A 56,890-nucleotide genomic window follows, 5' to 3' on the forward strand; every position below is an offset into this window, starting at 1 on the left:
TTGCGTACACTGCTGCGCCGCTCCTCCGGGCGCCCCCAGCCTTTGTTTCCGACGGTTGACCCTGAACCATCCTGCAGGACCTCTTTCGCCTGCGCTTCCAGGTCATACTCCTCTAACACAACTGCTTCCCTTGTCTGATGTATTGATGGCAACTTTGCAACCCCGACCTCAAAGATCAGGTCAAGGGTCTAAAAATCAAGACCGCCATTATCGCCCAACTGCCAGGACGCTTGCCAGTACTCCATTGCGCATCACCTGCCTGCAACAGCACATAGCATGATAGAATGACAACGGAAGTTCGCCAGACAATCGCTGCCAGTCTTTGACTGGGGGAGGAAAGTCCGGGCTCCACAGGGCAGGATGCCGGCTAACGGCCGGGCGTCGGAAGGCGACGGAAAGTGCAACAGAGAGCTGAACCGCCGATGGCCTCGCAAGAGGATCAGGTAAGGGTGAAAAGGTGCGGTAAGAGCGCACCGCAGCTGTGGCAACACAGTCTGGCAGGGTAAACCCCATCCGGAGCAAGACCAAATAGGCAGACGTTGAGGGGGCCCCCCGAGTCTGCGGGTAGGTTGCTTGAGCCCGTTAGCAATAACGGGCCTAGAGGAATGATTGTCGGGCCTGTCTGCCGGTAACGGTAGCCAGACCAACAGAACCCGGCTTATCGGCGAACTTCCAGTTTTCGCCAAGACAGGCACAGCGCCTGTTTTACGTAATACCCAACGGGCGTGACACCTGCTGCCATGCCCTGTCCATTCAACCGTGGCCTTTACCCGTCCTAGCCTCCATGACACACAAGCCAAGCATTCTGCTCGCCTCCAATAGCCCAAGACGCCGCGAGCTCCTCACCCAGATCGGCATCCCTTTCGAACACTTTGCCCCGGATATTGACGAAACACCGCTGCCAGACGAATTGCCGGCCGCGTACGTCTGTCGCATGGCAGAGCAAAAATCCCGTGCCGGCTGGCAAATGCGGCCTGCGGGCAGCACCTCGACATGGCTGCTGGCGGCCGATACCAGTGTGGTCATCGGCAACGACATTCTGGGCAAGCCGGTAGATGCTGCTGATGCAACGGCCATGCTGCGCCGGTACAGCGACACATCCCATCAGGTCATGACCGCCATTGCGGTGACCGACGGGGAACGCTTTGTTGTTAACAATGTCATTACCCAAGTCTATTTCCGGGCTCTGAGCGACGCCGAGATCGCAGCCTATATCGACACTGGCGAGCCCATGGACAAAGCGGGTGCCTATGGCATCCAGGGAACGGCTGCCCTGTTTGTATCGCATCTGGAAGGCAGCTACACTGGGGTAATGGGATTACCGCTTTTTGAAACCGGCCAATTATTGCAAGCATTCGGATACCCGATACTATGAACCAGGAAATTCTTATCAACGTAACGCCGCAGGAAACCCGGGTGGCGGTCATGGAAGACGGCATTGTCCAGGAGCTTCACATCGAGCGTGAAGCACAACGCGGACTGGTCGGAAACATCTATCTGGGCCAGGTGCGCCGCGTGTTGCCGGGCATGCAGTCCGCCTTTATCGAAATCGGCCTGGAACGTGCCGCCTTTTTGCACATTGCCGATCTGTTCGAGCAGCGCCACCATCCGAACCCGGACCTCAGAATCGAAAAACTCCTGCACGAAGGCCAGACCGTGGTGGTACAGGTCATCAAGGACCCGATCGGCACCAAAGGTGCCCGTCTGTCCACCCAGATTTCGCTGGCTGGCCGGTATCTGGTCTTGCTGCCGCAAGAACATCACATCGGCATTTCCCAGCGCATCGGCAACGATACTGAACGCGAGCACCTGAAAGAACGCCTGACCCGCCTGCTGCCGCAAGACAACCAGAATGGTTACATCCTGCGCACCAGCGCAGAAACGGCCAGCGACGACGAGCTCAATGCCGACATCAGCTACCTGCAAAAAATCTGGGACAGCATCCAGGAGTCGTCGCGCCGTGCGCCCAGCAAATCCCTGTTGTTCCAGGATCTGTCGATGCCGATCCGTGTCTTGCGCGACTTCGTCAATCCGGAAACCCGGGTGATCCGCGTCGACTCGCGCGAAACCTTCCAGAAAATGCAGGACTTTGCCGAACAGTTTGTCTCCGGCGTTGTGGACCGGATCAGCCACTACAGTGGCGAGCGCCCGGTGTTTGAGACCTACGGTGTAGAAGCCGAAATCGAGCGCGCCCTTTCGCGCCGCGTCAATCTGAAATTCGGCGGTTACCTGATCATCGACCAGACCGAAGCCATGACCACCATTGACGTTAACACCGGTGGTTTTGTCGGCACCCGCAATTTTGACGACACCATTTTCAAAACCAACCTGGAAGCCACGCAAGCCATTGCCCGCCAGCTGCGCTTGCGCAACCTGGGGGGCATGATCCTGATCGACTTTATCGACATGGATAGCGAAGAGCACCGTACCGCCGTACTGGCCGAACTGACCAAAGCCATGTCGCGCGACCGTACCCGGGTCACCATCAACGGCTTTACCAACCTCGGCCTGATCGAGCTCACCCGCAAGCGCACGCGCGAGAGCCTGGCCCACATCCTGTGCGAACCTTGCCCGACCTGCCAGGGCCGTGGCCAGATCAAGACCGCACAAACCATGTGTTACGAGATTCTGCGCGAAGTGGTGCGGGAAGCCCGCCAGTACAACGCCCGTGAATACCGGGTGCTGGCATCGCAAGCCGTGATTGAGGTGTTTCTGGATGAAGAATCGCAAAGTCTGGCCCAGCTGGCCGACTTTATCGGCAAACCGATCCGCTTGCAGGTAGAAACCCAGTACAGCCAGGAACAATACGACGTGGTGCTGTCATGAAGCCCGGCAAAACCGGTCTGACCCGGCTGATCCATGCCTTCGGCTACTCGATGGACGGTTTCAAGACGGGCTGGCAGCGTGAGGCAGCCATCCGGCAGGAGCTGATCGCGCTGATCGTACTGATCCCGTTTGGCCTCTGGTTACCGGTCGCCATCGGGGTCAAGCTGGGACTGCTGGGCTCGACCCTGGCCGTACTGGTCGTCGAGCTACTCAATTCGGCCATTGAGGCCGTGGTTGACCTGGCGTCGCCAGAACGCCACGACCTGGCCAAACTGGCCAAGGATCTCGGCAGCGCAGCCGTACTGGTTACCTTGCTGGTGTGTATTACCGTCTGGGCATACGCCCTGTGGCTGGCCTTTGGTGGCGCCTGAGCCGCCTTTCCGTGAAAGGATCTCCTCCATGAAATCCGCATCCATCTTCGCATTCCCCCTCAAAGGCCTGCTGGCAGCGAGCCTGGCCGTTGCCTTGCTGGCCGGTTGCGCATCCAGCAAGTCCGGCGAGGTGTATAGCCGTGGCAGTGCCAGAACGGTACAGACCGTAGAAACCGGCATTGTCCGCAATGTCCGCATGGTCAAGATCGAAGGCACCAATAGCGGCGTCGGCACAATTGGTGGCGGCATTGTCGGTGGTATCGCCGGCAGCCATGTGGGCGGTGGGGATGGCCAGATTGTAGGTGGTGTCATTGGCGGCATACTTGGCGGCCTGGCAGGATCGGCCATCGAACGCAACACCACCCAGACCGATGGCATTGAAATTACCGTGCAACTGGATAACGGCCGGACCATTGCCATCGTGCAAGAGGCAACCGAATCCTTCCGTGTCGGTGATCGGGTCAATGTGTTGACGGGTCAGGGCGAAAGCCGCGTCACTCACTGACCGTCAGCACGATTTCTCCATTTTTTGCAGCAGGGTGCAACATGTCCTGGTTTATCTTGGTTCTGGCAGGCATTTTTGAAGTAGTCTGGGCCATCGGCCTCAAATACACGGTCGGGTTTACCCGTCTGTGGCCCAGCATCGGCACGGGCATTGCCATGCTCATCAGCATTGTATTGCTGAATATGGCCATGAAACAGCTGCCGGTCGGTACGGCTTACGCGGTATGGGTGGGTATCGGAGCGGTAGGGACCGTCATCATGGGCATCGCCTTGCTGGGCGAGCCCATGAATCTGGCCAGAATGGTCAGCCTCGGGCTGATCATTTGCGGCATTGTCGGTTTGAAACTGGCACCTTAGGCTGCTACCTTAGCGCGCTTGTGCCATGGCCATCAGGCGGTCAACCCGCTCGCTGGTTTCCGGATGCGTCCGGAACAGGCCGGTGATACCGCTGCCGGACAAGGGGTTGATGATCATCATCTGTGCCGTTTCCGGATGCTGCTCGGCAGGCATCATGTGATAGCCTTGGGCATAGCGTTCGATCTTCTGCAACGCACTGGCCAAGGCCAACGGGTCACCACTGATTGCCGCGCCGCCACGGTCGGCTTCAAACTCTCGCGCCCGTGAAATGGCCATCTGGATCAGGGTGGCGGCCAGCGGTGCAAAAATCATGATCAGAATCGCCACGATCGGATTCACGCTGCGCTCGTCGTCGCGCGAACCACCGGTAAAAAACATGGCAAAGTTGGCAATTGCCGAAATCGCACCCGCAACCGATGCAGTCAGGGTCGAAATCAGGGTATCCCGATGCTTGATGTGCGCCAGCTCGTGCGCCATTACCCCGCGCAATTCGCGCTCCGTCAGCACCCGCATGATACCCGTCGTTGCAGCCACGGCCGCGTGCTCCGGGTTGCGTCCGGTGGCAAATGCGTTTGGTTGTGCCTCATCGATGATGAAGACTTTCGGCATGGGCAAACCGGCGTTATGGGCCAGTTCCGCCACCATCTGGTAGAACTGCGGGGCAGATTGGGCATCCACCTGGCGTGCGTTGTACATGCGCAGGACAGCCTGGTCCGAGAACCAATAAGCCCAGAAGTTCATCCCGCCGGCAAACAGCAAGGCAATCAGCAAGCCTGCTTTGCCCCCCAGCATGAGACCAATCACCCCGAAAAGGCCGGTAATGGCAGCCATCAGCAGGGTTGTCTTGAACCAGTTTCCGATCATTTTTCCATGACTCCATCGCTACCGTTTTCACGGCGTACGGGTTAGATCAGGGCAAATCGGTAAAATTCAATATGCGTACGGCTATTTGCCCAGCAGCAAACCATCGCTCAGTTGCTGCCCTGCCAGCAAGGCGGCGGCTGGGGCGCGCTTGGCACCGGCCCGCTGCACCTCTTGCAGCCGCAATGCGCCTTGTCCACAGATCACCAGCACCTGATGATCATCAATGACCACCATCCCAGGCGTACCGGGCCATTGGCCTTCCAGTGCATCAGCCAGCCAGATTTTCAGCACGTCGCCTTCTAGTAACGTGGTCGCACCCGGCGCCGGGTTCAGCGCACGCACCTTGCGCGCCAGGACATCGGCCGGCAAGGTCCAGTCGAGTTTTGCCTCGGCCTTGTCAATCTTGGCTGCATAATTCACGCCCGCTTCCGGCTGAATCACCGGCGTGATCTCCCCCGCCACCCAGCGCGGCAGGGTTTCCACAATGGCCTGCCCGCCCTGCTCCGCCAGCTTGTCGTGCAGGCTGGCGGTCGTATCCGTTGACGCGATCGGGGTCCGGTACACGCTCAGCATCGGACCAGTATCCAGCCCGGCTTCCATCTGCATGATGGTAATGCCGGTCTCGCGATCCCCCGCTTCGATCGCCCGATGGATCGGCGCTGCGCCACGCCAGCGGGGCAACAGCGAAGCATGAATGTTCAGGCAGCCATGCTTGGGGATATCCAGCACCACTTGCGGCAAAATCAGCCCGTAGGCCGCCACCACCATCACGTCGGCATTCAGCGCGCGCAAGTCCTGCTGCACCTGTTCATCCCGCAAGGTCAGCGGCTGCCAGACCGGAATCTGGTGCGCCAGCGCGCAGGTCTTGACCGGGCTTGGCGTCAGCTTCATCCCCCGGCCGGCAGGCCGGTCTGGCTGGGTCAGCACCAAAATGATCTCGTGCCCGGCATTGATCAGGGCTTGCAGGGCTTTTTCGGCAAATACGGGGGTTCCGGCAAAAATAATGCGCATGTATGACCTTGTTGGGTGGCTTACAGGTTTTTCTGGTGCTGTTTCTTCAGTTTCTTCAGGATGCGGTCCTGTTTCAGACGCGACAGGTGCTCGACAAACACCTTGCCATCCAGATGGTCGATCTCGTGCTGGATGCAAATGGCCAGCAGGTCATCGGCGTCCAGCGTGTATGGCTTGCCGTCGCGCCCCAGTGCTTCCAGCGTCACCCGGTCAGCCCGTTTGACCTTGTCGTAAATACCCGGGACGGACAGGCAGCCTTCTTCGTACTCGCGCTCGCCATCACGGTGGGTGATTTTCGGGTTGATCATGACCAGCGGACCCGTCTTGTCTTCGCTCACGTCAATGACCACCACCCGCTTGTGGACATTCACCTGCGTGGCAGCCAGGCCAATGCCGTGCGCTTCGTACATGGTTTCCAGCATGTCGTCTATCAAGGTCAAGAGACTGTCGTCGACTTCCGTCACCGGTTTGGCGACGATATGCAGTCTTTCGTCCGGATAGTGCAAAATATTTAGTAAAGCCATAGTGTAGTGTCCGATTTAAGCACCATTTTTGTCCGCTTACTTGCTATGATGACAAAATGGATGCAGTATTTCTGCTATTTATCTGACATAATTAGATAAATTTTCATAAATCCTATTGTACAGATGCTTCTGTAGCATACAAAATAGGTTTATTCCAAATCATGACTTCACCGAGGTTGGCCATGCGCAAGGCTATTATATCGCTACTGATGATTGCTGGTTTAACTGGCGTGCATGCAGACGAGCTGGCATTAAAAAGCACTCACCCCGATACCTACACGGTCAAGCGTGGCGATACGCTGTGGGATATTTCAGGCAAGTTCCTGAAGCAGCCATGGCGCTGGCCTGAAATCTGGAATCTCAACAAAGACGAGATCAAGAACCCGCACTGGATTTACCCGGGCGACCTGATTACGCTCGACATGGTCAACGGCAAGCCGCGCCTGTCACGCTCGCGCGGTGCCAAAATGAGTGGCGGCCTGGTCAAGCTGAGTCCGCAGGTACGCGTGCAGGGGCTGGACGCCGATGCCATACCGACCATTCCTTCCTCAGTCATCGACCCGTTTCTGAGCCAGCCGATTGTCATTACCGACCAGCAGCTGAAAAGCTCGCCGCGGGTGGCAGCCGGTGCAGAAGGGCGCCTGAGCTATGGCCAGCATGATTTCATTTACGCGCTAGGCATGAAAGACGAAAAAGTCGGGTCAGACTGGCAAATCTACCGCCAGGGCCGCGCGCTGATTGATCCGGAAGACAAAGACAAGAAAAAGGTACTCGGCTACGAGGCCCTGTATCTGGGTGATGCCCGTCTGGATGTTGCGGGCGATGTCAGCAAGCTGCTGATCGTGAAAGCCGAACGCGAAATCAGCCAGAGTGACCGTCTGCTGGCTGCACCGCTGCCAACCCTGCGCAATTACCAGCCGCATGCCGTTCCTGCCGATTTTGCTGCCAAAGTGGTATCCACCTACGGCGACATGGCCGAAGGCGGGCAGTACTACATGGTGGTCGTCAACAAAGGCCAGCAAGAAGGCATGGAAGTGGGCCACGTGATGAATGTTCTGAACGCTGGCCGCCTGATCGTGAAGGAAGAAACATCCGAAGCAGATCATTACACCCTGCCTGAAGAAGCCGGCAAGCTGATGGTTTTCAAAACCTTTGACCATCTGTCTTACGCGCTGGTCATGGAATCTACCCGACCAATCAAACCGGGTGACATTCTGGCTGCTCCATGACAGAACACGAAGCGTGGTTACGCTTGACACTGACGCCGGGCTTAGGTCCGGCGTATTTATTGGCACTGCTCAGACAGTTTGGTTCTCCGGAAGACAGTCTGGCGCAGAGCGAGCTGTCGCTCGTGCGTGCAGTCCCCGCCAAGGTCGCCAAAGCCATCAAGCAAGGCATCGACGAACAATGGCTGGCACAGCACCTGCAATGGCTGGAAGATCCGGCAAACAGCCTGATGACGCTGGCCGACACCGACTACCCGCCCCAGTTACTGGAAAGTCCCGCTCCGCCTCCGTTACTGTTCGTCAAAGGTAAGCGGCACTTGCTTAGCCGTACTGCCATTGGCGTAGTCGGCAGCCGTCATGCCACCACCTCCGGCATGGACAATGCGCGGGCGTTCAGCAAAGCGCTGTCTGACGCCGGCATTACCGTTATCAGCGGGCTGGCCGCCGGCATAGACACCACCGCGCATGAAGGCGCCCTGTCCGGCCCGGGCAGCACCATTGCGGTGGTCGGCACGGGGCTTGACCGGGTGTACCCGGCCCGCAACCGCGACCTTGCCCACAAAATTGCCGTCTCGGGTGCCATTGTGTCCGAGTACCCGCTGGGGTCTGAGCCCCTGCCCGGCCACTTTCCGCAGCGCAACCGCATCATTGCCGGACTGGCCAAAGGCTGCCTGGTCGTGGAAGCCACCCTGGGCAGTGGGTCGCTGATTACGGCCAAAGAGGCACTGGAAGCCGGGCGGGATGTGTTTGCCATCCCCGGGTCCATTCATGCGCCGCAAAGCAAAGGCTGTCACCAGCTGATCAAATCTGGCGCCAAGCTGGTCGATGATGTGGCGGACATTCTGTCCGAGCTGCCAAACCTAGAACATGCCAATCTGGATCAATCCTCCGCCTCGTCCCGTCAGGTCGATGTAGCACCGGCGTTACCAGCCGGGCTGGATTTTGATCCGGTTGATCTCGACACCCTGTCTCTCCGCAGCGGCGTGACAATGACGGCACTGATCGGCGAATTGCTGCAACTGGAACTATCCGGCTGGGTCGAAAGTCTACCGGGAGGCCGTTACCGACGCAGAAAATAGCGATTTTTGTATCCGGCTCAAAAAGAGGATTGTCGTTTATACAAAATTGCCGTTACACTGAAAAAAGGAAAGAACCCGATTCTGCATCCATCCGTCGCGACGCAAACAGGATTTAGCGCACATTTTGCCTATCTTATATATGTAACAGACGTGATTTGGTGCAAGAAGCACTTTATGAGAGCAAGGCATACATGGCAGCCAATCTGCTGATTGTGGAGTCGCCCGCCAAGGCGAAGACCATCAAGAAATATCTGGGTAGCGAGTTTGAGGTGCTGGCCTCTTATGGTCACGTACGCGGCTTGGTGCGTAAAGACGGCTCTGTTGATGTCAACAATGACTTTGCAATGAAGTATCAGATCATTGCCAAGAACAGCAAGCATGTCGATGCGATTGCCCAGGCGGTCAAACAGGCTGACAACATCTATCTGGCAACTGACCCGGACCGCGAAGGTGAGGCCATTTCCTGGCATATTCTCGAGATCCTGAAAAGCAAACGCCTGACGGTGAACAAGCAGATCAAGCGGGTGGTGTTCCACGAAATTACCCAGACGGCCATCAAGGATGCTGTCGCACACCCGCGTGACATTGCTTACGATCTGGTCAATGCCCAGCAGGCCCGTTCTGCGCTGGATTATCTGGTGGGTTTCAATCTGTCGCCGCTCTTGTGGCGAAAAATCCGGCAAGGCCTGTCCGCCGGCCGCGTGCAGAGCCCGGCCTTGCGCCTGATCTGCGAACGCGAAAACGAGATTCGGGCTTTCCAGAGCCAGGAATACTGGTCTGTGCATCTGGACAGCCACAAAGGCCGTACCAAGTTTGGCGCCAAGCTGTTCCAGCTGGAAGGCAAAAAGCTCGACCAGTTTGACATCAACAGCGAAGCCATCAACCAGGATGTCCTGAGCAAGCTGGAAGGCAAGCCGGCGGTGGTGACCAGCGTCGAGAAAAAGCGCAAGACCCGCTCGGCAGCCGCACCGTTTACCACGTCAACCATGCTGCAGGAAGCCGGCCGCAAACTGGGCCTGACGGCTGACCGTACCACGCGCGCAGCCCAGCAGCTGTATGAAGGTATCGACATCGGACAGGGTCCGATCGGTCTGATCACCTATATGCGTACCGACTCGGTCACGCTCTCAGCCGAAGCGGTTGAAGAAATTCGCCACTACATTGGCAAGAATTTCGAGCCGGACAGCCTGCCCAAGTCGCCGGTGCAGTACAAGAGTAAAGCCAAGAATGCCCAAGAGGCCCACGAGGCCATCCGCCCGACCTCGATTTTCCGTTCTCCGGAATCGGTCAAAGGTTTCTTGTCTGCCGACCAGTTCAAACTGTATGAAATGATCTGGAAGCGTACCGTCGCCAGCCAGATGTCACCTGCCAAATTTGACGTTACCAGCGTGGACATCGAAGTCGGCGCTGGCAACCTGTTCCGGGCGTCCGGCCAGATTCTGGCATTTGCCGGCTTTATGGCGGTGTATCTGGAAGACGAAGACGACGTTGAAGACGAAGACAACGCCAAGCTGCCGCTGTTGGAAGAAGGCGACCAGCTGCCTGTCGACAAACTGTACGGCGACCAGCATTTTACCCAGCCACCGCCCCGCTTTACGGAAGCCAGCCTGATCAAGGCGCTGGAAGAATTCGGGATTGGCCGGCCGTCGACCTACCCTAGCATCATTACCACGCTCAAAGACCGTGAGTATGTGCTGGTCGACAAGAAACGCCTGACGCCAACCGATACCGGCGAAGTGGTCAACAAGTTCCTGACCGAACACTTTACCCAGTACGTGGACTACAACTTTACCGCCAAGCTGGAAGACAAGCTGGATGAAATCTCCAATGGTTCCCGCGAATGGGTACCGGTGATGGAAGAGTTCTGGAAGGGTTTCCACAAGCAGGTTGAAGAAAAGAAAAACCTGACCCGTGCCGAAGTAACGCACGAAGCGCTGGACGAGAACTGCCCGAAATGTGGCAAGCAACTGACCATCCGCTTTGGCAAGCGCGGCCGGTTTGTCGGATGCTCCGGCTACCCGGAGTGCGATTACACCCGCAACATGAATGCCGACCCGAACGAAGCACCGGAAGAACCGGTCGAAGTAGAAGGACGCGAGTGCCCGAAATGTGGTGGCCCGCTGGTGCTCAAATCCGGCCAGTATGGCAAGTTTCTGGGGTGCAAGAACTACCCGACCTGCAAGCATATCGAGCCGCTGGAAAAACCGAAGGATACCGGGGTCACCTGTCCGGAATGCAACAAGGGCACACTGATCGAGCGCAAGAGCCGTTATGGCAAGCTGTTCTACAGTTGCAATACCTACCCTAGCTGCAAGTATGCGACCTGGAATCCGCCGATTGCCGAGGCTTGTCCGCAGTGCAAATGGCCGATCCTGACCCTGAAGACCACCAAGCGTCGCGGGACGGAAAAAGTGTGTCCGCAGAAAGAATGCGGCTTCAGTGAAGTGGTGATTCCGCCAGAGCCAAAGGCCTAAGCGGACAAAGGCAAACGATCATGTGTCAGTTACTCGGCATGAACTGCAATGTACCCACGGATATCGCATTTTCTTTCCGTGGGTTCCGGCAGCGTGCCGGGGTCACCGATCAGCATAGCGACGGGTTTGGTATCGGCTTTTTTGAAGAAGCCGGTTGCCGCCTGTTTCTGGACTACAAAGCCGCCAGCGAGTCGCCCATTGCCAAGCTGGTAGATCATTACCCGATCAAGTCCCTGAATGTGATTGCGCATATCCGCAAGGCAACCCAAGGGGTTGTCTCGCTGGCCAATTGCCACCCGTTCCAGCGAGAACTGTGGGGGCAATACTGGCTGTTTGCCCATAACGGTGACCTGAAGCGGCTGCCGCGCGGCATCGGCAAAGGGCATTACTATCAGCCAGTGGGCACCACCGATAGCGAGCAGGCATTTTGCTTTTTACTGGAAAACCTGCGCAGCCATCATGACACCATGCCCTCGCCGGACATCCTGTTTGCAGAACTGAAAGTCCTGACTTCTGCCCTGGCAGGCTATGGCGTATTCAACTTCATCCTCTCCAACGGGCAATACATGTTTGCCCATTGCAGCACCAACCTGAGCTATATTGTCCGCAAAGCACCATTCACGACCGCGCATTTGCTGGACGAGGATGTGACGTTTGATTTCAGCACCGTGACCACGCCGACCGACCGGGTGGCCGTGATTGCGACCCAGCCGCTGACCGACAATGAAGTGTGGACGAAATTTGAACCGGATCAATTGATCATGTTCATTGAAGGCGAACCCGTATGGGAGCAGCGCTGCCTGCACACCCGCAAAACTGCTGCAATCACTGAATCAACGACCAGCGAACCGCACGCGTAACCTGCGCCGGTACCAGACAGTCCAGCCGGCCAGCAACCCCATGACACCGTAAAACATGAAGGGCGATACCAGCAGGAATCGCTCGATAGGCCAGGTAAAGGCCAGCACTACGCGCAGGACGCACTCTGCCACCATGCCGCCACCCCACACAACAGTCATGATGTTCATGGCCTGCCGGGTTTGCGGATCATTCAGGCGCTGATCAAAACGTGCGGCGGCCTCTGCGCCTTCCCGGGCAAGGGTGGCACGAGCCAGATAGAACATGGCCGGTTTTTTCAGGGCCAGGGATAACAGCGCCGCCAACCCTAGGACACCCGTCACGAGCGACTCGCGCGCCAAGACCCAGCGCGGACTGCCGCCCATGCCCAGCATCAGCGCAGACAACACCAGCCCCAGTAGCGAGATGGTGGCGACTGCATCCAGCCGGCGGTGCCAGAGCAGTTCAACCACGGACCAGACAATTGGCGGCACGGCCGACCAGAGCAAGGCGGGCGTTTCCGCCATGCCATGATCAAACAGTTGCTTATAGATCAGCCAGGGCAGCAGGATATTGAGGCCGATTTCCAGCAGCCAGACTTTTTTGGACATGTAGGCACTTCCAGTTCATGAATTTGTCATTTGCACCAGGGTCTGTTCACACTATTTTCTCAAGTGAGAACAGGGCCTAGAGGGTTTAACGTACAATACTGCGAACCGATGACATTTTAAGCGATCCCCCTTTCTGCTGGCCCATGAATCATGAGTAAAACCCATCGTTATCTGGAGATTTCTGCCCATCTGAGCCAGCAAATCCAGTTAGGTCACCTGACACCTGGCAGCAAAGCCCCTTCGTTGCGGGACATTGCCCGGCAATATCAGGTCAGCCTGGGGACGGCCATGCAAACCTATGAGCATCTGGAAAAGCTGGGGGTACTGCGTAGCGAGCCCAAACGCGGTTTTTTTGTGACTCGCCTGAGCACGCCGCGCTTGCCGACCAAAACCCGCCAGACAGTTGCCGCACCCCAAACCGTCAAACTCCGTTCCCTGGCACAAGATCTGCTGTCTACGGCGGACGTGAACACCACTTATTCATTCGGCACCGCCTTGCTGCACCCGGCCTGGCAGCCGGTGGCCGGTCTGGAAAAAACCATTCGGGCAGTCATGAAGTCGGCAGAAGGCATGCTTGGCCAGTATATCCCCAGTCCCGGCTATTCCCCATTACGGCAAGCCATTGCCATGCAGGCATTTGAATGGGGCGGCAACATCCACGCCGATGAAGTGCTGATTACCGCCGGGGCAACCGATGCCCTGCAGCTGTGCCTGAAAGCGGTGGTACCGCCCGGTGGGGTGGTAGCAACGGAATCACCCGCCTATTTCGGCTTGCTGCAGATACTGGAAAACATGGGGCTGAAGGCGCTGGAAATCCCCGCGGACCCGATGCGCGGCATGGATCTGGGTGCACTGGAAATGGCGCTGGCGACCCACCAGATCGCTGCGATAGTGGTCACCCCCAACCATAACAATCCGTTCGGCAGTAGCATGTCCGATGCAGACAAGGTACGCCTGCTCCGCATTGCCAGCCAGCACCTGACACCGGTCATCGAAGATGACGTCTATGGCGATTTGCATTATGGGCCAGCACGGCCAAAGCCGCTGCGCTATTTCGACGAGGCGGACCAGACGCTGTACTGCTCGTCATTCTCCAAAACCACGGCTCCCGGTTACCGGGTTGGCTGGTGCCTGCCTGGGCAATACCAGGCACGGGTGCAGCAGTTGCAAATCGAGAACAGCATTGCGGTCAGCAGTCTGCCTCAGGTAGTCCTGGCCCGGTTTCTGGCCAATGGCGAGTTTGCGCGTCACCTGGACATTACCCGGGCACGTCTGGCCAGCCAGTGCACCCCGCTGATCGACTACATGACCCGTGTCTTTCCGGCCGGCACGCGCATCAGCCAGCCGGTGGGCGGTTATACCTTCTGGATCGAATTGCCGGGACTGATCTCGGCCATGGATGTCTACCATGCCGCCAGACGCATCGGCATTCTGGTGACACCCGGAGATGTGTTTTCCTCCAGCGACCGCTTCAGGCATTGCCTCCGCCTGAGTTGCGGCCAGGTATTCGGGCCCGAGATGAAAGCGGCATTGGCACAACTGGGAGAGATTACTCACCAGTTGCAGTACGCTGGCGGTTCATGAACCGTCGGGATCAGGCCACCTGATCTGACTGGTCACTGCCCGCTGTGGTCTGTGCAAAAATCCGTGCGCACAGCCAATACAAATAGAACTATCGTTCTATATTGTGTTAATATTTTCAGATCATCATGCCACACAGAATGCCGACCGATGACCACACTGTCTTTGGCTGCCGCCCGCGCCTTGCATCTTGCAGCGCAAGGCCTGCAAACCCCGCTCCGTCGCAAAGCGCGCAAGGCCGATGTCCTGGCTGCGATTCGCCAGATGGCCTTGCTACAGATTGATACCATCAGTGTGGTGGCACGCAGCCCGTATCTGGTGTTATGGAGCCGTCTGGGGCATTACGATGCCGCTTGGCTGGACCAATGTCTGGCCGAAGGACAGCTGTTTGAATACTGGGCGCATGAAGCCTGTTTCCTGCCGATTGAAGACTATGTGCTGATGCGCCACCGGATGATCGACCCGCATCAACTGGGCTGGAAGTATTCGCACAAATGGATGCAGATGCATGGCGATGTGGTGGAGCGCGTGCGCTTGCATATCCGGCAGCACGGCGCAGTGCGCTCTGCAGACTTTGAGCGCAAGGATGGCCAGTCTGGCGGCTGGTGGGACTGGAAACCGGAAAAGCGCGCGCTGGAAGTCATGTTTGCGGCCGGGGAACTGATGGTCGCCAAGCGCCACAACTTTCAGCGGATTTATGACTTGCAAACCCGCGTGCTGCCCGCTTGGGATGATCAGCGCGATCTGCTGCCTACCCAGGATTGCCACCGACAGATGGTCCTGAACGCCGTCAAAGCGCTTGGCATTGCCCAGGCCAGCTGGGTGGCAGATTACTACCGCATGGGCAAACTGGATGCGGCCATTCACCCGGAAACCCTTGCCAGACAAGGGCTGCTGCTCACGGCCCGTGTGGCCGGTTTTGACCAGCCAATGTACATTCATCCGGACCATGCCGGCTTGCTGGAACAAGCTGCGCCAGGCAAGCTGAAATCCACCGTCACCCGTTTGCTGTCCCCGTTCGACCCGGTCGTCTGGGATCGTAAGCGCGCCTTGTCTTTGTTTGGTTTTGATTACCGGCTGGAGTGCTACACGCCCGCCCCTAAACGCCAGTTCGGTTATTTTGTGTTACCGATCTTGCGCCGGGGAGAACTGGTTGGCCGGCTGGATGCCAAGGCGCACCGCCAGCAGGGCATTATGGAGATTAAGACGCTCTACCTGCAAGAAGGCGTACGGATCAGCCAAGCGCTGACCAACGATGTCGCGGATGCCCTGCAGCAGTTTGCCGACTGGCACGGCACGCCCCAAGTGCAGTTCAGCGGCAAACAGCACAGCGGCTTCATCGATGGTCTGCGTACCCGCTTGTCGGCGTAGCGTCCGCTGGCTGACCGCTGACCAGTTACCCCTGCTTCAGGGCCAACCGCAGCCCGGTGGCTTCCAGACATCCTTTGGCCAACATACCGGCGACCAGACCCCAGAACGGCGCACCAAAGCCGAGGAACGTCATGCCGGATGCGGTAACGACAAAGGTGATCAGTGCACTTTCGCGGCGCTGCTCATGGCCCATGGCAGTGGCCAACCCGGTCATGAGGGCGCCCAGCAATGCCAGACCGGCAATGGTCGCCACCAGTGCCTTTGGCAAGGCGGCAAACAAGAGCACCAGCGTACCGCCGCACAACCCGATCAGCACATACGCCAGACCGGCTACCAGACCGGCAATGTAACGCTTGTCGGCGTGCTCGTGCGCATCGCGCCCGGTGCAGATGGCAGCGGTAATGGCAGCCAGATTGATGCCATGCGCACCAAAGGGGGCCAGGCAGACGCTGGCCAGCGACGTTGCAATCACCATCGGTTTTGCCGGGGTATCAAACGCCGCCTGGCGCATGACGGCAATGCCGGGTACAAACTGGCCACTCATGGTCACCAGCGCCAGTGGCAGCCCAAGACTGATCATGGCTTGCAGCGACCCCTCCGGTGTGGTCCAGACGGGCCGTACCAGGCTTGGCTGCAGCACGTCTCGCAGCAAGTCGGCATGCAGCAGCCCCATGGCAGCGGCAATCAGGATGCCTGACAGCAGGGTCAGCGGAATGGCGTAGCGCGGCAGTGCTTTACGCAGTACCAGAAAGATCAGGAACATGGGCAGCACCAGCATGGGCGCGCCTTTGAGCCCCAGGAACACTTCGGCAACAAACCGGAACAGGATGCCGGCCAGCATGGCGGCGGCAATCTCCTTGGGAATCCAGTGCATCAGCCTGTCGAACCCGCCAGACCAGCCGAGCAGCAAAATGAGCAGACCGGCAAACATGAATGCACCAATGGCCTGTGGATAACTGACCGTTCCCAGCGTAGTCAGCAGTAGAGCAGCCCCTGGGGTAGACCAAGCGGTAATGACCGGTGCCTTGAAACGGTAGCTGAGCCAGAGACCGGACAGGCCGCTGCCCAGTGAAATGGCCCATACCCAGGAAGCCATCTGGCCGGTGCTGAGTCCGGCGGCATTCCCCGCCTGAAACACGATCAAGGCAGGACCTGCATAAGAAATCATCACGGCAATCAGGCCGGCGACGACGGCAGAAACGGAAATGTCTTTTAACATGGATACCCTTCCCTGTTGGATGGCGGATGGGGACAGGTCTGGTGTGTACGTTCGCCAACGCCAGGGCAAATACCTCATGGATACCAATACCTGTCAGCCCGTTTGCATATTAAAAGGGCTCAGCGGCGAGAGACAGGAACAGATCCGGCATGCGGGGTGGTACAGATGGTGAAAATCCACCATAACTACATGTATTTGCATGATTTTTAACCAACAGGGTTGACCTGGCACGGGCAAGCAAGCTAGCCTGATGTCCTTTATGCCATTCAGGAAGTTCCGTGTCATTTTTACAGCGTTATCGCCTTGCCCTGATTGTCAGCATGCTGATGCTGTTTGGCTTTGGTTTGCGAACCTACGTGGTGTATGTCAATACCCGGGACATCATTCGCAATAACATCATCGAGCAAGGCTTGCCACTGACCGGCGATACCATTTACTCCGAGATCAACAAGGATATTCTGCGGCCGGTGTTTATCTCGTCGCTGATGGCACATGACACCTTTGTGAAAGACTGGATGATCAACGGCGAAAAAGATCCCCGGCAGATCGCGCGCTATCTGCACGAGGTCAAAAGCAAATACAACACTGTCAGCAGCTTTCTGGTCTCGGACAAAAGCCGGAAATATTACTTTGGCGAAGGCATCCTCAAGCAGGTAAACGAAAACGACAAGCACGATATCTGGTATTTCCAGGCGCGCCAGATGCGCTCGGATTTCAGAATCGACGTGGATACGGACGAAGCCAACAAAGGCGCCCTGACTGTCTTTATCAACTACCGCCTGAAGAACGAGAAGGGTGAATTTCTGGGCATTACCGGCGTTGGCCTGAAACTGGATACGATTGCCGCGTTCATCCAGCAGTACGAAGCCAGATTCAGCCGCACTATTTATTTTGCCGACAAGCACGGCAAGATCATTCTGGGCAGCCGGAATCATCAAATGCCTTGGTCATCGCTGAACGATATTCCAGGGATGTCGCCGCTGGTACCGCACATTCTGTCTTCCGACAGCAAACAGCCCAAGCATTTTGAATACCAGAATGGCAAGCAGCACCTGCTGCTGAATACCCGCTACATTCCGGACCTGGGCTGGTATTTGCTGGTGGAGCAGGATGAATCGGCACCGCTGGCCAAAGTCACCAAAGACCTGATCGTGCAGTCCGTGATCTACCTGCCCATCTTGTTGCTGGTACTCCTTGCCATGGTGGTGGCCATTCAGCAAAACCAGAAAGCCCTCAAGCAGCAGGCAGCAACAGACCCGCTCACCGGCTGCCTGAACCGGCATGCCTTTCTGGAAATGATTCCGGCCTGGGTCAGCAAGCTGCATCGCAAGGACATTCATACCCAGGTGCTGCTGCTGGATATTGATCACTTCAAACACATCAACGATGCATTTGGTCACCTGACCGGCGACGAGCTGCTGGTCAACATTGCCGCGCGACTAAAATCGGCCTTGCAGCAGAACGAATTGCTGGTGCGCTGGGGTGGCGAAGAATTTTTGATGTTCCTGCAACGGGAAGACACGCTGTCCCATGTGGGAGAGCGCTTCCGGAGCTTGCTTTCCGATACGGTGTTTGAAGCCGGCGGCAAATCGTTGCCGATCTCGGCCAGTATCGGGGCCACCAGCTGGTCACCGGCTGAGCCTGCCGACCATGTCATTGCCAGAGCGGATCAGGCACTGTATACGGCCAAAAACAAGGGGCGCAACCGGGTCGAGATTGCATCCGCCGCTGATGCGCTGAAACCCGCCGCCAGCCAGCCGCAAAAGAACCTGATGCCGATGGAGTAAGCCTGCGGCCAGGCTGGTTTTGCCATCGGCAGCAACAGTAGTAGTTGCTGGCGCGTGATGGTCTGGCACACCAGCCCATCACGCTACCGGCTCAAGCGGTTTACCCCGCAAACGGCGCAACATCGCCGGGCTTGCGCAGCATTTTATTGACTTCGTCCAGGTGCAGTTCTTCTTGTACGATCATTTCACGCGCGTACTCTTCCAGCAGCACCGACTCGCCTTCGGCAATTTTTAGCAGGTCATAATAGCCTTTGAGCGCATTTTTCTCATGCGCCAGGCTCTCCCGCAAGATATCGCCAATATCATGCTTTTCGGTTTCCAGCAGCGAACCGATTTTTAACGAGGGATGACCGCCCAGCAAGGTCACCAATTCCCCAGCCTTGTGGGCATGGTCCAGGCTTTCCTGCGCATTGCCTTTTAGCCATGACACGATGGGGATGCGGGTATAACCGAATACCATCAGCGAATAATGGGTATAGCGCACCACGCCTGCCAGTTCTGTTTCCATGATCCGGTTGAGCGCCTTGATGGCGGACTGCTGCTTTTTCTCATTCATGTGCGGAACTCCTTATGCCTGGATATCAAGATTGCCTGCTTGCCCTCACTGCGGTACCTGCTTGTCCATTCTTTTGTGTATCGATGGCATCTGCTATGTAAGCCATTACCAAGACGTCTGGTTCCATGGCAGCCAGGGAGCTGTTCGCACCCCAGCCAGAAAACCAAGACCCGTTTACCGGCCCGGCTGCCATTCCGGATAGGCAGGCAGATCGTCATACGCCAGCCAGGGGACGTCATGGGATGTCCAGATATGCTGCACGGGCAGCATGCCGGGGTCTTCATCCAGAGTTGCTACGCGGACGATCATGAAAGGCTGGGCTTCGCGTTCGGCCACCAGCTGGGAGCCGCACACCGAACAGAAATGCCGCTTTTTGCCCGGGGATGATTCGTAGGACGAGAGGCGATCTTGCCCCTGTAGCCAGCGGAAATGCTCACGCAAGACACCTGCCGTCGTGGCAAACGCGGCCGAGTGTGCCTTGCGGCAGGTCTGACAGTGGCAATGGCCTATCGGCCGGTCTATGCTGTCGATTTCATACACCACGGCGCCACACAGGCAACTTCCTTTCATGAGGATTCCTTTCAGGGATGTCGGGCAGGCATGTCAGCCAAATGGTTTACATCTGCCCATGCGTAACAAAATCGGGGGATGGCACCACCACCGGGTGGTGACCAGACATCGTCGCTAACGGCCTGAGCACCAAGGGCTTGGTAAAACGCCAGCGCCTGCGCATTGGACTGCAACACCCATAAATGCAGCCCCGGATGCGTGGCGTTATCCATACACCAGCGGGCGGTGTGCAATAACAATTGTTTGCCAATGCCGGTGCGATGCAGGTCTGGATCAACATGCAGGTTATCCAGTAACGACCCCCAGTGCGGATGCCGGTCTGCCTGTACGTAAGAAAACCCTTGTAACTGGCCATTCGCCTCTGCCAGCAGACACAGGCTGGTCGGGTCTGCTACTTGCAGGCGGGCTTGCCAGACCTGCTGCCGATGCTGTTCGAGGTCGCCTGCCAGATACGCCTCGCTCAAGGCGCCACGGTAGGCATGACGCCAGCTGCGGGCGTGCAACTGCGCAATGGCGGGAATATCCTGGCGACTGGCCTGGCGGACAGACATGGGGCAGAAACCTCTCTGGCGTGACAGCACAATTAGCTGTTTACACCTTACCCCAATCATGTATAAATGCAATATCCAGAATGCATGATCTGCCGGTCGGCGCATGGCAGAGCCCCTTATTACTCAGGAGTCAGCATGGAAGTCTTGGTAAAACACGGTCATGGCAAGTTGCAACAACAGATTATGGTGGGGAAACACACCCTGATTTCGGACGTACCGGAAGCCGCAGGCGGTGAAGATGCCGGGCCGGAACCGCATGACCTGCTGGCCGCTGCGCTGGGCAGTTGCACGGCACTGACGGTAACCATGTATGCCCGGCGCAAGGGCTGGGACTTGCAGGATATTGAAGTCCAGATCAGTCAGACCCAGCTTGGCGGTACCCACATGTTTACCCGGCAGATCCGTTATGTCGGCAATTTGTCGGACGATGAAAAAGCGCGCCTGACGGAAATTGCCAACAAGTGTCCGGTTCACAAAACGCTGTCCGGCACGATACAGATCGTTACGGAAGCAAATTAAGACCCAGACGGGTGGCCAATTGCTGTTTGATGGCAGGCCATTCGTCATCCAGAATGCTGTAAACCACCGAATCGCGCTTGCGGCCGTCGGGCATGATGCGTTCGTTACGCAGTATGCCTTCCTGCGTGGCACCCAGCCGCAGGATGGCCCGCCGGGAAGCCTCGTTCAGGACATCGGTGGTGAGCTGTACCCGCACACACTGCATGCGCTCAAAGGCATGTTGCAGCATCAGGTATTTAGTTTCGGTATTGGCAAATGTCCGTTGCCAGCTGGCGGCTAGCCAGGTTCCGCCGATTTCCAGCCTGCGATGGTGCGGACTGATCTGCCAGAAGCGGGTGGTACCGATGACCTGGCCACTGGTTTGCAAGACAATGGCAAACGGCATGACGCTACCGCTATCCCGGCCTTGCAGGGCTTTTCCGATATAGGCCGCTACCGTGTCGGCAGACGGTACCTCGGTGACGTTCAGTTGCCATAACGCCCCATCGCTGGCGGCACGTACCAGATCGGCCGCATCGGTCATCTGCAGCGGGCGGAGTCGGATGCGCGTACCGCACAGCATGTCTTCCTGTTGCGTCATGATGGAGTATCCGGTCAAAACCACAGCATAACGGCCAGCCGCTGGTTATGCCAATAAAATATTCAGGCCGGCGCCAGCATGGCAGATGACCGGACAGGTACCAAGGCCAGCCACAGCGCCGTTCCGGCAATTATTGCCCCGCCCAGCCAGCCGCTGATCCCCAGATGCTCCCCCAAGGCGATGGTCGCAAACAGTGCGCCCCACAACGGCTCGCTACCCAGCAGCACCGCCACATGACTGGGACTGCTAGTGGCCAGGGCGTGGTTCATGGCAAAGAACGCCAGGATGGTACACCCCATGACCAGATAGACGATGGCGCCCCAAAACGCGGGCGCGGCTGGCAAAGCGGGTAACCCTGTACCCGTCATGGCCAAGCCCAGCGCCCCGACAGCCACGACCATCGCCTGTACGGTCGTCAGTCCCAGCATGTCCATGTGTTTGCCTTCGGTTTGGCGTCGGATCAGGCATCCCTGGCAGGCGCGCAGCAAGGCGGCCACCAGCATCAGCATGTCTCCCCGGTTCAGCGCACCGGTAGCCGCGCGGGTGAGCAGCCACGTCCCCAGTAACGACAGGGAGGCCCCGATCCAGAAACGGCCTGCGGGACGTTTGCCCAGCCAGAGCCATTCGACCGGTGGCGTCAGTAACAGGCACAGGCTGATCAGAAAGGCGGCGTTTCCGGCACTGGTCAGCGACACACCGGCGGTCTCGCTCAGAAAAATCAGCAACAAGACAAGACCTGTCGGCACGCCGGCGCGCAGGGTCAGTAGCTGTTGATGCCTGCCCAGCCGAAGCCAGCGGGGCAAGAGCAGCAAAACGGTCAAGCCAAAACGGAGCGCAATCAGGCCGGCCACCGGATAATAGGCCAGCGCAGACTTGGCAACGCCATAACTGGTACCCCAGATCATGGCACTCAACAGTAGCAAGGCATCCGCCTTGCTCAGACGTGGCAACATGGGTGAGTCTCCTTGCGATCGCAACGGTATCAACAGGCAGGCGAGAGGTGAAACGGGTCAGGCTTTATCCAGCCACTGGCGAATCTGGTCGATACCCGCCGTGGCCCCGCCACAGACAATGAACAGGACTTTCCGATACGAGTCCAGCACGGCAGATTGCTCATACGCCAGCGCCAAGGCGGCCCCGCACGCGGGTTCAACCAGCACCCGCTGGTCAGACAGAAACTGCTCGCATGCCTGCAAGGCGGCTTTGTCAGATACCACCCGGCTGATGACCGGACGGGTTTGTGCCCATTGAAAGGCTTGCTGGCAAACCTGCCGTGCCCCCAGTGACGTTGCGACCGAGCTAATCGCAGGTAGCGTCACCCGCTCGCCCGCCTCGACTGCCGCATGGAAAGACGCCGCACCGACGGTTTCGACCGCAATCAGCGGGACGCTATCCCATCCCTGACGCTGCATGCCCTCAGCCACGCCGCTCAACAGCCCGCCACCGCCCACGGCAACTACCACCGCATCCGGGCGCAGCCCTTGCTGTGCTACTTCGTCGATCATGCTGGCGTGTCCCTGCCAGAGCAGCGGGTCGTCAAACGGATGGATGAATGCCGTCTGCTCGTCTATCAGTGAAAGCGCTTTCTGGTTGGCTTCGTGCCAGCCGGGACCATGCACCATCACCGTTGCGTCATAGTCGCGCAATAGACGGATCGCCCGCTCGGTCGTGGTCTCCGGTACCACCACGGTCACCGGCAACCCCAGTTGCTGGCCGGCATACGCCACGGCCAGTCCGGCATTGCCTCCAGACGAGGTCAGCAGTTTTTGGGCACCACGGGCAGCGTAGGCCTCGCAGGCCGCCCCCACTCCACGGATCTTGAACGAACCGGGCGGTTGCAATGCTTCCATCTTGAGCCAGATGTCACGCCCGTTACGGGCACTCAGGATGGCGGACTGGATCAACGGGGTGGCAATATGAAGTGGCATGGGCGCTCTGGTCAGTCGTTGCAGAAATCATCACGGTGTTTGTCACTATATATTAGTGACAGAAAAGTGATAATCTCATGTATTGACAAAACATCTATGCACTATACGCACAAATAGGACCGCATGCGCACCCCACAAGACATCAGTCATCATCTGTCCGAACTGGCCTTGCTGGTCAGCGTGGTCGAGGCCGGCTCGTTCAGCGAAGCTGCGCGCCAGAACGGGCTGAGCCCGTCGGCGGTGAGCCGGCAGATCGGCAGGCTGGAACGCCTGCTGGAGGTACGCCTGTTTGAGCGCAGCACCCGGCAGCTGCGCCTCACAGACAGCGGGCAGGATATCTGCCGGCACGCCAAGCAAATGCTGAGCGCCGCCCGTGCCGCTGCCGATAGTGCCAAGCGGCACGCCACCACCATCGAAGGCCGGGTACGGCTGTCTGCCCCCAAAGCCATGTCGCTGCAACTGGTCCACCCGCACCTGCCGGCCTTGCTGGCCGAGTATCTCGGTCTGGATCTGGAGTTGCTGGTTAGCGATCAGCCTGTCGACCTGATTTCTGGCGGGGTGGACATCGCCATTCGCCTGGGCGACCCGCCCGTGGGCGTGGTGGCTCGTCCGCTGATGGAGCTGCGCACCTTGTTGTGTGCCTCGCCTGAGTATCTGGCCCGCCATGGCACCCCGACGCATCCGGAACAACTCCTTCGCCACAGCTGCCTGCATCTGGGCGAAGCTCCGGACGATGACGTCTGGAGTTTTCAGTCGCTCACCGGCCATGTCGCCGGCCGGGTCTCGGTTCAGATTCGCGGCCGCTACGCGTCTAACCATAGCGAAATCCGCCGCGATGCCGCGTTGCGCGGCCTGGGCATCGCCTGCCTGCCCGACTTTACCGTCACCCGGATGCTGGCCGACAAACGCCTGGTCCAGGTTTTGCCAGACTGGCGGCTGCTGGGGCGCTATCAGGGAACGGTCTGGCTGATTTACAGCGCAGACCGCTACCGGACGCCGCGCGTCAAACTGATGGTCGATGTCTTGTTAAAACATATTGGTGGCAAACCGGTGATCTGAGGCCGGTTACGGTGTCTGGCCGGCTTGCCAGGTAATGCCGTTAGGGCCCGCGCCAACCGGATAGGTGGCCACCACCTGCAGGCTAGTCGCATCAATGACTGACAACGTGCCGGCATCCATATTCGTCACCAGCACATAGGCGCCCTGATCTGCCAGCGCAACCCCATGCGCACCTTTACCGGTTGTCACCGTCACTTTTACCTGCTGCGTGGCCGGGTCGATCACCGACACGGTGTCATTCGGTCTGGCCTTGTTGCCCTGGTTCGCGACAAATACCTGCCGGTTATCGGGCGATGCCTGCATTTGTACCGGAACATGGCCGACCGGAATGCGTGCCACCAGCTTGCGTGTCCGGGTGTCGATCACCCCCAGCGCATCTTCACCACTCAGCGAGACATACACCCGCTTGCCATCCGGCGAAAACCCGACCTGTACCGGCGCCCTGCCAACCGGAATGCGGGCAACCTCCGTGAGGCTCGCCACCGAGATGACGGACACACTGTTGTCTTGCATGTTCGCCACAAACAGCTGGTCCCCCGCCGGACTCAGGCGCAGACCATGCGGGTAAGCACCCGTTGGAATGCGCCCTGTCTGTTTGCGGGAGGCCAGGTCATAGACCAGTACCGCATTGGCAGCAGAATCGGTGACAAAGGCGCGTTGGCCGGACAGGTCCGTGACCACATGGGCCGGATGGTTACCGGCCGGCAGCACAAAGGCCGGTGCCCCCATCTGCCCGGTCTGGAACACCTGCAGCTGGCCCATACCGGCCATCCCGGCGTGCATGCCTGTGGCAGGCGGCATGCCAACGGCCAGCAGCCATTGCCCGTCTGGTGATATCTGCACGTTATGGGGGGCAATCGTCAGCGATATCTGCTTTACTTGCCCGGTCGCCAGTGCCACCTGACTAATGGTGGCATCACGCTCGTTGGCGGTATAGGCGGTGCCGGATGGGGCGGCCAGCAGCGAACTGCCAGCGATGCCGAGCATCAGGCCGATGGATTTCATTATCTTCAACATGTCGTTCTCCGTATGCATGCAAACCGGCCAGCAGCGCTTCACTGCCAGCCAGGGGTGTGGGTGGCCAGGGCCTTGGCTCAGGGTTTTACGCCGTACGACCGGTAAACCTGCACTTTGCCGCCACCCTGTACCAGCAACACATCAAACGGCATGTGACGCCCGCCATAGGCAGGCCCATCCATGCCCGGAGAACCGACTGGCATGCCGGGCACCGCCAGCCCGATGGCCGCCGGTTTCTCACGGAGCAGGCGCTGAATCTCGGTCACCGGCACATGTCCTTCCAGGGCATAACCGCCAACCTGTGCGGTATGGCAAGACCCGAGCGAATCCGGTATACCTAACTGGCGGCGCTTGTCAGCGTTACCGGTTTCATGCAGTTGCACGCGGAACCCGGCCCGGGTCAGGGTGGCAACCCAGTCCTTGCAACAGCCGCAAGCGGGGGATTTCCAGACGTCCACGGTCAGAGGGGATGGCATGGCCCAGGCCACCGGCAGCGAGCACGCCAGCGCGGCCAACAGCCAGGTACGGCGGGATGGATTCAACACAGCGGCAGGCACCGCTACAGATTGTTTTAATGCGTTCATGATGTTTGCTTTCACACAGCAGATGAGGATATTGGCCTCTGTCTGGTCCATCGGCGTTCGTCACCCGGCAGGTGATAACAGCAAGACCGACAGCGCCACGAAAACTCAGGCGAGAAACGGTGTGAAGCGTTTGGGCGGGTGTTCCGGGGTATCCGGCGAGATAACGGGTAGCGTGCGTGGCAGATAACCGCTATGGACAGTTGCATGCACCAAGGCGGGCATGGTCAGGCTTGCCGCCAGCAGGGCCACGGGGAGACAGCAAGGTGCATGCTGAGAACAATCGATATCTGCCTTGGCATGCGGTGCGGCACAATGCGTATCGCTGTTGGCCGGTTTCATCTGCGGCATCGGCATGTCATGACAGGGCGCTGCGACCGGCATGGTCTGCACCATCGGTGAAGGAACGGGGGATGACCCGGTTGCAGCCGAAATAGCCGCTATGCCTTGTAACGGCAACACAAGGGCCAGCAGACACAGCAGCAGGAATCGGTACACGGTGGTTTTCACCCCGCTTTTATAGCATAAACCGGGGTAAAGCAGGGCAGGCTAACACCCTTTTTCTGAAACCGTTGATGCAGAACAAGCTTTTTCATCGGTCAGGATCAAACGTCGCCATGCTCCGGCAGGTAACGGGTAATCTGCCCGGTCTTGCCGTCTCTCCGGCCGGCATGCAAGGCCAGCTCAGCCCGGCGCAGCAGTTCCAGCGCGTTCGGCGTTTCAACGAGGAAGTCGGAATAACACAGGCCGATACTGACGGTAATGTCGATCAACGCATCTGCTACCAGGCAAGGCAGTGCCGTCACGGCCCAGGTCAGCCGCTCGATGAGCGGTGTCAGATGGGCTTCATCCGCTTCGGGCAGGATCACCAGAAACTGGGATTCCCGATAGCGGCCGATGGTATCAAAGGCACGCATCACGGATTTAAGGTTGCGTACCAGATCCAGATGCGCGGCATCCCTTGCGCCGCTACCGTGTTCTGCCACGATCTTGTCCATGCCATCAATCTCGATCAGCAGCAGGGCAAGCGGCTTTTTGATCCGGTAAGAACGCGACACCTCGCGCTTGAGCATGTCGGTAACGGCATCATAACGCCAGATGTTCAGCATCGGGTCCAGCATCTGGTTACGCCGGCTTTCATCCAGCTCATCGAGCATCGCACGCTGCGATTCGCTCAGTTCTCGTCCCAGAAAAATCAGTTCGATCCAGTGCCCGAGGTCTTCCAGCGCTTTGCGATCATCCGGCGTAAACGTGCGTGGCGCATGGTCGATCAGGCACAAGGTCCCGATCAGAAAACCTTCCGGATTCCGCAGCGGCCGACCGGCATAGAAAATCACATGCGGCGGCCCCAGCACCAGCGGGTTGTCCGCAAAACGCTCGTCTTGCAGCGCATTTTCGATCACGAACAGTTCGTTTTTCAGGATGGCATGGCCACAAAACGACACGTCACGTCCGGTTTCCCGCACCGGCAGACCGATACAGGACTTGAACCATTGCCGGTTTTCGTCAATCAGAGAGATCAGCACCACCGGTACATTGAACATCCGCTGTGCCGTGCGCGTCACCCGGTCGAAGGCTTCTTCATCGGGCGTGGACAGCATCAGCATCCGGCGCAAAGAGGCAATGCGCTCGGGTTCGTTGACGGGTATCGGGGCAGGTAGCATCAAATCTCGCTTGTCGGTGAATAGGGTCTCACTTTAGACAGTTAGTCCCCGACAATCAACCTCCATCTTCCCACCGGCCATAAAAAAACCCGGTGCTGCGCGAACAGCACCGGGAGCTGCTGACAAAATGCAACTAACGAGGGAGACTTTGGCTTACTTTTTCAGTTTCTGGTTACGCAGTACGCACAACAGGTCCTGGGCGATATGGGCCGCAGAAATGGCGGTGATTTCGCTCTGGTCGTAGGCCGGAGCGACTTCCACCACATCCATGCCGATCAGGTTGACGGGCTCCATGCCGCGAATGATCTGCAACGCCTGCGCCGAACTCAGGCCACCCGATACGGGGGTACCGGTGCCAGGGGCAAACGCCGGGTCCAGACAGTCGATGTCAAACGTCAGGTAGGTCGGGTGATTGCCGACAATCTGGTAAACCTTGTCCAGCACGGCTTTGGGGCCGTTATCGTGCACCCATTGCGCATCCAGCACATTCACGCCCATGAAGTCATCATTCCAGGTACGGATGCCGATCTGTACCGAGCGTTTCGGGTCGATCAGGCCGTCCTTGATGGCCTTGTAGAACATGGAGCCGTGGTTCAGGCTGTCCGGTGCATCATCTGCCCAGGTATCGCAATGGGCATCAAAGTGGATCAGGCTGAGCGGCGCACCGTATTTTTCGGCATGTGCTTTCAGTAGCGGATAGGTGATGTAGTGATCACCGCCAAAAGTCAGCATCTTGGCATCGCTTTGCAAGATGGTGCGGGCGTGTTCCACAATCGCGTTCTTGATGGTCAGCGGGTTGTGGGCATCAAACCAGCAATCGCCGTAGTCGATCACGGCCAGGTGCTCAAACACGTCGAACCCCCATGGGTATGGCTTGAGCTCGGACAACTGTACGCTGGCCGCACGGATGGCGGCCGGCCCCAGGCGCGCGCCCGGGCGGAAAGTAGTGGCCAGATCCAGCGGCACGCCACTGATCACCACGTCGGCGCCGGTCAGGTCACGGGTATATTTGCGACGCATGAAGCTCAGCACGCCGGCGTAGGTGTTTTCGATGGAATTGCCGTACAGGCTCTGGCGACGGATGGCGCCATCACCATACAGGGGTTCGTTCATGGTCAGTTCTGTTGCGCTCATGATGCTCTCTCAATTAATGCGGGGGTTACCCGTGTCACATCCATGTTTTGGCAGCCGATGAGAAAAAGCTGCGGCAGGCACAGGGCCTGCCCGAAACCGGTTTAGGCCGTTATCCGGCTTATTTGCCGCTCTTGAACTGATAAAACAGAGCCTGGCGACGCAGCTGGTACTCTTTGGGTGCGGCGGCAGACAGCGCCAGCTGTTTGATCGACTCTTGCGGCAAGTAGATTTTCGGGTCTGACTTGATCTCCGGGCTGACCAGTGCGGTAGCCGCACCATTGGGGTTCACGAAGTACAGGTTATTGGTAATCTCTGCCGCCACGTCCGGACGCAGCATATAGTTGATGAACGCATGGGCATTCTCCGGATGGGTCGCATCTTTCGGGATGGCCATCATGTCCATCCAGGCAGGGGTATGCTGCGGGGGCAGCAGATAAGTCACCGTATCCTTGCTGCCGGCTTCCTTGGCGCGCTTGCGGGCGGTAAAGGCGTCGCCCGAGTACGCCATGGCCACGCAGACATCCCCCCCGGCCAGAATATCAATCGGGGTCGAGTTGAATACCCGCACGCTGGCGCGTGCCGGCTGGATCGCTTTCATGGCGGATTCCAGTGCCGCTTTGTCAAACTTGCCCCCACTGACCTGCTGATACGCCAGCGCCACGTTGGCGACATCGGTCGCGGCATCCAGATAACTGATGCCGCATTTTTTCAGCTTGCTGGTGTATTTGACGTCAAACAGCAGCGACAAAGGATTGGCCGGCATCGGTTCGCCCCCCAGTGCTTTCTTCACCGCCTCCGGGCGAATCGCCACCCCGACCGTACCCCATACATAAGGCACGCCAAATTTGTTGCCCGGGTCTACGTCGGCCGCTTTGGCCATCAGGTTACCGTCCAGGTTACGGTAGTTGGGCAGCTTTTTGCGGTCCAGCGGCTGGTACAGCCCGGCCACAATCTGCTTGCTGATGAATTCGGATGCGGGAAACACCATGTCGTAACCGCTATGACCGGTCAGCAGCTTGGCCTGCAACACCTCGTTGCTGTCGAACTTGTCGTACACCACCTTGATGCCGGTTTCCTTGGTAAAACGCGACAAGGTCTCCGGGGCAAAATAATCCGACCAGGCAAACAGGTTCAGTACCGGCTCTTCCTTGGCCAGCACCGACAGCGACAGCACCAGGGCGCCAGCCCCTACCACACAACGACGTAGCAACATTTTCTCTCTCCATGAACACGCATCGACACAGAAAAGCAGTCAGTTCCCGCCGGTAGATAGAAGGCATACTAATAAACGCTTCCATCTGACAATAACTGCTTCTGTGACCAGACGATTCAAACCATTCAAATCGCCTTGATTCCATGGCTGAAAATGTACACCGCTGGTGATACACGCGGCAATTAGCTACACTACAGGGGATATTATCAATTCTAATACCACGATGAGACGCCATCTACCGCTCAACAACCTGCAGACGTTTGAAGCCGCCGCCCGCCTGAAAAGCTTTTCCCGCGCGGCGGACGAACTGTCGCTGACGCAATCGGCCATTAGCCAGCAGATTCTGAAACTGGAGAATTATGTAGGTCAGGCGCTGTTTGTGCGGACAGGCAGCGGCGTAGAACTCTCGGCCGCCGGCGAGCTGCTGTTTGCCTCGGTCAGTACCTCATTGCAAGGACTGGCCCGCGGGCTGGATCGCATCGAACCATACCGTGACCCGGAGTCGGTCATCATCAACCTGCCGGCCGATGTTGCCCATGGCTGGCTGATCCCGCGGCTGCCCGCACTGCGGCAGATCCTGCCGACGCAGGAAGTCTGGCTGACCACTACCGAAAACATGCGCGAGATCGACCGCATTGACGTGGATATCGTTATCTCCCGTCGTCCCATCCATACCGCAGACGTCGATTGCACGGCCCTGCTGGAAGACAGCGATATCGCGGTGTGCAGCCCCAAACGGGCAGAAACGATTGGCCGGCTGGGGTACCCGAGCATTCTGGAAAAAGCGCCGCTGCTGTTTCACGAGCATGACCCGTCCTGGGGCGGGTTGTTGGCCACCGGCTTATCCCCCAATTACCGGCGCGGCTACACCGCAGACGATGCCCGGGTATTGCTGGATGCCGTGATTCAGGATGCCGGCATTGCCTACCTCTCCAGTATCCTGTGCGCACAGGCACTGCAAAACGGTCAGGTCGTCCGGCTACCGCAAATCCCTGGCAAATCCCGCCCCCGCCTGTGGCTGATACGCTCACGGCTGGAACCCAGAACCCCGTTCGTCAATACCGTGTTCGACTGGTTACAGCAAGTCGCCCGCTAGCCTTTTGGTCTTTTGGTGGAAGGCGCACACTGACATCCACCACATCAAACAGCACAGATGTCTCTTTTCGTCCCCTACACGACCATAACGCGCATTTTATATAGGCAATCGACACGATAAGATTTGCCCAACTCAACCCGTCAAGGTCATCCCATGAACATCATCCGTAGCAACACCTTTACCGCCAACCGAGCCTGGGGCGCGCTGGACATTGCCAACATGGGTGGCGTGACCACCCGGCTGCACTGGACAGACCAGCCGTACCAATGGCACGTCAACGATGGCGAAGAAGTCTTTGTGGTACTGGATGGCGAAGTCGACATGCACTACAAGGAAGCGGGCGAAGTCCGGCTGGCAACCTTACGCCCCGGGGACATCTTTTTTGCGGATACCGGATGCGAACATGTGGCTCACCCCAAGGGGGAGGCCCGCATTCTGGTCATCGAAAAAGAAGGAAGTATCTGAACACGACACCGGTTTTGCAAGGGCTAACCACCACCCCCTTCAAAACCGGTTAATCCGGCAACAGGCTTATGCCTGATTGTCCCATCCGGCCTGCTGCAACACCACGCGATAGCCATCCGGGTCGGCAAACGTCCGGCCATGCACATCCCAGTAAGGGTTTAGCGACGCCACCTGGGCAAACCCCGCCCCCAGCATCGCCGCGCAAGCGGCCGACCACGCCGCCAAATCCGGTAGATAAAACACCAGCAAATCTTCCGCTGTTGGCGTTGGTGCCACCGGATGCGTGCGGCAATAGGTAAACTCAAAGTGATACGTCCCGCCCGGGTGGCCCAGCATCACGCCATCAAAGCCGTCATGGTCCTCAAACTGGCCCACCAACTGTAGCCCGAGCCCGTCCATATACATGCGGCAAGCACGCGCCAGATCACTCACGGGTCGCGCCACGCGCAAGTGCATGGCAGCGGTATTCGTTTTGATTGCAGTCACTATACAGCACCTTCCCTCGCGCGACACACCCTGCACATCATCTGATGCATCATCACCCTGCAGCCCTACCGATACCGGCCGGCATAGGGTGGATGGAGCGCAGCGATATCGACCAAATCCCCTGCCAACCTACCCTCAATGCGCCGCTTCCCAGTTCTCGCCCACGCCCACTTCGGCCAGTAGCGGCACCCGCAGTTGGGCCACGCCGGCCATCAGCTCGGGCAGGCGGACTTTCACCAGGTCGATCTCGGCATCCGGTACCTCCAGCACCAGTTCATCGTGCACCTGCATCACCAGTTTGCTGCCCAGCTTTTCGTCGGTAATCCATTTGTCCACGGCAATCATCGCCAGCTTGATCAGGTCGGCGGCGGTGCCTTGCATGGGGGCGTTAATCGCGGCACGTTCTGCACCCTGGCGGCGCATCGGGTTGGCGGCCTTGATTTCCGGCAGCCACAGGCGGCGGCCAAACACGGTCTCGACATAGCCCTGATCCTTGGCAGCGTGGCGGGTACGCTCCATGTAATCCTTCACGCCCGGATAGCGCTGGAAGTAACGCTCGATAAAGCCTTGCGCCGTCGCGCGGTCAATCTCCAGCTGCGATGCCAGGCCAAAGGCCGACATACCGTAAATCAAGCCGAAGTTGATGGTCTTGGCATAGCGGCGCTGGTCACTGGTGACGTCCGCCGGTGCCACGCCAAACACTTCGGATGCCGTGGCCCGGTGCACGTCCAGCCCCTCGGAGAACGCCCGCAACAGACCCGCGTCTTCGGACAAGTGCGCCATGATGCGCAGTTCGATCTGCGAGTAATCTGCGCTGACCAGATGATGCCCCGCCGGTGCAATAAAGGCCTCACGGATGCGGCGCCCTTCGGTGGTGCGTACCGGGATGTTCTGCAGGTTAGGTTCGTTACTGGACAAGCGCCCGGTTACCGCCACCGCCTGCGCGTAGTTGGTATGCACGCGGCCAGTTGTCTGGTTCACCATCAACGGCAGCTTGTCGGTGTAGGTAGATTTCAGTTTGCTTAGCGTGCGATTTTCCAGCAGCAGTTTGGGCAGCGGGTAATCCAGCGCCAGCTTTTGCAGCACTTCTTCGTCGGTCGAAAAACCACCGCTGGCGGTTTTTTTCACGTCCTTGGTCGGAATACCCAGTTTGGTAAACAGGATTTCCTGCAACTGCTTGGGCGAGTTCAGGTTAAACGGCTGGCCCGCCAGGGCGTAAGCTTGCTGCTCCAGCTCCAGCAGGCGTGCGCCCAGCTCGTGGCTCTGGCGGGCGAGCTTGCTGCTATCCAGTAATACGCCGTTACGTTCGATACGGCAGAGGATGTCTGCCACCGGCAGCTCCAGCTCGCGGTACACGTAATCCAGCTGCTTCTCGGCGGCCAGCTTGGGCTGGAAGTGCTGCACCAGCCGCAAGGTGATGTCGGCATCTTCAGCCGCGTAGTTGGTGGCATCGTCGATGCTCACCTGGGTAAACGGAATCTGCTTGGCGCCCTTGCCGCACAGTTCTTCGTACTTGATGGTGGTTTCATCCAGGTATTTGGCCGCCAGATCGTCCATGTTGTGCGGCTCATAGCTGGTCAGCACGTAGGACTGCAACATGCTGTCTTCCGCCACCCCGGCCAGATGAATGCCGTAATTGGCAAAAATGTGGCGGTCGTATTTCAGGTTCTGGCCGGCCTTGGGGTACTGCGCGCCTTCCAGCCACGGGCGCAGGGTATCCAGCACGTGTTGCAGCGGCAATTGCGCCGGGGCGCCGGGGTAATCGTGCCCCAGCGGCAGGTAGGCCGCTTCATAAGGGGTCACAGACAAAGAGATACCCACGATCTGTGCCGTCATGCCGTCCAGCCCCGTGGTTTCGGTATCCACGGCGGTCAGGCGGGCCGTTGTGATTTTTTGCAGCCAGTGTTGCAGCTGGGCCTCGGTCAGGATGGTCTCGTACCGGCGTTCTTTGGGGGCTTCCGGCACGGCAGCGGCCACTGGCGCACTGCTGCCGAACAGGTCGGCGGTTTCGCCAACCTCCCCTTGCGGCACCACGGCGGTCGGGCTTCCGTCCATCACCGCGCCCGCTTCTTCCAGCTCGCGGCTCCAGGTTTTAAAGTCACACTGGCGGAACAACCCCAGCAGGGTGTTTTTCTCGACCGGTTTGTTTTCCAGCTCCGGCCAGTCGTGTTGCAGGGGGACATCGCACTTGATGGTGATCAGCTGGCGGCCCATCGGTAGCCAGTCCAGTGCATCGCGCAGGTTTTGCCCGACCACGCCGCCGATTTCATCGGCCCGCGCCATGATGGTGGCCAGGTCACCAAACTCGGTCAGCCACTTGACGGCCGTTTTCGGGCCGCACTTGGTCACGCCGGGCACGTTATCCACGGTGTCGCCAATCAGGGTCAGATAATCAATGATGCGGTCTGGCGGCACGCCGAACTTGGCCAGCACGCCCGCTTCGTCAAGCACCTCGTTGGTCATGGTATTGACCAGCCGCACGTGCTGGTCCACCAGCTGGGCCATGTCCTTGTCACCGGTCGACACGATGACTTCCATGCCCAGGGCCGCACCCTTACGGGCCAGGGTGCCGATCACGTCATCGGCTTCTACGCCGTCTTCCATCAGCAGCGGAAAGCCCATGGCACGGATAATGTCGTGCAGAGGCTCGATCTGCGGGCGCAAATCGTCCGGCATTGGCGGGCGGTGTGCCTTATACTGGGGGTAGAGGTCATCGCGGAAAGTCTTGCCTTTTGCGTCAAACACGCAAACGCTATAATCGGCCGGGTAATCTTTCTGCAAGCGGCGCAGCATGTTCACCACCCCGTAGATGGCCCCGGTAGGCTGACCGGTTTTGGATCGCAAGTCCGGCATGGCATGAAATGCCCGGTACAAATAAGACGAACCATCCACCAATACCAGCTTTTTCATAAATCGCTTACTTTCCGGCCCGGCAACGCACCCGGCCTAATAACAATGACAGCAGGAACAACCTGCATAAGGAGCACACCATGAGTTTACAGGACAAGTTGCCCAAGGTGATCGACCCCGCAGCACAACAAAAGGCCTACACCGCCAAAGAATCCTGGCGCCTGATGGAAATCATCTCCGAATTCGTCGATGGCATCGAGAACATGACCCGGGTCCTGCCCGCGGTCAGCATTTTCGGCTCTGCCCGCACCAAGCCGGACAGTCCGTCCTACAAGCTGGCAGAAGACATTGCTCGTCGCCTGTCCGACATGGGCTTTTCCGTCATCTCCGGCGGCGGCCCCGGTATCATGGAAGCGGCTAACAAGGGCGCCTTCTGCGGTGCTTCGCCCTCTATCGGCCTCAATATTCTATTGCCTCACGAGCAAAGTGGTAACCCTTATCAGGACGTGAGCATCAATTTTAAATTTTTCTTTGCCCGCAAGGTGATGTTTGTCAAATACGCCACCGCGTACGTGGTCATGCCGGGCGGCTTTGGCACGCTCGACGAACTCTCCGAAGCCCTGACCCTGATCCAGACCGGCAAGGCCAAAAAGATCCCGGTCATCCTGGTTGGCAGCGAATTCTGGAAAGGTCTGGTAAACTGGTTTCAGGATACGCTGGTTTCTGAACACATGATCAACCCGGAAGACATGAACCTGATTCACGTCACCGATGATCCGCAAGAAGTCGTCGAACTCATTTTCAACCATTACGAATCGCGCAGCCGGAGCCTCAACCTGGCAGAGCGTGCTTCGACATTCTCTTTATGAACTCACTCAAGCCCATTATACTTGCAGCACTTTTTGTTTTCGCTACTGGGGTGCAGGCAAAATCTGCCCCGATCCTACCGCCTGGTGCGCCGGCCCTGCCGGACGTACCCCCACCCGAGCTGACGGTAGATGTAACGGACGAGCCGGCCATTGTGTCAGAACGCAATGGCGACCTGCTGCAGGAAAAATTCATCCGCCGTGGCAAGGTGTACCTGATCAAGGTCACGCCAGACAAAGGCAAGCCATACTATATGGCCGATGAAGAGGGTAACGGGCAGTTTGTCCGCAAAGACGAGCTAGACCCCAATATGTGGAAACCAACCTGGCTAACCAAGCCTCAGTGAGCTTTTTATGTCTGTTTTTACACCGGTCTCCGAGGCAGAACTGTCTGCCTGGCTAGCCCAGTACGAACTTGGCGATCTGGCCAGCCTGCAAGGCATTCTGGCGGGTATCGACAATACCAACTTTTTTGTCACCACCACGGGTAGCGACAAAGGCCACTACGCCGGCCAGACCCGCTTTGTCCTGACCCTGTTCGAGAACCTCAAGGCCGAACAGCTGCCCTACAACCTGGAGCTGATGGAACACCTGGCCAACGCCGGCCTGCCAGCGCCCGCCCCCATCCGTAACCGTGACGGCATCTATCTGGGCGAGCTGAACGGCAAACCCGCGTCACTGGTCACCCGGCTGAAAGGCGACTGGTCCGACAACCCGAGCATTGCCCGTTGCGCCGCCGTGGGCGAGCTGTTGGCCAAAATGCACGTCACCGGCCAAAGCTACCCGATGAAACGCGAAAATACCCATGGCAATGCCTGGCGCATCCGCACCGCCATCGCCGTGTCGCGCTTCCTCACCACCGAAGAACTCGGCCTGATGGAAACCGAAGTCGCCCTGCAAGCCACCTTCGACCGCAGCCATTTGCCAGTGGGCGCCATTCATGCCGACCTGTTCCGCGACAACGTCTTGTTTGATGCAGACGAAATCGGCGGCGTGATCGACTTTTACTTTGCCTGCACCGATACCCTGATGTACGACGTGGCCATTACCGTCAATGACTGGTGCCTGGGCAGCGATTACCAGCTGGACCCGGCGCGCCTGCATGCGTTCATCAGCCACTATCAGGCCGTGCGTCCGTTCACGCCGGAAGAGAAAGACGCCTGGGGCATGATGTTGCGTGCCGCCGCCTTGCGCTTCTGGCTGTCCCGCCTGTATGACTACTTCCTGCCGCGCCCTGCCGAGCTGAACCAGCCCAAAGACCCGCGCCACTTCCACCGCATCCTGGCCCGTCACGCCCAAGGCACCCCAGCCTTGCCCGGCGCGTAAGCCAACGGAGCATTCACGGTGACGCTCGCCGCAGAACTGGAAAATCACCGCACCTATCTGTACCGTTACGCCCTCTTGCAACTGCGCGACCCGCAGCAGGCAGAGGACGTAACGCAAGATACCCTGCTGGCCGGGCTGGAGCAGCTGGATCGTTTTGAAGGCAAATCCAGCATCAAGACCTGGCTGACCGGCATTCTCAAGTTCAAGATCATCGACGTCATTCGCGCCAAACAGAAAGAACCGCAAGCTATCCCGCCAGATCAGGATGACGACACCGGCCTCGGCCCGCTGGAAGAACTGTTTGACGACCGTGGCCACTGGGCCGCCCCGGGCGTATCCGAATGGGCTAAGCCCGAACAGGCCATGAACAACACCCAGTTCTGGCAGCTGTTCGAACTCTGTCTGCAAAAGCTCCCGCTCAAGACCGCTCAAGCCTTCATGATGCGCGAAATCATGGGCCTGGATTTGCCGGAGATTTGTAAGGAACTGGACGTCAGCGCGACTAATGGATCAGTACTGCTCTACCGCGCACGTATGGGGCTACGAACCTGCCTGACCGAAAAATGGTTTAACGGAGAAACCCCATGACCCCGATGAGAAGCTGCCGCCGCGCCACCCAGCTGCTCTCCATCCGCCGCGACCGTCCGCTGGTGATGAGTGAAAGGGTCTGGCTGCGTATCCATCTGGCGGTGTGCATCCACTGCCGCCGCTTCAGCCAGCAGATAGACCTGATCAGTGACATGATGCGCAACCTGCCGGATAAATAAGCCCGTCACACCCACGATACAAAAGAAAATGCCCGTCAAATGATTGACGGGCATTTTTTTATGGTCTGGAGATGACGCTTGCTGGATCAAATGGCTGGGGATGGTGCACCAAAACCGCTCACCAGAACATTCACAACATCAACCATCGCCAAACGGCCATCATGGCCGCTCACTGCTCAACTCTGGCGATCTACCGCAATACGGGCCAATGCGGCCAGGTGGGTTTTGGTGTCGCTGTCCGGCAAGACCGCCAGCGCGGCTATCGCGGCGGTCACTTCGCCATCGGCCACTTCACGGGCACTGGCAATCGCACCGGTTTCCTGCATGAGCGCCATCAGCCGCGGCATGATGTCCAGATTCCCCGCGCCGATCGCTTCTTTCAGTGCCGGAATTTCTGCTTCCGGCGCACGCTGCAGGGCGTAGATGACCGGCAGGGTCAGCTTGCCTTCACTCAGATCATCGCCGACATTCTTGCCGATATCCCCGGCATTGCCCGAGTAATCCAGTACGTCGTCCACAATCTGGAACGCGGTACCCAGATGCATGCCGTACTTGGCCAGCGCCTGCTCCACGTCATCCGTAGCGCCCGCCACCACGGCCCCCAGACGGGCTGACGCTTCAAACAGCTTGGCCGTCTTGTACTGGATGACCTGCAGGTAATCGGCCACGGTGATGTCCGTATCGCCAATGTTCATCAGCTGCAGCACTTCGCCTTCGGCGATCAGGTTGGTGGCATCGGCCAGAATTTCCTGCACGCGCATGCTGCCGACGCTCACCATCATCTGGAAACTGCGGGAATACAGAAAATCGCCCACCAGCACGGCAGCGGCATTGCCAAACATGGCATTGGCGGTTTCCTTGCCGCGACGCATGCCGGATTCGTCCACCACGTCATCGTGCAGCAAGGTCGAGGTATGGATCATCTCTACCACGGCCGCCAGCGTGTAATGGTAGGGGCTCTGGTTGTTGCAGGCCCGTGCGGCCATCAGTGTCAGCAGCGGACGCAAGCGCTTGCCGCCGTTGCCGACAATGTATTCGGCAATCTGGTTGACCAGCACCACTTCCGAGTGCAGGTTCTGGCGAATGCAGGCATCGACAGACTGCATGTCCTGGGCAAAAGCGGCTCTGACATCCGCAAAGGTAACGTTGGAAGAAGACACGATGACAATCCTGATCAGCAGTTCCAGGGCAAGCTGGAAGAAATATTCACAATTTGCGCCAGAGTTTACCGCAAAATGGCCTTCCCTGCTTTGCCAGAACCGCTGCCCGCCTGACTTTTCCCCGTTTCAAGGGGCAAAATGCAAAAACATTTGACAAATCATGGACTTTGCCGCAAAATCCGCGGTTCAGCTTATTGGCTGACACAGGTTTATATTCGAATATTGGAGCATGTTATGTATGCGGTCGTAAAAACTGGTGGCAAACAATACAAAGTTGCCATCGGCGAAAAACTCAAAGTAGAACAGATACCAGCAGACATCAACAGCGAAATCGTATTGGCAGAAGTTTTGCTGATCGCTAACGGCGAATCAGTAACTGTTGGTACTCCGCTTGTTGCTGGTGCAACCGTTAAAGCCACTGTGCTTTCTCAGGGTCGTCACGATAAAGTACGCATTTTCAAAATGCGTCGTCGTAAGCACTACCAGAAACGTCAGGGCCATCGCCAAAACTATACCGAACTGCAAATCACCGCAATCAACGCGTAAGTTCGGGACCAGCAAGGAGCATTGAAACATGGCACACAAAAAAGCAGGCGGTAGTTCACGTAACGGCCGCGACTCAGAATCAAAACGCTTGGGTACTAAAGCTTACGGCGGCGAACTGATCTCTGCCGGCAGCATTATTATCCGTCAACGCGGTACCAAATTCCACGCTGGCGAAAACGTCGGCATGGGCAAAGACCACACCTTGTTCGCCAAGGTTGAAGGTCGCGTACAGTTCGCTGTTAAAGGCGCTCTGAAACGCAAAACCGTGAGCATCATCCCTGCATAAGCAGTGAATGACCGGTTTGAAAAAGCCCTATTCGCAAGGATAGGGCTTTTGTGTTTTATGCGTTTTATACTGCTTAAAGTAGCAGGCAAATTATAATAATATCGGTCATCAGTCTCTATTGGCCATCATCCACTCGCAATGCGTGATGACCAATAGACATTGATGCCATTCCTGGATAGTGCCAACAACGGGCACAAAGGTGAATCATGAAATTTATTGACGAAGCACGCATCGAAGTGCAGGCCGGTAACGGCGGCAACGGCTCGGCCAGTATGCGCCGCGAAAAATTCATTCCGCGCGGCGGCCCTGACGGTGGCGATGGCGGCCGTGGCGGCAGCATCATTGCGGTGGCGGATGAAAACATCAACACGCTGGTAGACTACCGTTTCGTGAAGTCTTACCGCGCACGTCATGGCGAAAACGGCCGTGGCGCAGACTGCTACGGCAAGGGTGCGGAAGACGTCTACCTGCGCATGCCGGTTGGCACCGTGATTACCGACCGTGAAACCGGCGACTTTGTGGCCGACCTGACCCACAACGGGCAGGAAGTGGTGTTGGCACAAGGCGGTAAGGGCGGCCTCGGCAACCTGCATTTCAAATCGTCTACCAACCGGGCACCACGCCAGTTTACCTACGGTGAAGAAGGCGAACACCGCGAACTGATGCTGGAACTGAAAGTCCTGGCAGACGTTGGCCTGCTGGGGATGCCGAACGCTGGCAAATCCACCTTCATCCGCGCCGTATCCGCCGCACAACCTAAAGTGGCAGATTATCCGTTTACCACCCTGCACCCGAACCTGGGTGTGGTGCGTATCGACCACGAGCGCAGCTTTGTGATTGCGGACGTACCCGGTCTGATCGAAGGTGCAGCAGAAGGCGCTGGTCTCGGCCACCGCTTCCTGAAGCATTTGCAGCGTACCGGCTTGCTGCTGCACATTGTCGACCTGTCTCCGTTTGACGAAGCAGTCGACCCGGTAGCCGAGGCCCGTGCCATTGCCGAAGAACTGCGCAAGTACGATGAAGACCTGTATGGCAAACCGCGCTGGCTGGTCCTGAACAAGCTGGACATGATTCACGAAGACGAGCACGAAGAACGTATCAAAGACTTCCTGACCCGTTATGAATGGCCTGAAAATCCGGACCCGCTGGCACCTTTCGACCCGAAAGCACCGCGCTGGTTTGCCATTTCCGGCCTGACCGGTGACCATTGCAAAGAACTGACCTACGCCATCATGGATTATCTGGATGCGGTGCGTCCGAAGCGCCTGGCCGAAGAAGCCGGTGAAGTCGAGCCTGCAGAGCCGGAGCCTTGGGATCCGACCAAGGGCTGATCCGCCTCCTCGTCGCTGGCATGCAACGTGTGCCAGCCCATCTGCAGACGGTATTCAGTTTGCATTAGAAAACACTGGCCGCACCATTGTATAATGCGGCCAGTTTTCTTTTACCCAGACCCCATGACAGATAACTCTCCGCTTTTGGCGGATTTCTTCCAGACCAATATCGCCCCCGAAGAATTGCCGATGCTGCAGCCCTTGCTGGGTGCGCGTCCGTTGCTGGGGACGTTTATCGCCCTGTTCCGTGGCGGTGAGGAAGAAGTCTATGTCCGTTTACTGGTCCTGCGCGAAATTGGCGCCCGTGCCGATGCGCCGCGCTGGTCGCCACAGGAGCTGCAGCAGCATTTTGCCTACCTGAACCCGGTCAAGCTGGAAACCGTGCTCAAGCGCCTGCGCGAACACGGCCTGCTGGTCTGGGATGCCGACAACGGCCTGTACGAGCTGTCCGACCCCGCCCGGGCAGCGCTGGCGGCCTTGTCTACCTTGCTGGGTTTCGCCAGCCAGCCGGATCAGGAGCTGGATTACCTGACCTCACAGGTGGCCGCGGGCCAGTCTGTGGGCCAGGTATCGCTGGAAGCCATGAAGCATTTGCTGGCGGCGCTGAACAAGCTGTATCAGGAATTCACCGACGCACTGGAATCCCAGTCCGAATTCCGCATTCAGGCAGCCCAGGGCAAACTGGACCGGGTCTGGCGCAGTGTCGAAAAAGCCACTGCCGTGGCCCGCAGCATCTATACCGATGACGCGACACCCGGCGAGCTGGTCAGCACCGCGCAGGCCATCTCGCTGTCACAAAGCCGCTTGCTCAACCTGATGGGCACCTTCAAGCGCCGGCTGGCACAGCTGCAGCAGCAGCGCGTCCATCTTGGGCACTCCGGCCTGACCACGCGCGACATCACCACCTGGCTGCGCAACCGCTCGCAGAACGAGCTGGCGCACATGCTGTTTGAACTGCTGCCGGTGCTGCCTGACCCGGTATTTGTCACCTCGGACGAACTGCTGGATGTCGCCGAGTTCGAACTGATCGACCGCGAGCGCCAGGCCGACGTCAGCTTTGAGCTGCCGCCACCCGCCTCCGCTGCCGATACCCATATTCAGGAAGAAGTGTCCCTGCTGGCCGCCACCCGTTTCTTTGAGCGCCTGAACGACATTGACCAGCCAACCACGCTAAGCGATGCCTTGCTGGCCAGCGACTACGCCACCACCGCCTACCGGTTGTCCCTGTTGTCACTGCTGGGTGACCCGGATTCGGAAGTCGACCACAGTGTGGTGGCCGATCTGGCCGCCTTGCCGCTGGCACTGGCTGCCGACGGCGATGTCGAGCATGTCGACCACCCTGCCGTCAGCCGCATCAGCCGCGGCCACTTGCAACCCAAAGACTATGTCGCCCCCGTGGTGCCAGATACCGACACCACCGAGACACCGTTACAGGAAACCCCATGAGTGATCCGATTGCTACCCTGATTGCCCGCCTGCTGGCGCACCGCGTGTTGCCGCGGCAAGACCCGCTGGCGCGCCGTGCGCTGACGGACGACCGGTTCCGTCACGAACTGGACCAGCGCTTGCAGTCCAGCGGACTGGCCCTGCTGGAAAACCCCTATGCCGATCATGTTTCTGTCGCGCTGGCCAATGAACAGGTCAGCCAGGTATTTGGCCACGATGACGTGTGGCAAACCAATAACCAGGGCATGAAACGTGACGCGATTGCGTTGCTGACCGTGCTGTGGGCACTGATCATTCTGCCCAAGCGCCAGCGCCAGCACACCCGCCGCAAGCGCGAAGAACTGGACCAGGCTGACCTGTTTGGTGCAGAAAAACCCATGCCGAGCGGTAACGAAGTCTCTGGGGCATTGTCCGAAGAGGCCCTGGTGGCCGACTTTGGCCATGTTCTGGGCGGCAAGGGTCGCATCAACATGAACCTGGGGCAACTGGCCCGTCTGGGGTTCATCAAGCGCTATAACCACCAGATCAGCGAAGGCCCGCTGCTGGATCTGGCGCTGGACTACAGCAAACTGGCGCCGCGCATCATTGATGGGGCGCTGGGCGATGTGCTGCGCGATCTGGGGGCGGACATTCCTGACGAAATGCCCGTACCGGCCAGCGACGAAGATGACACCATGGATGAGGAGAACGCCTGATGTTTCGTATCAACTCGGTTGAAATGGTGCACTGGGACTTCTGGCAGCGTATCGAAGTCCCGCTGGACGCCCAGATTGTCACCATCATCGGCCCGAACGGCTCGGGCAAGACCACCCTGCTGGACGCGCTACGTACCCTGCTGGCGCTGGAATGCTCTGGCCGCCGCGATTACAAGCGCTATGTGCGCAACAACAAATCCCCGTTTGCCTGGTTGCGTGGCGTGGTGGACAACCCGCGGACCGGCGGTTTGTTCCCTTACCCGTTCTGGCCGCTGCAAAGCGAGCATGTAACGCTGTTCTGCCGCATCAAGCGCCAGGGGGGCGACTGGGTACGGCAATACGCCGTGGCCGATGGCAACGTGGCACTGAACCCGGAGACCGAAGCCACGCTGGAATGGCTGGGCGTGCAGGAATACCGCCGCCGCCTGGAGCAGGCCGGCCTGACCGCCGCCATTGCCAAAGTACTGGCACTGGAGCAGGGGGATACCGACAAACTGTGTGAATACACCCCCAAGCATCTGCTGGACCTGGTGTTCCAGGTGTTTGGTGACAAGGCGGTGCTGGACCACTACGCCGAAGCCAAGGACGAACAGAAAAAGGTCGAAGCCGAGCTGTCTGAACTGCAGCGCAACCTGAACGTACTGGAAAACGAAGTCGAACAGGCAGACCAGCGCGCCTCCCGCTATCTGGAATGGCGCCGCCTGAGCGACGAACTGACCCGTATCGAATCGGAAACCCTGCCACGGGTACGGCTGGAAGAACAGCACCAACGCATTGCGGATAACTGGAAAGAGCGCCGCGGCCTATGGCAGCAATGGCGCCAGTCGGCCGGTTTGGCCGCGGAGCGTCTGGTCGAGCATCAGGCACTGACCAGCCAGACCCAGGCAGCCAAAGCCGCCATGGATGCGGCGCAAAAAACCGAAGACCAGGCCCGGGAAGCCTTTGCCAACGTCAGCCGCAAACTGGAAGAAATCGACGAGAAACTGGCCGAGCGTGACAGCCTAAGCCAGCTGGCACGTGAGCTGCCGGACCAGGCCCGCATTGCCGAAGAAGTCGGCAAGCTGCGCCAGTCGCTGGAAAACGCCCGCCGCCAGAAAACCCGCCTGACTCAGGAACGCCGCGACTGGGCCGAACAGCTCGAAGCGCTGAAACTGACCGGCCGGATTCCGCTGCCGCATGACGTCACCCGCTTCCGCCAGCAGCTGGACGGCGAAGGCATTACCCATGATCTGGTCAGCGAGCTGATCGAGATTACCGATACCCGCTGGCAAGCCGCGGTGGAAGGCTTGCTGCGCCCGAACCGTTATGTGGTGCTGCTCAAGCGCCGCGATGACCGGCTGCGTGCCCGCGAAGCCGGCCAGCGTGCCCGCTATCGCCATTTTGTATCGGATGAACGCGATAGCGTGCCTGCCGCCCGCCCGGGGTCGCTGCTGGAAGCCGTGCGCTTCAGCGCCGACGTGCCAGCCTGGATTACCGATGCGCTCAACCGCGTCAGCAAGGTAGAAAACGTGCGCGATGGCGAGCGCATCAACGGTGACTGGATCACGCCGGACGGCTACTTCAAGGAGCGCCGCGGTACCCGCTTTATTGCCCCGGATGCAGCAGATTTTGTGCTGGGTGCAGGGACGCTGAAACAGCGCCAGCGGCAGCTGGAAGACCAGATTGCCGCCCATCTGGATCAGGAAAACCGGCTGGACAAGCAGATCACCCAGCTGCACCGCCAGCTGGAACCGCTGCAGAACATGCTCGACGGTGTATCCGCCGCGTCGCAACTGGCGCTGCGCAGTGCCGAATTCAGCGATGCAGAAGCCTCCCGTCCTGAACTGGCCGCCCAGAAAACCGCCTTGGGTGAAACCCTGCATACCGCATGGCGCATCAAGGAAACCGAGCGCGATGCCTATCTGGCCAAGGAACGTATCCAGAGTGAAGCCTGGCGCGCCTGGCAAGAAGCAGAAACGGCGGAACAGGCAGCCCTGCGCGAACGCCGTGGCAAACGCTTCTTGCTGATCGAGCAACTGAGCGCGCTCCGGCAGATGCGGGCCGGCATGCCGGCCGAATGGCTGCTCAGCGAGAACCGCCAGGCGCTACGCAGCCAGTACCCGGATGCAGCCACCGTGCTGGCCTACCGCAAAGCCCAGCAAGACCTGCTGGATGCCGGCTTGCTGCGCGGCGACTGGATTACCGACGATACCGTGCTGCTGCGTCGTGACCGCCTGCGCCAGCAGTACAACGAGCGCGCCACGCTGGTCAACGAACTGTCGATCCAGCTCGAACGCGCCAAGAGCCTGACCGAAGACGCCCGCGCGGCGTACATCAACAAGCTGAAATCCACCGTGCGCCAGTACGCCAGAAACATCAAGTCGCTCGGCGAACTGGCCGGCATTGAGGTGGAAACCGAAACGCCGCATCTGGAAAATGACGATCTGGTGCTGAACCAGGCGGGCCTGCAGGTCAAGTTCAACTTCGACCAGAAGGGCATGATGGGGCTGAACGATGGCGAAGCGTCCGGCGGCCAGCAGGTGATGAAGTCGCTGATTCTACTGGTGGGGCTGATGATGAACGAAGACCGTCCGAGCGGCTTTGTGTTCATTGATGAACCGTTTGCCCACTTGGACATCTTCAACATCGACCGTGTCGGGGCTTTCCTGAAAGCCACCGAGGCACAATACCTGATTACCACGCCAAACACGCACAACATCAACATTTTTGAGCCCAGCGAATTGACGCTGACTACCCGCAAGAAACGCCCGGGCGAGGCATGGGCACCGGCCATGCTGCAAACCCGCCGGCGCATCGAAGCATCGGCGGGCAAACGGCGCTAAACCGGCCGGGCGTGCCATTCTGACATGGCACGCCCATCCCGCCTGCTTGTCTCGGCGGATCACCACCTGCCATTGACTGGCCATGTCTTTCCAGCCCCCCAATCTGCCGATTGCAGCAGCATCTGTCGATTCCCGACAAACCGAAGCGTATCCGCTTGTCGCGCAATGCGCAGGATATCCCTTATAATCAGGCATCACTGGGGATTGTCATGTCATCTGTTATTGCGTCGGCGTCACGTATTGTTATCAAAGTTGGTTCTAGCCTGGTTACCGATGAAGGCAAAGGACTGGATCAGGAAGCCCTGGCCCGCTGGGCCAAGGAGATTGCCGAACTGAGTCGTCTGGGCAAACAAGTGGTGCTGGTATCGAGCGGCGCCATTGCCGAAGGAGTCAAACGTCTGGGCTGGCTCAAACGCCCGACCACGCTCCACGAGAAGCAGGCTGCCGCAGCAGTCGGCCAGATGGGGCTGGTACAAGGCTATGAAAGCTGTTTCCGTGAGCACGGGCTGAAAACCGCCCAGATTCTGCTCACCCACGAAGACATGGCGGACCGCACCCGTTACCTCAACGCACGTTCTACCCTGCTGACCTTGTTGCAACACAACGTCATCCCCATCATCAATGAGAACGATACCGTGGTCACCAGCGAAATCAAGTTTGGTGATAACGATACGCTGGGCGCACTGGTCACCAACCTGATCGACGCCGAAGCGCTGATCATCCTGACCGACCAGAAGGGGTTGTACAGTGCCGACCCGCGCAACAACCCGGCAGCCAAGTTCATCCACGAGGCAGAAGCCGGCCTGCCGGAACTGGAAGCCATGGCGGGGGGCGCGGGCTCCAGCGTGGGTACCGGTGGCATGTACACCAAGGTGATCGCGGCCAAACGGGCGGCGCGCAGTGGCGCGCATACCGTGATTGCCAGCGGCCGAGAACCGCATGTCCTGACCCGTCTGGCCCAAGGCGAAAGCATCGGCACACAACTGACCGCCCGCACCTCGCGGCTGGCCGCCAGAAAACAGTGGCTGGCCGCCCAGCTGCAAGTTGCCGGGGCCGTCACGCTGGACGATGGTGCCGTGAATGCGCTGCTGGCGGGTGCCAGCCTGTTGCCGGTGGGCGTTTCTGCCATCGGGGGTGAATTCCAGCGCGGGGATGTGGTACGCTGCCTGAAACCGGACGGCACCGAAATCGCCCGTGGTCTGATCAACTATGATTATCAGGAAGCGGCGCGCATCCTGCGTCAGCCAACCAGCAAGATCGAAGAAATCCTGGGTTATCTGGACGAGCCGGAGCTGATCCACCGGGACAACCTGGTGCTGCTGTAAACCGCCGCTGTCCACCCATTTACGGAAAGAACCTACATTATGCCTACACCCCATATCAATGCCCAACCCGGCGACTTTGCAGACGTGGTTCTGATGCCGGGCGACCCGCTGCGGGCCAAATTCATTGCCGACGAATGGCTGACCAACGCCCGCCAGGTGACGGATGTCCGCAACATGTGGGGCTTTACCGGTGAGTACAAAGGCAAACGGGTCTCGGTCATGGCGCATGGCATGGGTATTCCGTCTGCCAGCATCTATACCACCGAGCTGATCAAGGATTACGGCGTGAAAACCGTGATCCGCGTAGGTTCCTGTGGTGCCCTGAGCCCTCATCTGGCCATTCGTGACGTGATCATTGCCATGGGTGCATCGACCGACAGCAAGGTTAACCGCATGCGCTTCATGGACCATGACTACGCCGCCATTGCCAGCTACCCGCTGCTGCGCAAGGCAGTGGACACGGCTGAAGCCCTCGGCCGGCAAGTGCATGTTGGCAACGTGTTTTCTGCCGATTTGTTCTACAGCCCGCAACCGCAGATGTTTGACGTGATGGAAAAAATGAACGTCCTGGCAGTCGAAATGGAACTGGCTGGCGTGTACTCGGTGGCGGCCGAATACGGTGCGCAGGCCTTGGGTATTCTGACCGTATCGGACCACATCCGCACCGGGGAAGCCTCCAGCTCTGACGAACGCCAGAAGAGTTTCCGCGACATGATCGACATTGCCATGGAAACCGTGCTTGGCCTGTAAGCCGACGTCCGTCTGATCCATCCCATAAAAAACCGCCCTCACAGGCGGTTTTTTATGGGTAATCGATGTCCTTTATGTCCTGAAACGGCTCACCGACGCCTGCAACTCCTTGGCCAGCGATGCGATCTCTGCCGAGGCAGCCACCGCGGTATTGGATGCCCCGTGGGTTTCATCCACCACGCTGGCCACATTCTCGACATTTCCGGCCAGTACAGCACCTGCCTGGCTTTGTTCTGCCATGGCAATGGTCACGCCCTGCAAATGCGCCAGAGACTGGCGGGTTTCCATACGGATGGTCTGCAAGGCGTTGGCGGCGGCATTGACCTTGCTGGCCCCCTCCATCACCATCGGGCCAATATTCTGTACATAGCTGGATACCTGGCTGGTTTCTTCGACCACGGCTTTCACGATGCTGCCGATTTCGTCGGTCGCCTGTGTGGTACGCTCGGCCAGTTTTCTCACCTCGTCTGCCACCACGGCAAAGCCGCGCCCGGTCTCGCCTGCCCGTGCCGCTTCAATGGCGGCATTCAGCGCCAGCAGGTTGGTCTGGTTGGCAATCTCGCGAATGGTTTCGGCTATCCCGTTGATATGGCGGGTACGGTCGGACAGCAAATCCACCTGGGTATGAATTCGGTCGACCTCGGTGGCAACCCCTTGTATGTGCTGGGTCGCTTCCTTGGCCAGCGTCTCGCCTTCGCTGGCAAACCCGGCAGCCTGACTGGCCATGGCTTCAGTGTCTTTGGTCGTTGCCGTGACGTGGTCGATGCTGACCGACAGTTCCTCGATGGCCGCTGCCGCACTGGAGGTAGATTCGGATGCATTCTCCGACACCCGCTTGAGGTGCAGCATCTGTTCATCCAGCGTCTTGCTGGCGGACACGATATCCTGGCTGGCGCTACGGATACCGGTAATCATGGCCGAGAGGTTATCCTGCATTGCCTTCATGCACCCCAGCAGGCTGGACGCCTTGCCGTTCGCGCTGACATGCACCGTACGCGTCAGATCCCCCGCGGCAATCGCCTGCACCACATCGGTGGCATACTGCGGTTCACCGCCGAGGGACTTGATGATCGAACGCCCGATAATGCGCGTCAGCAGGGTGACGACAACAATCGTGACCAGACCCACTGCCAGCATCACGATGGCATTGCGCCAGAAAATGGCCTGAATATCGTCGATAAAGAAGCCGATCCCCACAATCCAGCCCCAGGGCTTGAATTCATACACCCCGTTGAGCTTGGGCAGCGGTACTTTCTCGCCCTTGCGAGTGGTCTGGATGGTGACCAGCGCATACTGCTCCTGCTGCACGGCTTCGTGATACAGGTCCGTCGTAAAACGGCCATCCGGCATTTTGCTGCCCTTGTCCACCTTGCCGATCAGCTCCTTTTTGGTGTGGAACTTGACCACATCATTGGCATCCCGGCCAAAAAAGTAAACATCATCGGCCTTCATGGCATCCAGCGCCTTGGCCGCCTGCTGTTGTGCATCTGCGCGGCTGAGCTTGCCACTCGCCTCCAGCTTGGCGTAGGCACCCAACAGGCCGTTCGACATTTTCAGCAGGCGGACGATCTGGTCGCGTTTTTCGGTTTCCAGGGTATTTTTGATGGCATGCAGGCCAATACCAGCCAGCAGCAGCAAGCCCAGAAAGCTGGCAGCGGTCACAACCGCCAGACGAGTAGAGAGTCTCATGGCAGTGTCCTTTGGAGAGAAGGAGAATTATTTTTATGGTTATGCGGAGGAGATATTTAAGTGTAGTCCCCTTGGCATAAATAGCAAAGTCCCCTGTCATACCCGCCAGAACTGCCGGGCTGACACCCCGGTGGAGGATTCGCACAAGCCGGCCAGATGGCTTATGATGTAGCCCCGCGACTACCTGTTGATGGATACCGATTCATGCTGATGTTGATCTCCCCTGCCAAAACGCTGGATTTTGAGACTCCGCTACCGACTGCCCGTTTTACCCAGCCTGCGTTTCTGGATCAGTCTGCCCCGCTGGTGGATATTCTCAAGCGCAAATCCCCGCAGGATATTGCCCAGCTGATGAGCCTTTCAGACAAGCTGGCCTGGCTCAACGCCGAACGCTACTCGCAATGGGCACCACCGTTTCATCCGGGCAATGCCCGGCCGGCCCTGTTTGCCTTCATGGGGGATGTGTACGAGGGGCTGAATGCCTATGCGCTGACCGATACCCAACTCGACTATGCCCAGCAGCATCTGGGCATTTTGTCTGGTCTGTACGGGTTGCTGCATCCGCTAGACCTGATCCAGCCGTATCGTCTGGAGATGGGGACCAAACTGCCGAACCCGGCCGGCAAAGACCTGTATGCCTACTGGAAAAAACGGCTGACTGCCGTGGTGAACCAGCGGCTGGAGAAAGCCAGGGTACTGGTGAACCTGGCGTCAGACGAATACTTCAAGGCCATCGATGCCAAGGCACTGACGGGCAAGCTGATTCAACCGGTGTTTCAGGACGAAAAGAACGGCCAGTACAAGATCATCAGTTTTTATGCCAAGCGTGCACGCGGCCTGATGGCCCGCTACGCCATGAATCATGGCCTGCAGGATGCAGAGCAGTTAAAACGGTTTGATAGTGAGGGGTATCGCTTTGAGGCCGGTTTGTCGGATGACAAACACTGGGTTTTTCGCCGGCCGGAAGTCCGCGCACAGCGCGCCTGACCAGCCTGTCCTGACGCGGCGCCTAGCGGCGGCCGCGCTTGTCCAGATACATGCGCTCGTCGGCCAGCCGCAATAGCGGCAGCACCTCGACGCCATCATGCGGGTAACTGGCCCAGCCGATCGAGGCATGAATCGTCACATGCTTGACGCCAATATTGATTGGCAAGCTGATGGCCATCCGTACCTTGCTGGCAATTTGCGGCAGGTCTTCCGGAGACTTTACGTCGGCCAGCATGACCACAAACTCGTCACCGCCGAAACGGGCAATCACGTCGTCCCCGCGCAAGGTACGTTTCAGACGGCGCGCGACCGAACGCAGCACGATATCGCCGGCTTCGTGGCCGTATTCATCGTTAATCTCTTTAAACAGGTCCAGATCCAGAAACAGCACGGCAGGCTGCACCTGTTTGCGCTCTACCGTTTTCAGGGCTTGCTGCAAGGTGCTGCTCAGGTATTCGCGGTTGTACAAGCCGGTCAGCACATCCTGCGAAGCCTTCAACTCATTCTTGATGGCGGACTCTTTCACGTCATGAATGTCCACCACGGTGCCGATATATCCGACCAGATTGCCGTCTTCTCCACGTAGCGCGCTGGCTTCCAGCCTTACCCAGACAATATTGCCGTTCGCCGGGTCGGTATAGCGCAGCTCTTCGGCAAAATGTCCTTCCAGCTGCACGCAAGACGACCAGGCACGCTCGATGCGAGCGATGTCTTCATCTGCCACGTTATGGGTCCAGCGCACCACATGCTGCTCGTCCGGCGTCACACCAGCCATTTTCAGCCAGCGGTCGTTGGCAAACCGGACCACCCCTTGCAGGTCTACCTCGAAAATGCCGACGGGAGCCTGCTTGGCCAGCTCACGGAAACGCTGCTCGCTGCGGAACAGCTGTTCCTGGGCGGCAGAAATATGTTCCAGTTTGTCTGACAGCTGGCGGGACTGTTGCCGCAACAACTGCTCGCGACGCACCACCTCGGTCACGTCCATGATCTGCAGCAAACACCAGATGCCTTGCGGGGTTTTCAGCGGCTTGAGCTTGACGGACTGCTTGATACGGGTCGTGCTTTGGTCGCCAATGGCAAACAGGGGGAACGGCGTCGGATGCAGTGCATGGGCAAACAGGCGTGCCAGGCCCAGATCCAGCACTTCACGCACGCCCATGGCAATGCGGCGGTCGATGGGGGCCGCAAAGGCTTCTGTCAGTCCAAGACCGGCCACCTCCTGAAACGAACGACGGCTGAACTGCTCTACCCAGCGATTCCATAGCCGTATCCTGCCCTGGTCATCCAGCACGATCAGGCCGGCATCTATGGCCTCTGCAAAGATATTGAGCATGTCGATAGCGGGTTGCGAGTTCATCGGGTTACCTGGGAAATCAAATGCCAAACAGACGCTGCACCTGGGCCATGAAGCCCCTGACAGAGGCCACATCCATGATGAACAACATATAGCCCGAGATATTCTGGGTCGACATGGTCATCCCGATTTGTGCAATCAGGATCACGTCGCTATTGATGTACGGATCGAATAAGGACGCCGCTTCCGTGGTCTTCACCACCGGCAGGGTTCCCTCGATGGTGGTTTGGAACAGATTGGCCAGACTGCTCATGCAGGAGTTGATAATGATGTTGCCGATTTCGGCCAGCGCATCCTGCTCCAGCTCGGTGATCTGGTCAATGGAGGTACCATCGCCCAGCATCTTGCGGACAATTTCCAGGCTGCCCTGCTCCGGAAACACCAGCATGGTGTCGGTATGAAAGGCATCCCCCGCATCAAAATGCTGGTTGATGGCGCACAGCCGGTCTACCTTGTCAGCACCTTGAACCTTGCCCAGTTCTTTGAGGAGTTCTTCGCGGCGCAGAATCTTGACCGTCGGCACGGTCAGCTCGATCGGTTCGGCAACCATTTCGGAAAACACGGCAGCGGCTTCTCCCAGCGACAGATTGAACGTCTCAGCGAGTGCATCTAGCTGCAGCTCGGTAAAGTCGGCAAATAACTGTTTATCATCCGTCATTGGATCATCCCGAAAGACACATGTTGTCTGATGGCTGGCAACACTTCAGCACTGCCCGGATTCGATTAGTGGGTCAGCGCGGTCAGAATAGCACTGACCACCGTTTCGGTCACCGGCTTGCGGAAAAATGACACCTTGAGTGCGTTGGCGGTATCCCGCACCGAGTCCTGCACGTTGGCAGTCAGCATCGCCAGCTTGATCTGCGGATACTGCGCCCTGAGGACGGCGGCCAGTTCCAGCCCATTCATGCCCGGCATGTTCATGTCCAGAATGGCAATATCGACCTGATGGGCACCCAGAACCTCCAGCGCTTCGGCGCCGTCTTTCGCCTCGACAATCACGGATGCAGGCCGCAGAGACCGGATCAGGGCAGCACACAGCATCCGGGAAACCCGGCTGTCATCTACCAGCAAGATGGTTAAGTTGTCTGGCATGTCAAATTTCCAGTTTCATTGGTTTTCTTAGTCTAACACCATACAGATGAATGCACAGTCAGTTAAATCATGAAATTTTATAAAATTATTCATAGGAATCAGGCGGGATATTTCTTTGGATTATGCTGCTCTGGTAATACCCTTCCAGCTGACTTCTATCCCATGCTTGCCAAGGGCTGCAGCCAGCTTTTCGACCACCTGAAAGTTGGAGTGTTCCGCCCCCAGCTCGGCTTCCAGCTGCACAACTCCCATGTCCTCATGCTGTGACAGGCTGTGAACCCGGATTTGCAGCTTTTCCGCCTGCTGGGCCAGACTTTGCCGGATGCCGAGCGTCTGCTCCGGATGGCAGCGCACCGACAGCACGTAACGGGTATCCGGGTTTTCGGCATACCCCATGGACAAGTCCATGCGAATGGCAATATCCCGCAGCACCACATTGGCAATCACAATCACCAGGGTGGCAATACTGGCTTCCTTCAGGGCACCGGCGCCGGTCAGAATCCCGACCGCCGCTGCACACCAGAGGGTGGCCGCCGTATTCAGTCCCTTGACGGTAATCCCTTCCCTAAACATCAGGCCCGCCCCCAGAAAACCGATACCGGACACCACCTGGGCCGCAATCCGCTGGCCACCGACCTCTTCGGGGAAAAAGAAACTGGCACTGACAAACAGCATGGCCCCGCCGCTAACGAGGGCATTGGTTTTCAAACCGGCCAAGCGGTGATGCCACTGCCGCTCAGCCCCGATCAGGGAGCCCAGCAGCAGCGCCATCACGCTTCTGATCAGAAAATCTTGTACGCTCATACGCTAATCCGTGTAACCGAACCGTTGCCTGAAACAGGCAAATCCAAAAGATCGCCCGCCGCATCAACGGCAGGCCATATCTTGAATACTAGTATTGAATCGGGGTTTGGTACAGGATGGACGGTCAAACAACCGGCGTGACAGAAAACAGCTTCAGGTTAATGCGGCCTGCGGCAGAAAACGCCACGCCTTCTTCTTCCAGCAACAGGCGCTGCAGGTCATCGTGCCCCATCCAGCCGCGCGGGCTGATGGCACCGGATGCATTCACAACCCGCCACCACGGCAGCGGAGAACCTTCCGGCAAGCCGGAGAGGATTTTCCCCACCAGGCGCGCGCGGCGCGGCAGGCCAGCCTGCAAGGCGATGTGCCCGTAGGTCATCACCCTGCCCGCCGGAATGGCCGCCACCACTGCCAGAATGGCATCCCGGGCAGCGGCTTGGGTCATGTTACTTGCGTTCAACCTGGCTGACGTCACGCACGGCACCGGTATCGGCCGAGGTTGTCATGGCCGCATACGCGCGCAAGGCAGCTGAGACCACGCGGTCACGCTTGACCGGCTTCCAGGCATCCTTGCCCTTGGCTTCCATGGCAGCACGACGTGCAGACAAGACGTCATCGGCCACTTTGAGCACGATGCTGCGGTTCGGAATGTCGATCTCGACCGTATCGCCTTCTTCCACCAGCCCGATCAGACCACCTTCGGCAGCTTCCGGACTAACGTGACCGATCGACAGACCGGACGTACCGCCAGAGAAGCGGCCATCGGTCAGCAATGCACATGCCTTGCCCAGACCTTTGGACTTCAGGTAACTGGTCGGGTACAGCATTTCTTGCATGCCCGGGCCGCCTTTCGGTCCTTCGTAGCGGATGATCACGATATCGCCAGCGACCACTTCGTCCGCCAGAATGGCGGCCACCGAGTCTTCCTGGCTCTCGAATATCCGCGCACGGCCGGTGAACTTGAGAATGGAGTCATCCACGCCCGCGGTTTTCACGATACAGCCACGCTCGGCAATATTGCCGTACAGCACGGCCAGGCCGCCATCTTGCGAATAGGCGTGTTCCTTGTCACGGATACACCCGTTGGCCCGGTCGTTATCGATGGTCGGGTAACGCATGGACTGGGAGAACGCGATGGTGGTCGGCACGCCGCCAGGCGCTGCGCGATAGAAGGTATGCGCTTCGGAATCTGCTGGCTGGCGCTGGATATCCCAGGCTTCCAGTCCGGCACCCAAAGATGGCGCGTGTACGGTCGGAATGTCACGGTTGATCAGGCCGGCGCGGTCCAGTTCCGCCAGAATCCCCACTACGCCACCGGCACGGTGCACGTCTTCCATGTGGTATTTCTGGGTGGCTGGGGCCACTTTGGACAGACACGGCACACGACGGGAGATGCGGTCGATGTCTTTCATGGTGAAGTCCACACCGGCTTCGCGGGCAGCGGCCAGCAGGTGCAACACGGTATTGGTAGAGCCGCCCATGGCCACATCCAGGCTCATGGCGTTCTCGAAGGCAGCAAACGTGGCAATCGAGCGAGGCAGCACAGACTCGTCATCCTGCTCGTAATAGCGTTTGGCCAGTTCCACGATGGTACGACCTGCTTTCAGGAACAACTGCTTGCGGTCGGCATGGGTGGCCACCAGCGAACCGTTACCCGGCAGGCTCAGGCCCAGGGCTTCGGTCAGGCAGTTCATGGAGTTGGCAGTAAACATGCCGGAACAAGAACCGCAAGTCGGGCAGGCAGAGCGCTCTACCGCAGCCACTTCTTCGTCCGATACGTCCGGGTTGGCCGCTTCCACCATGGCGTCCACCAGATCCAGATGGCGCTCTTCACCGCGCCAGTTGACCTTGCCCGCTTCCATCGGGCCGCCGGACACGAACACCACCGGAATATTCAGGCGCAGCGCGGCCATCAGCATCCCCGGGGTGATCTTGTCACAGTTGGAGATACACACCAGCGCATCGGCCGTATGGGCATTGACCATGTACTCGACCGAGTCGGCAATCAGGTCACGGCTTGGCAGCGAATACAGCATGCCACCATGACCCATGGCGATCCCGTCATCCACGGCAATGGTGTTGAATTCTTTGGCCACACCGCCGGCACGTTCGATCTCGCGCGCCACCAGTTGCCCCATGTTCTGCAGGTGTACATGGCCCGGCACAAACTGGGTGAACGAGTTGGCAATGGCGATGATGGGCTTGTTGAAATCGGCATCAGTCATGCCTGTGGCGCGCCACAGGGCACGGGCACCGGCCATGTTACGGCCACCAGTGGATGTTTTTGAACGGTATTGCGGCATGATCTTGGCTCTTTACAGTTTTAACAGTCGTATTGCAATCGGTTGTCAGACGCCCTCATCGATCAGCGAGCAGGATGGCGTGCAAGGCATTGGGAACACAAACAAGGGCACCCGGTCTTATGGACGGGCAGTTGCATGCATCCCGGGCGGCGCAGCAAATGGCATGCGCGGGCACGGATGAGGTGCTTCCTGTGTACTGCTTTGTCTTGCACAGTGTAGCAAATCAGGCCACACGGGGTATAACAAAACAGATAACAAGGTATAATCCCCGATTCTAAAGGAAAACCGGTAATTTCGCATGGCTCTTAACTTTGCCGAACTGCATTTAAGCCCCGTTGCATTTCACATTCCCGTGATTAACTGGCCCGTCCACTGGTATGGCCTGATGTACATGACAGCTTTTCTGCTGTTTCTGCTGCTGGGACGCGTG

General features: G+C 58.5%; 59 protein-coding genes and 1 other RNA gene (2 of these 60 running past the window's edge). 32 read left to right on the forward strand and 28 right to left on the reverse strand.

Annotated elements, in window-relative coordinates:
* Positions 1-119 carry the 5' end (the start) of a PilZ domain-containing protein gene (locus tag F552_RS0108050; protein WP_018151222.1) on the reverse strand. It extends 301 nt beyond the left edge of the window, so only the first 119 of its 420 coding nucleotides appear in the window; it begins with the start codon at positions 117-119; the stop codon falls past the left edge of the window.
* Between the two features lie 174 nt (positions 120-293).
* On the opposite strand from F552_RS0108050, the gene rnpB reads away from it, so the two are divergent.
* The 6 genes from rnpB to sugE all read left to right on the forward strand — a co-directional run bounded on the left by rnpB (position 294) and on the right by sugE (position 4,058).
* An RNA gene (rnpB, locus tag F552_RS20035) (RNase P RNA component class A) lies at positions 294-677 on the forward strand.
* Positions 678-784: 107 nt separating this feature from the next.
* Positions 785-1,375 (forward strand): Maf family protein, encoded by a 591-nt coding sequence (locus tag F552_RS0108055; protein WP_018151223.1) that lies wholly within the window; start codon positions 785-787, stop codon positions 1,373-1,375.
* Entirely contained in the window at positions 1,372-2,826 is a 1,455-nt protein-coding gene (gene rng / locus F552_RS0108060; protein ID WP_018151224.1) for a ribonuclease G, read from the forward strand. The genes F552_RS0108055 and rng overlap by 4 nt, the downstream gene beginning before the upstream one ends.
* Positions 2,823-3,197, forward strand: coding sequence for a diacylglycerol kinase (locus tag F552_RS0108065; protein ID WP_018151225.1), 375 nt, complete (start codon positions 2,823-2,825; stop codon positions 3,195-3,197). The genes rng and F552_RS0108065 overlap by 4 nt, the downstream gene beginning before the upstream one ends.
* A 28-nt stretch (positions 3,198-3,225) precedes the next feature.
* Positions 3,226-3,702 carry an outer membrane lipoprotein gene (locus F552_RS0108070; protein ID WP_018151226.1) on the forward strand — a complete coding sequence of 159 codons (477 nt, stop codon included), beginning with the start codon at positions 3,226-3,228 and terminating at the stop codon, positions 3,700-3,702.
* Between the two features lie 41 nt (positions 3,703-3,743).
* Positions 3,744-4,058 (forward strand): quaternary ammonium compound efflux SMR transporter SugE, encoded by a 315-nt coding sequence (sugE, locus tag F552_RS0108075; RefSeq protein WP_018151227.1) that lies wholly within the window; start codon positions 3,744-3,746, stop codon positions 4,056-4,058.
* A gap of 9 nt (positions 4,059-4,067) precedes the next feature.
* Here the strand turns inward: sugE and htpX are convergent, their stop codons facing one another.
* The 3 genes from htpX to def form a co-directional block, all read right to left on the reverse strand.
* The gene (htpX, locus tag F552_RS0108080; RefSeq protein WP_018151228.1) at positions 4,068-4,922 is read right to left on the reverse strand and encodes a zinc metalloprotease HtpX; all 855 of its coding nucleotides are present in this window, start codon (positions 4,920-4,922) and stop codon (positions 4,068-4,070) included.
* 81 nt (positions 4,923-5,003) lie between these two features.
* Entirely contained in the window at positions 5,004-5,933 is a 930-nt protein-coding gene (gene fmt / locus F552_RS0108085; RefSeq protein WP_018151229.1) for a methionyl-tRNA formyltransferase, read from the reverse strand.
* Between the two features lie 20 nt (positions 5,934-5,953).
* Positions 5,954-6,457, reverse strand: a complete 504-nt coding sequence (gene def / locus F552_RS0108090) for a peptide deformylase (protein ID WP_018151230.1) — start codon at positions 6,455-6,457, stop codon at positions 5,954-5,956.
* 182 nt (positions 6,458-6,639) lie between these two features.
* Here def and F552_RS0108095 point away from each other — a divergent pair, with 182 nt between their 5' ends.
* The 4 genes from F552_RS0108095 to F552_RS18790 all read left to right on the forward strand — a co-directional run bounded on the left by F552_RS0108095 (position 6,640) and on the right by F552_RS18790 (position 12,096).
* On the forward strand, positions 6,640-7,686 hold the full coding sequence (locus F552_RS0108095) for a LysM peptidoglycan-binding domain-containing protein (protein ID WP_018151231.1): 1,047 nt from the start codon (positions 6,640-6,642) through the stop codon (positions 7,684-7,686).
* Positions 7,683-8,762, forward strand: coding sequence for a DNA-processing protein DprA (gene dprA / locus F552_RS0108100; protein WP_018151232.1), 1,080 nt, complete (start codon positions 7,683-7,685; stop codon positions 8,760-8,762). The genes F552_RS0108095 and dprA overlap by 4 nt, the downstream gene beginning before the upstream one ends.
* A 191-nt stretch (positions 8,763-8,953) precedes the next feature.
* A complete protein-coding gene (gene topA / locus F552_RS0108105; protein WP_026182515.1) occupies positions 8,954-11,236 on the forward strand; it encodes a type I DNA topoisomerase in 2,283 nt (760 codons plus the stop codon).
* Between the two features lie 20 nt (positions 11,237-11,256).
* Positions 11,257-12,096: a class II glutamine amidotransferase gene (locus tag F552_RS18790; RefSeq protein ID WP_051078280.1), complete on the forward strand. Its 840-nt coding sequence runs from the start codon at positions 11,257-11,259 to the stop codon at positions 12,094-12,096.
* Here the strand turns inward: F552_RS18790 and F552_RS0108115 are convergent.
* Entirely contained in the window at positions 12,070-12,684 is a 615-nt protein-coding gene (locus F552_RS0108115; RefSeq protein ID WP_018151235.1) for a VC0807 family protein, read from the reverse strand. The genes F552_RS18790 and F552_RS0108115 overlap by 27 nt on opposite strands.
* A 150-nt stretch (positions 12,685-12,834) precedes the next feature.
* On the opposite strand from F552_RS0108115, the gene F552_RS0108120 reads away from it, so the two are divergent.
* Complete coding sequence (locus F552_RS0108120; RefSeq protein WP_018151236.1) at positions 12,835-14,268, forward strand: aminotransferase-like domain-containing protein; 1,434 nt, start codon at positions 12,835-12,837, stop codon at positions 14,266-14,268.
* 147 nt (positions 14,269-14,415) lie between these two features.
* The gene (locus F552_RS0108125) at positions 14,416-15,636 is read left to right on the forward strand and encodes a winged helix-turn-helix domain-containing protein (protein ID WP_018151237.1); all 1,221 of its coding nucleotides are present in this window, start codon (positions 14,416-14,418) and stop codon (positions 15,634-15,636) included.
* 25 nt (positions 15,637-15,661) lie between these two features.
* Here the strand turns inward: F552_RS0108125 and F552_RS0108130 are convergent, their stop codons facing one another.
* Positions 15,662-16,855 (reverse strand): benzoate/H(+) symporter BenE family transporter, encoded by a 1,194-nt coding sequence (locus F552_RS0108130; protein ID WP_018151238.1) that lies wholly within the window; start codon positions 16,853-16,855, stop codon positions 15,662-15,664.
* A 278-nt stretch (positions 16,856-17,133) separates the two neighbouring features.
* Between F552_RS0108130 and F552_RS18795 the strand changes: the two genes are divergently transcribed.
* A complete protein-coding gene (locus F552_RS18795; RefSeq protein WP_018151240.1) occupies positions 17,134-18,642 on the forward strand; it encodes a sensor domain-containing diguanylate cyclase in 1,509 nt (502 codons plus the stop codon).
* Between the two features lie 100 nt (positions 18,643-18,742).
* Here the strand turns inward: F552_RS18795 and F552_RS0108140 are convergent, their stop codons facing one another.
* The 3 genes from F552_RS0108140 to F552_RS18800 all read right to left on the reverse strand — a co-directional run bounded on the left by F552_RS0108140 (position 18,743) and on the right by F552_RS18800 (position 20,319).
* Entirely contained in the window at positions 18,743-19,198 is a 456-nt protein-coding gene (locus F552_RS0108140) for a ferritin-like domain-containing protein (protein WP_018151241.1), read from the reverse strand.
* Positions 19,199-19,372: 174 nt separating this feature from the next.
* Entirely contained in the window at positions 19,373-19,768 is a 396-nt protein-coding gene (locus F552_RS0108145; RefSeq protein ID WP_018151242.1) for a GFA family protein, read from the reverse strand.
* Positions 19,769-19,779: 11 nt separating this feature from the next.
* The gene (locus F552_RS18800; protein WP_018151243.1) at positions 19,780-20,319 is read right to left on the reverse strand and encodes a GNAT family N-acetyltransferase; all 540 of its coding nucleotides are present in this window, start codon (positions 20,317-20,319) and stop codon (positions 19,780-19,782) included.
* Positions 20,320-20,454: 135 nt separating this feature from the next.
* Here F552_RS18800 and F552_RS0108155 point away from each other — a divergent pair, with 135 nt between their 5' ends.
* Positions 20,455-20,838: an OsmC family protein gene (locus F552_RS0108155; protein ID WP_018151244.1), complete on the forward strand. Its 384-nt coding sequence runs from the start codon at positions 20,455-20,457 to the stop codon at positions 20,836-20,838.
* Here F552_RS0108155 and F552_RS0108160 read toward each other — a convergent pair.
* The 3 genes from F552_RS0108160 to F552_RS0108170 form a co-directional block, all read right to left on the reverse strand.
* Positions 20,822-21,418: a GNAT family N-acetyltransferase gene (locus tag F552_RS0108160; protein WP_018151245.1), complete on the reverse strand. Its 597-nt coding sequence runs from the start codon at positions 21,416-21,418 to the stop codon at positions 20,822-20,824. The genes F552_RS0108155 and F552_RS0108160 overlap by 17 nt on opposite strands.
* 62 nt (positions 21,419-21,480) lie before the next feature.
* A complete protein-coding gene (locus F552_RS0108165) occupies positions 21,481-22,371 on the reverse strand; it encodes a DMT family transporter (RefSeq protein ID WP_018151246.1) in 891 nt (296 codons plus the stop codon).
* A 57-nt stretch (positions 22,372-22,428) separates the two neighbouring features.
* Positions 22,429-23,346: a pyridoxal-phosphate dependent enzyme gene (locus F552_RS0108170; protein WP_018151247.1), complete on the reverse strand. Its 918-nt coding sequence runs from the start codon at positions 23,344-23,346 to the stop codon at positions 22,429-22,431.
* Between the two features lie 123 nt (positions 23,347-23,469).
* Between F552_RS0108170 and F552_RS0108175 the strand changes: the two genes are divergently transcribed.
* Positions 23,470-24,405, forward strand: a complete 936-nt coding sequence (locus tag F552_RS0108175) for a LysR family transcriptional regulator (RefSeq protein ID WP_018151248.1) — start codon at positions 23,470-23,472, stop codon at positions 24,403-24,405.
* 6 nt (positions 24,406-24,411) lie between these two features.
* Here the strand turns inward: F552_RS0108175 and F552_RS0108180 are convergent, their stop codons facing one another.
* The 6 genes from F552_RS0108180 to F552_RS0108205 all read right to left on the reverse strand — a co-directional run bounded on the left by F552_RS0108180 (position 24,412) and on the right by F552_RS0108205 (position 30,014).
* Positions 24,412-25,422 (reverse strand): YncE family protein, encoded by a 1,011-nt coding sequence (locus F552_RS0108180; RefSeq protein WP_026182517.1) that lies wholly within the window; start codon positions 25,420-25,422, stop codon positions 24,412-24,414.
* 77 nt (positions 25,423-25,499) lie between these two features.
* Positions 25,500-26,006 carry a DUF411 domain-containing protein gene (locus tag F552_RS0108185; protein ID WP_051078283.1) on the reverse strand — a complete coding sequence of 169 codons (507 nt, stop codon included), beginning with the start codon at positions 26,004-26,006 and terminating at the stop codon, positions 25,500-25,502.
* A gap of 105 nt (positions 26,007-26,111) precedes the next feature.
* Positions 26,112-26,513, reverse strand: a complete 402-nt coding sequence (locus tag F552_RS0108190) for a hypothetical protein (protein WP_026182519.1) — start codon at positions 26,511-26,513, stop codon at positions 26,112-26,114.
* 95 nt (positions 26,514-26,608) lie between these two features.
* Positions 26,609-27,667, reverse strand: coding sequence for a sensor domain-containing diguanylate cyclase (locus F552_RS18805; protein ID WP_018151252.1), 1,059 nt, complete (start codon positions 27,665-27,667; stop codon positions 26,609-26,611).
* 153 nt (positions 27,668-27,820) lie between these two features.
* Positions 27,821-28,801 carry an agmatinase gene (gene speB / locus F552_RS0108200; protein WP_018151253.1) on the reverse strand — a complete coding sequence of 327 codons (981 nt, stop codon included), beginning with the start codon at positions 28,799-28,801 and terminating at the stop codon, positions 27,821-27,823.
* A 118-nt stretch (positions 28,802-28,919) separates the two neighbouring features.
* Positions 28,920-30,014: an extracellular solute-binding protein gene (locus tag F552_RS0108205; protein WP_018151254.1), complete on the reverse strand. Its 1,095-nt coding sequence runs from the start codon at positions 30,012-30,014 to the stop codon at positions 28,920-28,922.
* Positions 30,015-30,237: 223 nt separating this feature from the next.
* Between F552_RS0108205 and F552_RS18810 the strand changes: the two genes are divergently transcribed.
* Together F552_RS18810 and F552_RS0108215 are read left to right on the forward strand one after the other, a co-directional pair.
* A complete protein-coding gene (locus F552_RS18810; RefSeq protein WP_018151255.1) occupies positions 30,238-31,110 on the forward strand; it encodes a LysR family transcriptional regulator in 873 nt (290 codons plus the stop codon).
* A 153-nt stretch (positions 31,111-31,263) separates the two neighbouring features.
* Positions 31,264-31,575, forward strand: coding sequence for a cupin domain-containing protein (locus F552_RS0108215; protein WP_018151256.1), 312 nt, complete (start codon positions 31,264-31,266; stop codon positions 31,573-31,575).
* 66 nt (positions 31,576-31,641) lie between these two features.
* Here the strand turns inward: F552_RS0108215 and F552_RS0108220 are convergent, their stop codons facing one another.
* Positions 31,642-32,061 carry a VOC family protein gene (locus F552_RS0108220; RefSeq protein WP_018151257.1) on the reverse strand — a complete coding sequence of 140 codons (420 nt, stop codon included), beginning with the start codon at positions 32,059-32,061 and terminating at the stop codon, positions 31,642-31,644.
* A gap of 135 nt (positions 32,062-32,196) precedes the next feature.
* Positions 32,197-34,971 (reverse strand): DNA polymerase I, encoded by a 2,775-nt coding sequence (gene polA, locus F552_RS0108225; protein ID WP_018151258.1) that lies wholly within the window; start codon positions 34,969-34,971, stop codon positions 32,197-32,199.
* A gap of 80 nt (positions 34,972-35,051) precedes the next feature.
* On the opposite strand from polA, the gene F552_RS0108230 reads away from it, so the two are divergent.
* From F552_RS0108230 to F552_RS18820, 5 genes are read left to right on the forward strand one after another with little or no spacing between them, the layout of a single operon-like run.
* On the forward strand, positions 35,052-35,780 hold the full coding sequence (locus tag F552_RS0108230) for an LOG family protein (RefSeq protein WP_018151259.1): 729 nt from the start codon (positions 35,052-35,054) through the stop codon (positions 35,778-35,780).
* Between the two features lie 50 nt (positions 35,781-35,830).
* A complete protein-coding gene (locus F552_RS18815) occupies positions 35,831-36,124 on the forward strand; it encodes a DUF2782 domain-containing protein (protein ID WP_169333583.1) in 294 nt (97 codons plus the stop codon).
* A gap of 7 nt (positions 36,125-36,131) precedes the next feature.
* Positions 36,132-37,103 carry a homoserine kinase gene (locus F552_RS0108240; RefSeq protein WP_018151261.1) on the forward strand — a complete coding sequence of 324 codons (972 nt, stop codon included), beginning with the start codon at positions 36,132-36,134 and terminating at the stop codon, positions 37,101-37,103.
* A gap of 18 nt (positions 37,104-37,121) precedes the next feature.
* On the forward strand, positions 37,122-37,691 hold the full coding sequence (locus F552_RS0108245) for a sigma-70 family RNA polymerase sigma factor (RefSeq protein ID WP_018151262.1): 570 nt from the start codon (positions 37,122-37,124) through the stop codon (positions 37,689-37,691).
* Entirely contained in the window at positions 37,688-37,870 is a 183-nt protein-coding gene (locus F552_RS18820) for an anti-sigma factor family protein (protein ID WP_018151263.1), read from the forward strand. The genes F552_RS0108245 and F552_RS18820 overlap by 4 nt, the downstream gene beginning before the upstream one ends.
* 176 nt (positions 37,871-38,046) lie before the next feature.
* Here F552_RS18820 and F552_RS0108255 read toward each other — a convergent pair whose 3' ends face one another.
* A complete protein-coding gene (locus tag F552_RS0108255) occupies positions 38,047-39,030 on the reverse strand; it encodes a polyprenyl synthetase family protein (protein WP_018151264.1) in 984 nt (327 codons plus the stop codon).
* Between the two features lie 234 nt (positions 39,031-39,264).
* On the opposite strand from F552_RS0108255, the gene rplU reads away from it, so the two are divergent.
* The 8 genes from rplU (at position 39,265) to deoD (ending at position 48,231) form a co-directional block, all read left to right on the forward strand.
* Positions 39,265-39,576: a 50S ribosomal protein L21 gene (rplU, locus tag F552_RS0108260; RefSeq protein ID WP_018151265.1), complete on the forward strand. Its 312-nt coding sequence runs from the start codon at positions 39,265-39,267 to the stop codon at positions 39,574-39,576.
* Between the two features lie 28 nt (positions 39,577-39,604).
* Positions 39,605-39,862, forward strand: a complete 258-nt coding sequence (gene rpmA / locus F552_RS0108265) for a 50S ribosomal protein L27 (protein WP_018151266.1) — start codon at positions 39,605-39,607, stop codon at positions 39,860-39,862.
* A gap of 206 nt (positions 39,863-40,068) precedes the next feature.
* On the forward strand, positions 40,069-41,193 hold the full coding sequence (gene obgE, locus F552_RS0108270) for a GTPase ObgE (protein ID WP_018151267.1): 1,125 nt from the start codon (positions 40,069-40,071) through the stop codon (positions 41,191-41,193).
* 123 nt (positions 41,194-41,316) lie between these two features.
* A complete protein-coding gene (locus F552_RS0108275; protein ID WP_018151268.1) occupies positions 41,317-42,639 on the forward strand; it encodes a hypothetical protein in 1,323 nt (440 codons plus the stop codon).
* Positions 42,636-43,334, forward strand: coding sequence for a hypothetical protein (locus tag F552_RS0108280; RefSeq protein WP_018151269.1), 699 nt, complete (start codon positions 42,636-42,638; stop codon positions 43,332-43,334). Before F552_RS0108275 ends, F552_RS0108280 begins: the two co-directional genes overlap by 4 nt.
* On the forward strand, positions 43,334-46,156 hold the full coding sequence (locus tag F552_RS0108285; protein ID WP_018151270.1) for an AAA family ATPase: 2,823 nt from the start codon (positions 43,334-43,336) through the stop codon (positions 46,154-46,156). The genes F552_RS0108280 and F552_RS0108285 overlap by 1 nt, the downstream gene beginning before the upstream one ends.
* Before the next feature lie 209 nt (positions 46,157-46,365).
* Entirely contained in the window at positions 46,366-47,481 is a 1,116-nt protein-coding gene (gene proB / locus F552_RS0108290; protein WP_026182524.1) for a glutamate 5-kinase, read from the forward strand.
* Between the two features lie 39 nt (positions 47,482-47,520).
* Entirely contained in the window at positions 47,521-48,231 is a 711-nt protein-coding gene (deoD, locus tag F552_RS0108295) for a purine-nucleoside phosphorylase (RefSeq protein WP_018151272.1), read from the forward strand.
* Between the two features lie 72 nt (positions 48,232-48,303).
* Here the strand turns inward: deoD and F552_RS0108300 are convergent, their stop codons facing one another.
* Positions 48,304-49,920, reverse strand: coding sequence for a methyl-accepting chemotaxis protein (locus F552_RS0108300; RefSeq protein WP_018151273.1), 1,617 nt, complete (start codon positions 49,918-49,920; stop codon positions 48,304-48,306).
* A gap of 204 nt (positions 49,921-50,124) precedes the next feature.
* Between F552_RS0108300 and yaaA the strand changes: the two genes are divergently transcribed.
* Entirely contained in the window at positions 50,125-50,907 is a 783-nt protein-coding gene (yaaA, locus tag F552_RS0108310; RefSeq protein WP_018151275.1) for a peroxide stress protein YaaA, read from the forward strand.
* Positions 50,908-50,929: 22 nt separating this feature from the next.
* Here yaaA and F552_RS18825 read toward each other — a convergent pair whose 3' ends face one another.
* The 6 genes from F552_RS18825 to ilvD all read right to left on the reverse strand — a co-directional run bounded on the left by F552_RS18825 (position 50,930) and on the right by ilvD (position 56,460).
* Complete coding sequence (locus tag F552_RS18825; RefSeq protein ID WP_018151276.1) at positions 50,930-52,264, reverse strand: sensor domain-containing diguanylate cyclase; 1,335 nt, start codon at positions 52,262-52,264, stop codon at positions 50,930-50,932.
* Between the two features lie 16 nt (positions 52,265-52,280).
* Positions 52,281-52,919, reverse strand: a complete 639-nt coding sequence (locus F552_RS18830) for a chemotaxis protein CheC (protein WP_018151277.1) — start codon at positions 52,917-52,919, stop codon at positions 52,281-52,283.
* 65 nt (positions 52,920-52,984) lie between these two features.
* Positions 52,985-53,353, reverse strand: coding sequence for a response regulator transcription factor (locus F552_RS0108325; protein WP_018151278.1), 369 nt, complete (start codon positions 53,351-53,353; stop codon positions 52,985-52,987).
* A gap of 120 nt (positions 53,354-53,473) precedes the next feature.
* Positions 53,474-54,157 (reverse strand): MgtC/SapB family protein, encoded by a 684-nt coding sequence (locus F552_RS0108330; RefSeq protein ID WP_018151279.1) that lies wholly within the window; start codon positions 54,155-54,157, stop codon positions 53,474-53,476.
* A gap of 124 nt (positions 54,158-54,281) precedes the next feature.
* Complete coding sequence (locus F552_RS0108335; RefSeq protein ID WP_018151280.1) at positions 54,282-54,602, reverse strand: MGMT family protein; 321 nt, start codon at positions 54,600-54,602, stop codon at positions 54,282-54,284.
* Between the two features lies 1 nt (position 54,603).
* Positions 54,604-56,460, reverse strand: a complete 1,857-nt coding sequence (gene ilvD, locus F552_RS0108340; protein WP_018151281.1) for a dihydroxy-acid dehydratase — start codon at positions 56,458-56,460, stop codon at positions 54,604-54,606.
* Positions 56,461-56,758: 298 nt separating this feature from the next.
* Here ilvD and lgt point away from each other — a divergent pair, with 298 nt between their 5' ends.
* On the forward strand, positions 56,759-56,890 hold the 5' portion of the coding sequence (lgt, locus tag F552_RS0108345) for a prolipoprotein diacylglyceryl transferase (protein WP_018151282.1). The gene runs 744 nt beyond the window's last position; 132 of the gene's 876 nt are visible here — the first part of the coding sequence; it begins with the start codon at positions 56,759-56,761; its stop codon lies beyond the right edge, outside the window.

Source organism: Leeia oryzae DSM 17879 (assembly GCF_000376945.1).
Classification (GTDB): domain Bacteria; phylum Pseudomonadota; class Gammaproteobacteria; order Burkholderiales; family Leeiaceae; genus Leeia; species Leeia oryzae.

Bases quoted from the DNA above. Each gene is read 5' to 3' on its own strand.
- F552_RS0108055 (WP_018151223.1), top strand. From the start codon at position 785: ATGACACACAAGCCAAGCATTCTGCTCGCCTCCAATAGCCCAAGACGC.
- rng (WP_018151224.1), top strand. From the start codon at position 1,372: ATGAACCAGGAAATTCTTATCAACGTAACGCCGCAGGAAACCCGGGTG.
- F552_RS0108065 (WP_018151225.1), top strand. From the start codon at position 2,823: ATGAAGCCCGGCAAAACCGGTCTGACCCGGCTGATCCATGCCTTCGGC.
- F552_RS0108070 (WP_018151226.1), top strand. From the start codon at position 3,226: ATGAAATCCGCATCCATCTTCGCATTCCCCCTCAAAGGCCTGCTGGCA.
- sugE (WP_018151227.1), top strand. From the start codon at position 3,744: ATGTCCTGGTTTATCTTGGTTCTGGCAGGCATTTTTGAAGTAGTCTGG.
- htpX (WP_018151228.1), bottom strand. From the start codon at position 4,922: ATGATCGGAAACTGGTTCAAGACAACCCTGCTGATGGCTGCCATTACC.
- fmt (WP_018151229.1), bottom strand. From the start codon at position 5,933: ATGCGCATTATTTTTGCCGGAACCCCCGTATTTGCCGAAAAAGCCCTG.
- def (WP_018151230.1), bottom strand. From the start codon at position 6,457: ATGGCTTTACTAAATATTTTGCACTATCCGGACGAAAGACTGCATATC.
- F552_RS0108095 (WP_018151231.1), top strand. From the start codon at position 6,640: ATGCGCAAGGCTATTATATCGCTACTGATGATTGCTGGTTTAACTGGC.
- dprA (WP_018151232.1), top strand. From the start codon at position 7,683: ATGACAGAACACGAAGCGTGGTTACGCTTGACACTGACGCCGGGCTTA.
- topA (WP_026182515.1), top strand. From the start codon at position 8,954: ATGGCAGCCAATCTGCTGATTGTGGAGTCGCCCGCCAAGGCGAAGACC.
- F552_RS18790 (WP_051078280.1), top strand. From the start codon at position 11,257: ATGTGTCAGTTACTCGGCATGAACTGCAATGTACCCACGGATATCGCA.
- F552_RS0108115 (WP_018151235.1), bottom strand. From the start codon at position 12,684: ATGTCCAAAAAAGTCTGGCTGCTGGAAATCGGCCTCAATATCCTGCTG.
- F552_RS0108120 (WP_018151236.1), top strand. From the start codon at position 12,835: ATGAGTAAAACCCATCGTTATCTGGAGATTTCTGCCCATCTGAGCCAG.
- F552_RS0108125 (WP_018151237.1), top strand. From the start codon at position 14,416: ATGACCACACTGTCTTTGGCTGCCGCCCGCGCCTTGCATCTTGCAGCG.
- F552_RS0108130 (WP_018151238.1), bottom strand. From the start codon at position 16,855: ATGTTAAAAGACATTTCCGTTTCTGCCGTCGTCGCCGGCCTGATTGCC.
- F552_RS0108140 (WP_018151241.1), bottom strand. From the start codon at position 19,198: ATGAATGAGAAAAAGCAGCAGTCCGCCATCAAGGCGCTCAACCGGATC.
- F552_RS0108145 (WP_018151242.1), bottom strand. From the start codon at position 19,768: ATGAAAGGAAGTTGCCTGTGTGGCGCCGTGGTGTATGAAATCGACAGC.
- F552_RS18800 (WP_018151243.1), bottom strand. From the start codon at position 20,319: ATGTCTGTCCGCCAGGCCAGTCGCCAGGATATTCCCGCCATTGCGCAG.
- F552_RS0108155 (WP_018151244.1), top strand. From the start codon at position 20,455: ATGGAAGTCTTGGTAAAACACGGTCATGGCAAGTTGCAACAACAGATT.
- F552_RS0108160 (WP_018151245.1), bottom strand. From the start codon at position 21,418: ATGACGCAACAGGAAGACATGCTGTGCGGTACGCGCATCCGACTCCGC.
- F552_RS0108165 (WP_018151246.1), bottom strand. From the start codon at position 22,371: ATGTTGCCACGTCTGAGCAAGGCGGATGCCTTGCTACTGTTGAGTGCC.
- F552_RS0108170 (WP_018151247.1), bottom strand. From the start codon at position 23,346: ATGCCACTTCATATTGCCACCCCGTTGATCCAGTCCGCCATCCTGAGT.
- F552_RS0108175 (WP_018151248.1), top strand. From the start codon at position 23,470: ATGCGCACCCCACAAGACATCAGTCATCATCTGTCCGAACTGGCCTTG.
- F552_RS0108180 (WP_026182517.1), bottom strand. From the start codon at position 25,422: ATGTTGAAGATAATGAAATCCATCGGCCTGATGCTCGGCATCGCTGGC.
- F552_RS0108185 (WP_051078283.1), bottom strand. From the start codon at position 26,006: ATGAACGCATTAAAACAATCTGTAGCGGTGCCTGCCGCTGTGTTGAAT.
- F552_RS18805 (WP_018151252.1), bottom strand. From the start codon at position 27,667: ATGCTACCTGCCCCGATACCCGTCAACGAACCCGAGCGCATTGCCTCT.
- speB (WP_018151253.1), bottom strand. From the start codon at position 28,801: ATGAGCGCAACAGAACTGACCATGAACGAACCCCTGTATGGTGATGGC.
- F552_RS0108205 (WP_018151254.1), bottom strand. From the start codon at position 30,014: ATGTTGCTACGTCGTTGTGTGGTAGGGGCTGGCGCCCTGGTGCTGTCG.
- F552_RS18810 (WP_018151255.1), top strand. From the start codon at position 30,238: ATGAGACGCCATCTACCGCTCAACAACCTGCAGACGTTTGAAGCCGCC.
- F552_RS0108215 (WP_018151256.1), top strand. From the start codon at position 31,264: ATGAACATCATCCGTAGCAACACCTTTACCGCCAACCGAGCCTGGGGC.
- polA (WP_018151258.1), bottom strand. From the start codon at position 34,971: ATGAAAAAGCTGGTATTGGTGGATGGTTCGTCTTATTTGTACCGGGCA.
- F552_RS0108230 (WP_018151259.1), top strand. From the start codon at position 35,052: ATGAGTTTACAGGACAAGTTGCCCAAGGTGATCGACCCCGCAGCACAA.
- F552_RS0108240 (WP_018151261.1), top strand. From the start codon at position 36,132: ATGTCTGTTTTTACACCGGTCTCCGAGGCAGAACTGTCTGCCTGGCTA.
- F552_RS18820 (WP_018151263.1), top strand. From the start codon at position 37,688: ATGACCCCGATGAGAAGCTGCCGCCGCGCCACCCAGCTGCTCTCCATC.
- rplU (WP_018151265.1), top strand. From the start codon at position 39,265: ATGTATGCGGTCGTAAAAACTGGTGGCAAACAATACAAAGTTGCCATC.
- rpmA (WP_018151266.1), top strand. From the start codon at position 39,605: ATGGCACACAAAAAAGCAGGCGGTAGTTCACGTAACGGCCGCGACTCA.
- obgE (WP_018151267.1), top strand. From the start codon at position 40,069: ATGAAATTTATTGACGAAGCACGCATCGAAGTGCAGGCCGGTAACGGC.
- F552_RS0108275 (WP_018151268.1), top strand. From the start codon at position 41,317: ATGACAGATAACTCTCCGCTTTTGGCGGATTTCTTCCAGACCAATATC.
- F552_RS0108280 (WP_018151269.1), top strand. From the start codon at position 42,636: ATGAGTGATCCGATTGCTACCCTGATTGCCCGCCTGCTGGCGCACCGC.
- F552_RS0108285 (WP_018151270.1), top strand. From the start codon at position 43,334: ATGTTTCGTATCAACTCGGTTGAAATGGTGCACTGGGACTTCTGGCAG.
- proB (WP_026182524.1), top strand. From the start codon at position 46,366: ATGTCATCTGTTATTGCGTCGGCGTCACGTATTGTTATCAAAGTTGGT.
- deoD (WP_018151272.1), top strand. From the start codon at position 47,521: ATGCCTACACCCCATATCAATGCCCAACCCGGCGACTTTGCAGACGTG.
- F552_RS0108300 (WP_018151273.1), bottom strand. From the start codon at position 49,920: ATGAGACTCTCTACTCGTCTGGCGGTTGTGACCGCTGCCAGCTTTCTG.
- yaaA (WP_018151275.1), top strand. From the start codon at position 50,125: ATGCTGATGTTGATCTCCCCTGCCAAAACGCTGGATTTTGAGACTCCG.
- F552_RS18825 (WP_018151276.1), bottom strand. From the start codon at position 52,264: ATGAACTCGCAACCCGCTATCGACATGCTCAATATCTTTGCAGAGGCC.
- F552_RS18830 (WP_018151277.1), bottom strand. From the start codon at position 52,919: ATGACGGATGATAAACAGTTATTTGCCGACTTTACCGAGCTGCAGCTA.
- F552_RS0108325 (WP_018151278.1), bottom strand. From the start codon at position 53,353: ATGCCAGACAACTTAACCATCTTGCTGGTAGATGACAGCCGGGTTTCC.
- F552_RS0108330 (WP_018151279.1), bottom strand. From the start codon at position 54,157: ATGAGCGTACAAGATTTTCTGATCAGAAGCGTGATGGCGCTGCTGCTG.
- F552_RS0108335 (WP_018151280.1), bottom strand. From the start codon at position 54,602: ATGACCCAAGCCGCTGCCCGGGATGCCATTCTGGCAGTGGTGGCGGCC.
- ilvD (WP_018151281.1), bottom strand. From the start codon at position 56,460: ATGCCGCAATACCGTTCAAAAACATCCACTGGTGGCCGTAACATGGCC.